The organism is Streptomyces sp. NPDC107559, assembly GCF_055657365.1.
This window is the reverse complement of sequence record NZ_JBVKBD010000022.1, coordinates 1-55,264: the sequence shown is the minus strand read 5'-3', so window position 1 is coordinate 55,264 and position 55,264 is coordinate 1. Positions and strand designations below refer to the sequence as shown.

Sequence of the window (55,264 nt, the reverse complement as noted above, 5' to 3'; positions counted from 1 at the left end):
TCCTGGGCGGCCCTGCGCCAGTCGCCGGGGAAGGACGGGTCCAGTCCGTCGTGCGAGTCGGTGCCGTTCACCGCGCGCAGCGCCGGCAGGTACCGGGCGAGGACGTTGCCGGGCTTGCGGTCGGTGTAGAGCTGGACGAGGTCGAGCATGTCGCCGGTGCCGGAGCAGAACCCGATGATGCCCGCGGTGTAGCCACGGCCGTCGCCGATGTCCTCGATGTACTTGTACTGCGCCTTCCAGTCGAGCGAGGAGTTCTCCGCGCTCGACACCAATCGCATGGCGATCTCCTTCTTCGCCGGGTCGTCGAGGCCTGGGGCGGCGGTGGTCACGGGGCTCGCGGCGGCCCGGGGCAGACCGAGCAGCGGGGCCGCCGCCAGGGCGCCGACCAGAGCGAGGGCCGTACGGCGGGAAGCGACGGTGAGACCCGTCGTCCCGGAGGTTATGTGCTTCACGGGGACTCCGATTGAAGGTGGGGGGTGTGGAGTTGGTCCGTACCTGATTGCACTGACAGGAAGGTTTACTATCAGATGCGACGCGAAGCGGTAACCCGGCCGGGGGCAGGTTCGTAGATTCGAACAAGTGTGGAACTCGCGTACAGCGCACGGGAGTTGGCCGAACTCGGCGTGTCCGGCCGGGCGGTGCCGCGGCCGCCCGGCCCCCGCACGGAGCCGGGCCCGAAGCCGTCGCGCGCGGGCGCACGCCTGGCACGCGGAAGAGCAGCTGCGCTACGGCCGCCGCACTACCGGCTTGCGCAGGCACCGCGCCGACGTCGGCCCGTCCGGGCAAGGCCCTGCGGGACGCGCCCGACGCTGCGCGGGCGCCCGACGCCGCGCGGGCGTCTGCCGTCTACGCGGCACTGCCCCGTCCGCGGGTGGCGCACACCGTACGCCCGACCCGCGCGACGGTCATGACGGGCCGCGCCGTCCGCCGCCGTCGCCCTCCTCCTGCCGCCCTTCCTGTTCCCCCTCCGACTGCCCTTCCTGCTCCCCCTCCTCGCGCAGCCGCTCACGGCGGGACTCGCCCGCCGTGAGGTGTTCGAGGACCTCGGCCAGTTCCCGGCAGGCCTGCTCCACGGAGCGTCTGGTGTTGAGCTGCTCGGTGATCACCGTGGAGAGGAGCAGCGCGGTCAGGGCCATGCCACCGTTGAAGGCCTGGAGCTTGAACATCAGCTCCGTCGAGGACAGTCCGGCGAAGGGACCGACCTGGTCCGTCGCCGCGACGGTGGCCAGGACGGAGGCGAACAGCGCGCACAGCATGCTGCCCACGAGCTGGAACCGCAGCGCCGCCCAGATCAGCAGCGGGTAGACGAGAAACAGCATGCTGAGGGGGCTGTGGGTGGCCAGCGGAACGAGGAAGCAGGCGACGAGGACCGTCCCCAGCGCCTCCTTCCAGCGCGACACGCGCGGGGGCCAGCGCGCCGCGTGCAGCGCGAGCAGCAGCGGGGTGACGATCAGGACGCCCATCGCGTCACCCACCCACCAGGCCGGCCAGGCGGACCAGAAGTCCTCCGCCGGGAGCCCTCCCCTGAAGACGATGACCCCGACGCCGACGGTCGCGCTGATCAGGGTGCTGGCGAGGGCGCCCAGGAACACCAGGGCGGCGCCGTCCCGCAGTCGGCTGAGATCGTTGCGGAATCCCACCTGGCGCAGCAGGAGATACGAGCAGACGGGGGCGGCGGTGTTGCCGACCACACTGCCGACGACCGTGGGCCGCAGCGGGGCGACGGACAGCACGGCCAGGAACGCTCCGAGGGCGATTCCCGGCCAGCAGCGCAGGCCGAGGATCAGCAGGGCGGCGACGGCGATCCCGGTGGGTGGCCAGATGGGGGTGAAGACCGCTCCGTCGACGACGTACTGCCGCAGGAGTCCCAACCGTGCTCCCGCGAAGTAGCAGGCGGCGACAGCCAGCACCTGCACGCCGGCGACGAGAGGGCCGCTCAGCTCCCGGATACGCACCACAGCAGCCATCAGACACCGGCTCCGCCGCTTCGGCGAGGCGAGAGGCCCCGGAGCGGTCCCGATCCGTCCTACACCCGGACGCCGGGTCCGTCGTGGCACAGAACCAGCACCGCGGCGTCGTCGTCGTGCCCCACGAGATCCGAGAACCTGATCAGGCCCGCGGCGAGCGACTCCGCCTCCACACCGGCGACGGCGGCGGCGCCGGCCAGTCGTACGACGAGTTCGAGCCCTTCGTCGACGGTCAGCGAGGGACCCTCCACCACTCCGTCCGTGAGCAGGACGAACACTCCGCCCGTGGTGAAGCGGGTCCGGGTGGTCGGGTACACCGCTCCCTCCTGGACGCCCAGCGGCGGCCCGCCTTCGTCCCTGGCGATGCCGGACTGCCCGTCGGCCGTGGCCCAGACGCAGGGCACGTGCCCCGCCCGTGCGCTCTCCAGCACCCCGGTGGCCGGGTCGAGCCGTATGAACGTACAGGTGACGAAGAGCTCGGTGCTGAGCGACATGAGCAGGTCGTTCGTCCGGGCCAGCAGTTCGCCCGGTTCGCTCGTCACCGAGGCCAGGGCCCGCAGGGCGACCCTGACCTGACCCATGAAGGCGGCGGCTTCGATGTTGTGCCCCTGCACATCTCCGATGGACAGCCCGATGGCCCCGTCGGGCAGCGGGAACGCGTCGTACCAGTCGCCGCCCACATTGAGGCCGTAACAGGCGGGCACATAGCGGGCGGCCACGCGCACGCCCGGGGCGGTCGGCAGTTCCCCGGGCAGCATGCCCCGTTGCAGGGCGATCGCCAGCTCGACCTGGGAGCGCTGAAGCTCGGCGCGCTCGCGGGCCTGGGCGGTCAGTGACCCAAGTCTGGCCAGCAACGCTTCGGCGTCACCCGTAGGTCCCTTGTGAGGCATTGATCACTCCGGTCACATATTAGCCCTTTCATAGTGAAAGCCGCAGACCGAAAGATCACCGGCCGGCACAGGCATCCGACGGAACGTCCGGCACGGTTCACGGCGACTCGAAGCGGCGCGGCGGGGCGCAGTCGTTCATGGTTCGGAAATTCTTCGAAACATTCGAGAAATTGCCCAACTGGACGATCTTGGAATTTCACACGCCACCAATCACACACATTGAGCACGGCCGCACAGCAGTCACACATGCCTGCTGAACAGGTGAAACGCCGCCACCATCTCCTCTCCCCCATTTCGAATGTTTCGAACTCACACCCGAAAGTATTGACAGTTGACGGGGCCAGATCAAAACTGTGCCGCCAGACGCCCACCGGCCTCACGAGGACGAGGAGGAAACACACACATGATCGACGCACCCGCACACCCGTCGGTCCGCGGCGGCGACCGCTCCGGGGCACCGAGTCGGTTCAGGCTGTTCGTCAGCGGTGTCTGCACCATGCTGCTGGTCGCCCTGGCCGCCCTGACGCTGCCCGGCACCGCCCAGGCCGACACGGTCATCACCTCGAACCAGACCGGCACCAACAACGGCTACTACTACTCGCACTGGAGCGACGGCGGCGGCTCGGTGTCCATGACCCTGGGCTCCGGGGGCAACTACGCCTACCAGTGGAGCGACGTCGGAAACTTCGTCGGCGGCAAGGGCTGGAGCACCGGCGGACGCAAGTCCGTCAACTACTCGGGCAGCTTCAATCCGTCCGGCAACGCCTACCTGGCCCTCTACGGCTGGACGCAGAACCCGCTCGTCGAGTACTACGTCGTCGACAACTGGGGCACCTACCGGCCCACCGGCACGTACAAGGGCACCGTCACCACCGACGGCGGCACCTACGACATCTACGAGACCACGCGCGTCAACCAGCCCTCCATCGAGGGCACCAGGACGTTCGAGCAGTACTGGAGCGTCCGCCAGTCGAAGCGGACCGGGGGCACCATCACCACCGGCAACCACTTCGACGCATGGGCCGCCAAAGGCATGCCCATGGGCAGCTTCAACTACATGATCATGGCGACCGAGGGCTACCAGAGCAGCGGCAACTCCAACATCACCGTGAGCGAGGGCGGTTCGGGCGGCGGTGGTTCAGGCGGCGGTGGCGGTGGCGGCAGCGGCTGCACCGCGACCCTCTCCGCGGGACAGCAATGGAGCGACCGCTACAACCTCGACGTCGCGGTCACCGGCGCCACCAACTGGACCGTCACCATGAACGTCCCCACCCCAGCGAAGATCCTCTCCACCTGGAACATCACCGCCGCCTACCCCAGCGCCCAGGTACTCACCGCCAAACCCAACGGCAACGGCAACAACTTCGGCGTCACCATCCAGACCAACGGCAACTGGACCTGGCCCACCGTCTCCTGCACCACAGGCTGACCCCGAGACCACCGAGACTGGAGGACCACGCCATATGTCCAACGGACCACTTTCCGCTTTACGTTCCCTGACGGCCGCGCTGGCCGTCGTCACCACGGTCGCCGCGGGCACCCTCGCCCTGTCGGCCGGCCCGTCCCGGGCGGCCACCTGCAACGGCTATGTCGGACTCACCTTCGACGACGGCCCGTCCGGCAGTACGACGAGCCTGCTGAACGCGCTCCGGCAGAACGGGCTGCGGGCCACCATGTTCAACGAGGGCCAGTACGCCGCGGCCAACCCCGCCCAGGTGCGGGCCCAGGTCGACGCCGGCATGTGGGTGGGCAACCACAGCTACACCCATCCGCATCTGACCCAGCAGAGCCAGGCGCAGATGGACTCCGAGATCTCCCGGACCCAGCAGGCCGTCTCCGCCGCCGGCGGCGGCACGCCCCGGCTGTTCCGGCCGCCCTACGGAGAGACCAACGCGACGTTGAAGTCGGTCGAGGCCAAGTACGGACTCACCGAAATCATCTGGGACGTCGACTCGCAGGACTGGAACGGCGCGAGCACCGACGCGATCGTGCAGGCCGCCGGACGGCTCACCAACGGCCAGATCATCCTCATGCACGACTGGCCGGCCAACACGATCGCGGCGATCCCGCGGATCGCACAGGGGCTGGCCGCCCGCGGCCTGTGCGCCGGCATGATCTCACCGCAGACGGGTCGCGCCGTGGCCCCGGACGGCGGTGGTTCAGGCGGCGGTGGCGGTGGCGGCAGCGGCTGCACCGCGACCCTCTCCGCGGGACAGCAATGGAGCGACCGCTACAACCTCGACGTCGCGGTCACCGGCGCCACCAACTGGACCGTCACCATGAACGTCCCCACCCCAGCGAAGATCCTCTCCACCTGGAACATCACCGCCGCCTACCCCAGCGCCCAGGTACTCACCGCCAAACCCAACGGCAACGGCAACAACTTCGGCGTCACCATCCAGACCAACGGCAACTGGACCTGGCCCACCGTCTCCTGCACCACAGGCTGACCCCGAGACCACCCGGAAGGAGCAGCGTCCCGGTGGCGCGGCGGTTCCAGACCGCCGCGCCACCCCGAATACCAGAATTCGTCACATCGAGCTATAAAACCGCGGCAATCGCGCCCGAGTGGTGCAACATCTGAGACAGTCGTAGCGTCGATACAGATGCCGACGGAGCGTCGATTCGGACCTCGTCGGGACACGGCAAGCAACAGGCGGCGGGGAGCTCGACATGCGCGGACACACATGGAGGACTGCGGTCACACTCTGGGCGGCCGCAACGCTCGTCACGGCCCTGGGCACGACCTCCGCAGCCCCCGCCGCGGCGACCTCCGACAGTCACCCGGCGAGCCAGGCGGCGAACTCGCCCGTCCCCCCCGTTCTGCTCGGCTGCCTCTCCGACCCGGAGGTGCGCCCCAGCGAGTTCATCCTCGCCTGCGGTGACGGCAACAGTCGCCTGGCCGCCCTGCACTGGACGCACTGGGACGCCGACGACGCGGTGGCCACGGGATACAACGCGGTCAACGACTGCAAGCCGTTCTGCGCGGCCGGCAGGTTCCACTCGTATCCCGTCATCGTGGTGCTGGAGCATCCGCACACATGGAAGCAGAATCCCCGCGTCGTCCAGTACACCCAGATGAGCCTCGTCTTCACCGGCAGCAGGCCGGACGGCTACGACCGGGTGGTCAGCATCCCGCTGTGGAAGTAGGGCCCGTCCGACAACTGCCGCCCGGCGCTCAGCGTCGGGCGGTACCGGCCTGGGTCCTGCGCGCGTTGTTGTAGATGCGCAGGAGGTGCTTGGACACGGGGCACGGCGTGGTGTCGACGTAGCACTGCCGGCAGGTCCCGGTGTGCTGCTCGTAGTTGGCGCGCGCCTGGTCCACGACGTCACTCTGCGTAGTCATGCGATTTCTCCGAATGGGGGTGATGCCCCTTTAAGGGCGCCGGTTGGCCGGGCGGCACATCCGAGCGACAAGATCATCATGTTACTGGGAGTAGCGGAAAGTCGGATTCGGGCCACACCGGCCGCCCCCTGCCGGGACCCCCGCGCACGGCTCGCGGAACGGGTCGGGAGACGGTGCTGCCGGACGGGCGAAAACTCGTGACAATCCCCCACATTCCACATCGGGACAAGAGGTGCACGCGTGCGGGCGCGCGAGCACGCGGGCCGCGCTGGAGAGGCAGGTCACATCGTGGCAGAGGGCAAGGTCACAGCCGTGCCCACTGCTGCTCGCCTGTTGATCTGGCCTAGCATCCGACCATGACGGTCCTGCCTGACGACGGGCTCCCACTGGCCGCCGAGTTCCCTGACGCGACGCATGAGCAGTGGCAACGCCTGGTGGCGGGTGTCCTGCGAAAGTCGGGCAAGGAGGTCTCGGGCGACGAAGCCGAGGACGCCCTGTCCACCGCCCTCGAGGACGGGTTGCTCACCCGGCCCCTCTACACCGCGCGCGACACCGCGCCGGATCCCGGTTTCCCGGGGTTCGCGCCGTTCGTGCGCGGAGCCCGAGCCGAAGGGAACACCGACGGCGGCTGGGACGTACGCCAGCGGCACACGGCCGCGGACAACGCCGCCGTCCTCACCGACCTGGAGAACGGCGTCACCTCGCTGTGGCTCGTCGTCGGCGACGGCGGTATCCCCGTGGAGTCCCTCGAGTCCGCCCTCGAAGGGGTCCTTCTCGACCTGGCGCCGGTCGCCCTCGACGCGGGAAGCTCGGTCGAGCCCGCCGCCCGCGAGCTGCTGCGTCTGTACGACGAACGCGGCGTCGCCAAGGAGGCGGCGCGCGGCACCCTGGGCGCCGACCCGCTCGGGCACGAGGCCCGTACCGGCGAGGAGCTCGCGCTGCCCGGCGTGGCCGCACTCGCCCGGCTGTGCGCCGAGGAGTACCCGGGGCTGCGGGCGCTGACCGTGGACGCGCTGCCGTACCACGAGGCCGGCGGCTCGGCCGCGCAGGAGCTCGGCTGCTCGCTGGCCACCGGTGTCGCCTATCTGCGCGCGCTGACCGAGGCCGGGCTGAGCGTCGAGCAGGCCTGCGCACAGCTGGAGTTCCGCTACGCGGCCACCGCCGACCAGTTCCTGACCATCGCCAAGCTGCGGGCCGCGCGCCGGCTGTGGGCGCGGGTCGCCGAGGTGTGCGGCGCGCCGGGCGCGGGTGCCCAGGTGCAGCACGCCGTGTCGTCGCCGGTGATGATGTCGCGCCGCGACCCGTGGGTGAACATGCTGCGCACCACGGTCGCCACGCTCGCCGCGGGCGTCGGCGGCGCCGACTCCGTGACCGTGCTGCCCTTCGACGACTCGCTCGGGCTGCCGGACGCGTTCGCCCGGCGCATCGCCCGCAACACGTCCACCATCCTGGTCGAGGAATCGCACCTGGCCCGGGTCATCGACCCGGCGGGCGGCTCCTGGTACGTGGAGCGGCTGACGGACGAACTCGCCCACGCGGGCTGGGAGTTCTTCCAGTGGATCGAGGGCCTGGGCGGCCAGGCGGCCGCCCTGCGCTCCGGGCGGCTGCCCGAGGAGCTCGCCGCCACCTGGGCGGACCGCAGCGCCCGGCTCGCCAAGCGCCGTGAACCGATCACCGGTGTCAGCGAGTTCCCGTATCTCGCCGAGCGCCCGGTGGAGCGTGCGCCGGCGCCCGAGCGGCCGTCCGGCGGCCTGCCGCGGGTGCGGCGCGACGAGGCGTACGAGGAACTGCGCGCCCGCTCCGACGCCCATCTCGCCGCCACCGGCTCCCGCCCGCGGGTCTTCCTCGCCGCGATCGGGCCCGCCGCGGCCCACACCGCGCGCACGACGTTCGCCGCCAACCTCTTCCAGGCGGGCGGCATCGAGCCCGTCACCGAGGGGACCTTCGCGGACAGCGGCGCCACCGAGGTCTGCCTCTGCTCCAGCGACGCGCTGTACCAGGAGCAGGCGACGACCGTGGCCGGGGAACTCAGGTCCGCGGGTGCCTCGCAGGTGTTCCTCGCCGGCCGTCCCGGGCAGTACCCGGGTGTCGACTCGTACGTCTTCGCGGGCTGCGACGCCGTGGCCGTGCTGTCCGCGACCCTCGACCGCATGGGAGTGTCCTGATGGGAATCCCCGACTTCTCCGGGATCGAACTGGGCAGCCCGGCCGTCGACGGCGGCGCCGAGGCCTGGCACGAAGCCCTCAAGACCGCCGCCGGCGGGGACGACCTGCTGTGGGAGACCCCGGAGGGCATCGGCGTCAAGCCGCTGTACACCGGGCGTGACCTGGAGGGCCTGGACTTCCTGGGGACGTACCCGGGCATGGCGCCGTATCTGCGCGGGCCGTACCCGACGATGTACGTCAACCAGCCCTGGACCATCCGCCAGTACGCGGGCTTCTCCACCGCGGAGGAGTCCAACGCCTTCTACCGGCGCAACCTGGCGGCCGGTCAGAAGGGCCTGTCGGTCGCCTTCGACCTGCCCACCCACCGCGGTTACGACAGCGACCACCCGCGGGTGACCGGTGACGTCGGCATGGCGGGCGTGGCCATCGACTCGATCTACGACATGCGCCAGCTGTTCGACGGCATCCCGCTGGACCGGATGTCGGTGTCGATGACGATGAACGGCGCAGTGCTGCCGATCCTCGCGCTGTACATCGTGGCGGCCGAGGAGCAGGGGGTGCCGGCGGAGAAGCTGGCGGGGACCATCCAGAACGACATCCTCAAGGAGTTCATGGTCCGCAACACCTACATCTATCCGCCGAAGCCGTCGATGCGGATCATCTCCGACATCTTCGCCTTCACCTCGCAGCGGATGCCGCGCTACAACTCCATCTCCATCTCCGGGTATCACATCCAGGAGGCGGGCGCGACGGCCGACCTGGAGCTGGCGTACACCCTCGCGGACGGTGTGGAGTACATCCGGGCCGGGCGCGAGGCCGGACTGGACGTGGACGCGTTCGCGCCGCGGCTGTCCTTCTTCTGGGCGATCGGCATGAACTTCTTCATGGAGATCGCCAAGTTGCGCGCGGCCCGGCTGCTGTGGGCCAAGCTGGTGCGGCAGTTCGACCCGCAGAACGCCAAGTCACTCTCCCTGCGCACCCATTCGCAGACCTCCGGCTGGTCGCTGACCGCGCAGGACGTGTTCAACAACGTCACGCGCACCTGTGTCGAGGCGATGGCGGCGACCCAGGGGCACACCCAGTCGCTGCACACCAACGCCCTCGACGAGGCGCTGGCGCTGCCCACCGACTTCTCGGCGCGCATCGCCCGCAACACCCAGCTGCTGATCCAGCAGGAGTCCGGCACGACCCGGGCGATCGACCCGTGGGGCGGCAGCGCGTACGTCGAGAAGCTGACGTACGACCTCGCCCGCCGGGCCTGGCAGCACATCCAGGAGGTCGAGCAGGCGGGCGGCATGGCGCAGGCCATCGACGCGGGCATCCCGAAGCTGCGCGTGGAGGAGGCCGCGGCCCGCACCCAGGCCCGTATCGACTCCGGCCGGCAGCCGGTGATCGGCGTCAACAAGTACCGCGTGGACAGCGACGAGCAGATCGAGGTCCTCAAGGTCGACAACTCCTCGGTGCGCGCGCAGCAGATCGAGAAGCTGCGGCGGCTGCGCGCGGAGCGGGACGAGACGGCGTGCCGGGACGCGCTGGACGCGCTGACCCGGGCCGCCGACGGTGACGGCAACCTGCTGGAGCTGGCGGTGCGCGCGGCGCGCGCCAAGGCCACCGTGGGCGAGATCTCGGACGCCCTGGAGAAGGTGTACGGGCGGCACTCGAGCCAGATCCGTACGATCTCCGGCGTGTACCGCAACGAAGCAGGCGAGTCCCCGTCCGTCGACCGCACCCGTGAGCTGGTGGACACCTTCGAGGAGTCCGAGGGCCGCCGTCCGCGCATCCTGGTGGCCAAGATGGGCCAGGACGGGCACGACCGCGGCCAGAAGGTGATCGCCACCGCGTTCGCCGACCTCGGCTTCGACGTGGACGTCGGCCCGCTGTTCCAGACCCCGGCCGAGGTGGCCCGCCAGGCGGTCGAGGCGGACGTGCACATCGTCGGGGTTTCCTCGCTGGCCGCCGGTCACCTCACCCTCGTACCGGCGCTCAAGGAGCAGCTGGCGGAGGAGGGGCGCGAGGACATCATGATCGTGGTGGGCGGGGTGATCCCGCCGCAGGACGTGCCGACGCTGCTGGAGATGGGGGCCGCGGCGGTGTTCCCGCCCGGCACGGTCATCCCGGACGCGGCGTACGACCTGGTGCAGCGGCTGGCCGCCGACCTCGGGCACGGCCGCTGAACCCATGGCGATCGACCTCGACACCTATGTGAAGGGTGTGCTCGACGGGAAGCGTGCGATCGTCGCGCGCGCCATCACGCTCGTCGAGTCCACCCGGCCGCAGCACCGGTCGCTGGCGCAGGAGTTGCTGACCGCGCTGCTGCCGCACAGCGGCCGGGCGCGGCGGATCGGTGTCAGCGGTGTGCCGGGCGTGGGCAAGTCCACGTTCATCGACGCGTTCGGCACCTTGCTGACCTCGCTCGGGCACCGGGTCGCGGTGCTCGCGGTCGATCCGTCCTCCACCCGGACGGGCGGTTCGATCCTGGGCGACAAGACCCGGATGGAGCGGCTGGCCGTGGACCCGGCGGCGTTCGTCCGCCCCTCCCCCACGGCCGGCACCCTCGGCGGGGTCGCCAAGGCCACGCGCGAGTCGATCGTGGTGATGGAGGCCGCGGGTTACGACGTCGTGCTGGTGGAGACGGTCGGCGTCGGCCAGTCCGAGACGGCCGTCGCCAACATGGTCGACTCCTTCCTGCTGCTCACCCTCGCCCGTACCGGCGACCAGCTCCAGGGCATCAAGAAGGGCGTGCTGGAGCTGGCCGACGTGATCGCCGTGAACAAGGCGGACGGCCCGCACCAGCGCGACGCCCAGGCGGCCGCGCGGGAACTGGCGGGCGCCCTGCGGCTGATGCACGGCAGGGACGCGGTCTGGGCGCCGCCGGTGCTCAGTTGCAGCGCGCGGGAGTCGACCGGTCTGGAGACCGTCTGGGAGCGGCTGGAACAACACCGCACGCTGCTCGACTCGACCGGGCGGCTGGCCGCGAAGCGCCGGGACCAGCAGGTCGACTGGACCTGGTCGATGGTCCGTGACGAACTGCTGGGCCGGCTGCACGCCGACCCGGCCGTGCGCGAACTGGCGCCTGCGCTGGAACAACAGGTCAGGGACGGGGAGTTGACGGCCACGCTGGCCGCCGAACACCTGCTCAAGGCGTTCGGCGGCCAGTCGTAGGGCCGTGCCGCGAGGGCCCGTGTCGCACGAGCCCCGGCGGCCGGCTGCGGGCGGGACGGCTCAGGTCGCGGTGGCTGCCGCCGCCGCGCGTCCCGCCTGCCGGCCGGAGAACAGACAGCCGCCCAGGAAGGTGCCCTCCAGGGAGCGGTAGCCGTGCACTCCGCCGCCGCCGAAGCCGGCGACCTCTCCGGCCGCGTACAGACCGAGGACGGGGGACCCGGTCTGATCGAGGACGCGGCCGGAGAGGTCGGTCTGGAGACCGCCGAGGGTCTTGCGGGTGAGGATGTTGAGGCGCACGGCGATCAGCGGGCCTGCGCTGCTGTCCAGGATCCTGTGGATCGAGGCGGTACGGCTCAGTGAGTCGCCGGGGTAGCTGAGCGCGTTGCGGATGCCCATCACCTGGACGTCCTTGGTGTAGGGATTGTCGATCTCCCGGTCCCGGGCCTCGATCTGCCGTTTGAGGTCGGCCAGGTCGATGAGCCCGTCCCCGGTCAGCTTGTTCATCCCGGCGACGAGTTCGGGCAGCGTGGAGGCGACCACGAAGTCGACCCCGTTGTTCTTGAACTTCTCGATCGGTTCCGGGGTCTGCCAGATGCGGGACAGCAGTTGCAGGATGTTCTTGTTGGTGAGGTCCGGGTTCTGCTCGGAGCCGGAGAGCGCGAACTCCTTGGCGATGATCTTCTGGGTGGTGACGAACCAGGAGTAGTCGTGGCCCGAGCCGGTGATCGACTTCAGGGTGTGCAGGGTGTCGTACCCGGGGATGTCGGGGGCGTTGAAGCGCTTGCCGGTGGCGTCGAACCACATCGAGGACGGGCCGGGCAGGATGCGGATGCCGTGGTCCGGCCAGATCGGGGCGTAGTTCCTGAGCCCCTCGGTGTAGTGCCACATCCGGTCGGGGTTGACGATCCTTCCGCCCGCCGCCTGGGTGATCGCGAGCATCCGGCCGTCGACGTGTGCGGGCACGCCCGTGATCATGGTCTTCGGCGGGGTGCCCAGGCGGGCCGGCCAGTTCTGCCGGACCAGGTCGTGGTTGGCGCCGATGCCGCCGGAGGTCACGACCACCACCGGGGCGTGCAGTTCGAAGTCGCCGACGACCGTGCGGGAGCTGGGCTTGCCCCGGGCCGCGCTGCTCGGCTCCAGGATCGCCCCGCGTACGCCGGTGACCGCGCCGCCCGTGGTGACGATGCCGTCGACCCGGTGCCGGAACCGGAAGGCGACCTTGCCCGCGGCCACCGCGGCCCGCACCTTCTTCTCGAACGGCTCGACCACCGCGGGCCCGGTGCCCCAGGTGACGTGGAAGCGCGGCACCGAGTTGCCGTGGCCGTCCGCGAGGCCGCCGCCCCGCTCCGCCCAGCCGACGATCGGGAACCACTGCACACCGAGCCCGGACAGCCAGGACCGCTTCTCGCCGGACGCGAAGTCCACGTACGCCTGGGCCCACTTGTAGGCCCAGTGGTCCTGACCCACGGGGTCGTCGACGCCCCGGTCGAAGCCGGCCGCGCCGAGCCAGTCCTGCCAGGCGAGATCGCGCGAGTCCTTGATCCCCATGAGCCGCTGCTCGTCGGAGTCGACGAAGAACAGGCCGCCGAACGACCAGAACGCCTGCCCGCCGAGCGAGGCTTCCGGTTCCTGGTCGAGGAGCAGCACCCGGCGCCCCGCGGCGGCCAGTTCGGCGGTGGCGACGAGTCCGGCGAGGCCGTGGCCGACGACGATCGCGTCCGCGTCCTGGGCCGCCGCGGCGGCGGGGAAGGCGGCGACCGTCTGGGCGAGGGCCGCCGTGGCGAGCACCCCGCCGGTCACGGTCAGGGCGCGGCGGCGGGTGATCCCGGTGGGGGCTGCGGGGTTCTCCATGGACTGCCTTCCGAGGAGGGACGGACGGGCGGCACGAGGGGGACGGCGGGGTACGGGAACGCGGAGTGGGTACGGCGAGGCGCGGAGTGGGTACGAGGGGACACGACGGGACGGCAGGCGATCCGGCCGACCGCACAACTGAGGCCTGGGGAGCGGGAGTTCGCGAGGGTTTCGTGGGGTTCACAGGTTGTTCCGGCGAGAAACACGCTGTTACCGTCGGTAGCCCACAGGAAACCAGCTCGTCACGGCACCGTGGTAGTGGCCGGACGTCAACGTGACCACCGCTTCGTTGTGGCCCGGCGACAGCGGCCGGACGGGAGGGGGCCCATGACCGTCGTCCACGGACCTGAGCCGGTCGCCGCGATCCTGCGGGCCATGGCGGCCGACACGGATGTGTGCGGCGAGCTGGTCCGCGCGGCCCGCACCCGCTCGCCCGCGCTGGCCCGGCTGGCCGAGGCGGAGACCCGCTCGCACGTCACCGCGATGGTCCGTGCGGCCGGCGCCTGGTTCACCGCGCTGGACCGCGCCGAGGCGGCGCAGGCGCTCGGCGCGGCCGGGGCGCCCGGCTCGCGCACCGCGATCGAGGCGGTCGAGGACGTCGGGTCGGTCGAGGCGCAGGACTTCAGCGCGGCCCTGCTGCTGGGCGCGGACCGGGCCGGTCAGGGAGTGCCGGTGACCGCCGTGCTGCGGGGCGTGCAGGCCGCGCTGACCCGGGCGGTGGAGATCACCGTGGACCGCTGCCGTTCGGCGGGCGTCTCCGACGGCACACTTCTCGCGGTGGTGCTGCGGCTGAAGGAGTACGGGGACGCGCTGGAACGGCACGTCGTGCACGGCTACCGGGCCGCGGAGGGCGCGGCACCCGACGGGGCCGACGCCTCCCGGGCCAGACTGCTGCGGCAGCTGCTGGTCGGCGGTGTCGTCCCGGACCCGCAGGACCTGGCGCGGGCCGGGGCACGGCCGAACGCCGAGGGCCTGCTGCACTGCTTCGCCGCCACCCCGGCCCACCCGCACACGCTCCGGTTCCCGCACGCGGTCACGGCGCGGCTGGACGGGCATCTGGCGGGCCTGGGCTCCCGTCCGCCGACGGCGCAGGAATGCGCTCCGGGCGGCCTCGTCGTGGTCGCGCCGGCCGCTCCCCCGGCCGGACTGAGCGCCCTGTACCGGCTGTGCGTACGCGCCGTGGACATCGCGGGCCGACGGGGACGGCACGGGCTGTACGAGCTCACGGACTTCGCCGCCGAGATCGCGCTGGCCGACCAGCCGGTCCTGGGCGCCCAGTTGAGCCGCCGGCTGCTCGGCGCGCTCGACCCCGAGGACGGCTTCCACCGCCAACTGGCCCGCACCGCACTCACGTTCCTCGACTGCGGCCGTCGGCTGGACCAGACCGCGGCGGCCCTGTTCACCCATCCGAACACCGTGCGCTACCGGCTCGGCCGGCTCCAGCAGATCACCGGCGGATCGCTCGCCGACCTGCCGCCCGCCGGGGGCTCCGGGCCGGTGCACGCCTTGCACTGGTGGTGGGCGCTCACGACCTGGCTGGGGGCGGACGGGACGCCGCCCGAGCGGCCCTGAACAGGCGCCGCCCGCCTCACCCGGGCGCCGTCGCCCGCGCCCGCCCCGCCCATGCTCGGCTAGGCTGTCCCGCCGGGATCGAGGGGAGACACGTACATGCAGGTCGGGGCGGGGATCAGACGGCACGGATGGGCGCAGCTCCTGGTGCTGGCGGCGGCGTTGACGGCGTGCGGCCAGGACGCGGAACCGGAGCCGGACGCCAGGCCGTCGGCGCAGGCCCCGACGCGGAACTCCACGGCCGGGTCCACCGCGACGGCCGTCGCGAGCGGTGTCACCGTCGGCGCCGCGGGATCGGCCTGCGAACTGCCCGTCACCTTCGCCACCGTCCGCGACTGGAAGGCCGAGGCCATCGACAACACCGGAGCGGAGAACGGGGACTTCGGCGATCTGGCACTGCGTCAGGGACCGGTCACGGCCGTGTGCGAGATCGACGCCAAGCCCGCCGGGAACATCGGTTTCCTGCGCGTGTTCACCGCTCCCCCGGGCAACGCCGGCATCCGTTCCGTCCTGGCGGCCTTCGTCGCGGCCGAGGGCAAGGTCAGCGAGGCGAGGTACACCCCGTTCAAGACCGGCGGGCTCGACGGCGTCCAGGTGGACTACCTCTACTCCAGCGAGTTCCTGGACGAGCCGAAGCAGGAGAGCGCCCTCGCCGTCGGCACACCCGAGGGCCCGGTCGTCCTGCACCTGGGCGGGCTGGACACCGAGGAGCACCGGGCGATGCTGCCTGCGCTCGAACTCGCCCGACGCACCCTGCGCGTCGGCTGACAGCGGGTAGTCAGCGGCACCCCGGAGCGTGACGCCGGGGTGTCCGCGTGGTGCGCCGCTCGGGATTTTCCTGTCCAGGGTCTTGCCGCCCCGTTGCGTCATCACTTAAATCAAACCCTGAACTAAGGCGCCCCACAAGTGCGTTCAGTGCGTTCAAGTGCGTTCCCCATTCTCATCGCACCCGCAGAAAGCCAATCCATGAGACTCAGACTCAGATCCCTGGGTGTCGCGCTCGCCGCCACGGCAGCGTTGGTCACCCTCCCCGCCCACACCCCGGCGACCGCGGCGGAGACGCCTCTGTCCCAGGGCAAGGCGGTGACGTCGTCGTCGGACGAGAACGCCGGCACCCCCGCCGCCTACGCCGTGGACGGCAACACCGCGACCCGCTGGTCCTCCGGCGCGAGCGACGACCAGTGGCTCCGGGTCGACCTGGGCGCCACGGCCTCGGTCACCCAGATCGTCCTCAACTGGGAGGCCGCCTACGGCACGGACTACAAGGTCCAGATCTCCGCGGACGGCGGCACCTGGACCGACCTGAAGTCCGTCACCGGCGGCGACGGCGGCACGGACACCCTCGACGTCTCCGGCCAGGGCCGCTACGTCCGGATGCTGGGTGTGCACCGTGCGACCCAATGGGGCTACTCCCTCTGGGAGTTCCAGGTCTTCGGCAGCACCGGCACCAGCCAGCCCGGCACCTGCTCCACGGCGAACGCGGCGCAGGGCAGGCCGTCCTCCGCCTCCTCGACGGAGAACGCGGGCACCCCCGCCTCCGCCGCGTTCGACGGCGACGCCGGCACCCGCTGGTCCAGCCAGGCCGCGGACCCGCAGTGGCTCCAGGTCGACCTCGGCTCGGTCCAGACCCTGTGCAAGGTCGATCTGACCTGGGAGGCCGCCTACGCCAGGGAGTTCCAGCTCCAGGCCTCCACGGACGGCCAGACCTGGACCACCCTCAAGAGCGTGACCGGCGCGACGGGCGGCTCGGCCTCCTACGACGTCAGCGGCTCGGGCCGCTACCTCCGCGTCAACGGGACGGTCCGCGCGACCCCGTACGGCTACTCGCTGTGGGAGGTCGCCGTGCACACCGGCTCCGGCAGCGTCCCGCCCGTCCAGGGCGGCGGCGACCTGGGCCCGAACGTGATCGTCGTGGACCCCTCGACGCCCAACCTCCAGCAGAAGTTCGACCAGGTCTTCGCCCAGCAGGAGTCCAACCAGTTCGGCAGCGGCCGCTACCAGTTCCTGCTCAAGCCGGGGACGTACAACGGCATCAACGCCCAGCTCGGCTTCTACACCTCGATCTCCGGACTCGGCCTCAACCCCGACGACACCCAGATCAACGGCGACATCACCGTCGACGCCGGCTGGTTCAACGGCAACGCCACGCAGAACTTCTGGCGTTCGGCGGAGAACCTCGCGCTCAGGCCCGTCAGCGGCGACGACCGCTGGGCCGTCGCACAGGCCGCGCCGTTCCGCCGCATCCACGTCCAGGGCGGCCTCAACCTCGCCCCGAACGGCTACGGCTGGGCCTCCGGCGGCTACATCGCCGACTCGAAGATCGACGGCACCGTCGGCCCGTACTCGCAGCAGCAGTGGTACACCCGGGACAGCTCGGTCGGCGGCTGGACCAACGGCGTCTGGAACATGACCTTCACCGGTGTCCAGGGCGCCCCGGCCACGAACTTCGACAGCGGCCCGTACACCACGCTGGACAACACCCCGGTCTCGCGGGAGAAGCCGTTCCTGTACCTCGACGGCAGCGACTACAAGGTGTTCGTGCCCGCCAAGCGCACCAACGCACGCGGGGTGTCCTGGCCGGCCAACACGGGCGGCACCTCGCTCCCGCTCAGCCAGTTCTACGTCGTCAAGGCCGGTGCGACCGCCGCCACCATCAACGCGGCGCTCGCCCAGGGCCTCAACCTGCTGTTCACGCCGGGCGTCTACCACCTCGACCGGACGATCGAGGTGACCCGCGCGAACACGGTGGTGCTCGGTCTCGGTCTGGCCACCCTGGTGCCCGACAACGGCGTCGACGCGATGCACGTCGCGGACGTCGACGGCGTCCGGCTGGCCGGGTTCCTGATCGACGCCGGCTCGGTCAACTCGGACACCCTGCTCCAGATCGGCCCGGCCGGATCGAGCGCCGACCACTCCGCCAACCCCACCACGATGCAGGACGTGTTCGTCCGGATCGGCGGGGCGGGTCCCGGGCTGGCCACCAACTCCGTGGTGGTCAACAGCGACGACGCCATCATCGACCACACCTGGCTGTGGCGTGCGGACCACGGGGAGGGCGTCGGCTGGGACACCAACCGGGCCGACTACGGTCTGAAGGTCAACGGCGACGACGTGCTGGCCACCGGCCTGTTCGTCGAGCACTTCAACAAGTACGACGTGCTGTGGAGCGGCGAGCGCGGCCGGACGATCTTCTTCCAGAACGAGAAGGCGTACGACGTGCCGAACGCCGCCGCCGTCACCCACGACGGCATCGTCGGGTACGCGGCCTACAAGGTCGCCGACACGGTGAACGAGCACGAGGCCTGGGGGCTGGGCAGTTACTGCAACTTCACGACCGACTCCACGATCGTGCAGGCCCACGGCTTCCAGGTGCCGGTCAAGAGCGGCATCAAGATGCACGACCTGCTGGTGATCTCGCTGGGCGGCAAGGGCCAGTACGCCCACGTGGTCAACAGCACCGGCGCGCCGACGTCGGGGACGGACACGGTTCCGTCGAAGGTCACCCTGTTCCCGTGACACGGGGCGGGTGACAGGTGAGGGGTACGCCCCGGGACGGACATGGCCGTCCCGGGGCGTACCCCGTGCGGGTCAGCCGGAGGCGAGGGCCTGCACCTTGTCCAGGCCCCCGTTGAACCTGTCGTGGTCGCCGACCGTCGGTCCGGACGACGTGTACTGCCACATCGTGTGGGAGGACCAGCCGGCCGGCAGGGCGCCCACGGTGGAGGCGTACCGGGCGACCCACAGCGGGTTGCTCGCGCCGAAACCGCTGTAGTTGCCGGTGCACTGGGTCCACCAGCTGGTCGCCGTGTAGATCACGGCGTCCCGGCCGGTGCGCTCCTCGTAGGTCTTCAGGAAGTCGCGGATCCAACTGACCATTCCGCTCGTCGACTTGCCGAAGCAGGCGTCGCCGTACGGGTTCCACTCGATGTCCAGCACACCGGGCAGCGTCCTGCCGTCGTCGGACCAGTCGCCGCCGTGGTCGACGAAGTAGTTCGCCTGGCTGACGCCGCTGCTGGTGTCGGGGGTGGCGAAGTGGTACGCGCCGCGGATCATGCCGACGTTGTAGGCGCCGGCGTACTGCTGGGCGAAGTACGGATTCTTGTAGGACGTACCTTCCGTGGCCTTGGTGTACGCCCATCTGACCCCGCTGTTCCACAGGGTCGGCCAGGCGACGTCGCCCTGGTAGCTGGCGACGTCCACCCCCTCGCTCTGCGAGGACTTGGTCTCGAGGGGGATGCCGTCCTGGCCGTCATGGGCCACCACCCCCATGCCCATGAAGGCGCCGCCCCGCTCCAACGAGCCGTCGCCCCGCTGGGCCAGAGCGGGGGGTTGGACGAGTGAGCACGCGCCGACCAGCAGGCCGGTGACCAACAGTCGGGTGCGGCCGATAGCCGCGATCGTGGGTAGTCGCACGGAACCCATCCGAACCGCTGCGGCCCGTGACCGCATCTCAGATGCCGCCTGATGGGGCGACGGCGGCCGCGCCCGGTCCGAATGGCCGCGGCCGGGTCGCGAGGCCGGCGGGGCGTGCCGACGATGGATCCGACCCCCCCTCCGCCAGCACCGCCGAGGACACCTTCCATGACCCGTAACCCCTTCGGAGCCGCCGCCAGGTCACATCGGCCGGCTCCGGCCGTAGCGGCCCTCGCCTGTGCCGTCGTGGTCGGCGCCCTCGCCGGCTGTGGCGGCGGTTCGCAGTCGAACACCCCCGCGGGCGGCACGTCCGCTCCGGTCACCGGCTCGTTCTCCGGTCAGCCGCCGTCCGCCCTGGCGTCCGCGGCGTCGTCCGCGGTCGCCTCCGCCAAGGCCTCCGCGTCCGCGGCCGCCTCCTCCGCCGCCGCCCGCGCCTCGGAGTTCGAGGCCTCGGTGGACGCGGACACCGCCCGGGCGAGCGAGACCGCGAAGAAGGCCCTGGCGAACGTCCAGGGCAGCGGGAACGCCACCTCCGAGGTCGCCATGAGCGGGTTTCCCAAGGCGCAGACCGGAGGCGTGCTGGCGGTTCTGGTCCGCATCACCAACAAGACCCAGGCGAAGGCCTCGTACGCGGTGCAGGTCGATTTCCTGGACAAGGACGGCAAGGTGGTGGAGACCCGGTTCGTCGGAGCGGAGAACCTGGCGCCCGGCGCGAGCAAGGAGCCGATCGCGTTCAGCAGGCAGTCCGTCAGCATGGACGTCACCGCCAAGCTCGCCAAGGCGCAGCGCTACTGACGCCCGCCGAAAAAACCGGATGATCCGCGCGCGGCCGGTTCCCTAGCCTGAGGGCATGGACCCCACTGACGCCGACGGACTGCTGAACGTGATCGATCTGGAGGCGACCTGCTGGGACGGGCAGCCGCCGCCCGGGGCGGTGAGCGAGATCATCGAGATCGGGCTCACCGTGGTCGACCTGCGCGCCCGGGAGCGCACGCAGCGGCACCGGATCGTGGTGCGGCCCGTACGGTCCACGGTCTCGGCGTTCTGCACCGAGCTGACGGGGCTCACCCAGGCCGAGACCGACCGCGGGGTCGGCTTCGCCGAGGCCTGCCGGATGCTGTCCGAGCGGTACGCCGCGGGCGTGCGGCCGTGGGCGAGCTGGGGTGATTACGACCGGCGCCAGTTCACCCGGCAGTGCCGGGCGCAGGGGGTGGCGTATCCGTTCGGTCATCCCGCCGAGCGCACGCACACCAACGCCAAGGCGGTCTTCGCCGATGCCTACGGGCTGCGCGGGCGGCCGGGCATGGCGCAGGCGCTGCGGCTGGCCGGGCTGCCGCTGGAGGGGCGGCACCACCGGGGTGAGGACGATGCCTGGAACATCGGTGCGCTCGTGCTCGACCTGGTGGCCCGGGGTGCCTGGCCGGACCCGGCGCCGGGGTCGGCGCCGGGGTCCGGGTGAGCGGTCAGCGGGTGTCGGTCGTCCTGCCCAGGTAGGTCAGCGGTCCCGGGTCGGGCACCGGGATCTCGTGGAAGCCGAGCCGGTCGTAGAAGGCTCGGGCGTCGGTGTTGGCCGTGACCATGCCGAGATGGACGGCCGGGACGCCCCTGGCGTGCAGGGCGTCGAAGAGGGTGTGCATCAACTGCCTGCCGTACCCGCGCCGCTGGAACTCGGGGAGCAGATCGATGTGCAGGTGGGCCGGGTATTCCTTGAGTTCGGAGAGGACCATGCGCTCGGGCCGGTGCAGCAGGCCGATCATCTCCTCGGTCGGTGTCGTGGCCGGTCCGGCGAGCGGCGGGTACCGGCCGGCCACGCGCGGGATCCAGCGGTCGCGGAAGTCGAGGGCGAACCGCTCGGTGTCGGCGGTGCCGACGACGTAGCCGCCGACGCCGCCGCGGCCGTCGTCGAGGACGAACGCGAGCCCGGGTTCGAGATGGCAGTACGGGGCGGCGAACAGGGTCGCCATCAGCCGCTCGTCGGGATAGATGTGCCGGGAGTCGCCGCCGAGGTCCGCGGTGCGGGCGCACACGTCGGCGACGCCGTCATCGTCGGACGCGCGGTAGGGGCGCAGGTGCGGCCCGCTCATGAGGTCACCCCGAAGCCCTGGGTCGTGTAGGCGCATTCCGTGTAGATGTAGCCGGACTCCAGCTTGGCCGTGTCCGAGCCGGCCGAGGCGGTGCTGTCGTTCTTCGGCCGGTGCACGAAGTACGTCGTACCGACCGGGAGTTGGATGGTGCGCTGCGGATACTTCCGGCCGCTGTCGCCGCACGGTTCGACACCCAGCAGGCTGGTCCCGCCGAACGGGTAGACGGAGCAGCTTCCGCAGCCCTTGAGCGTGAAGCTGCCGGTGACAGGGCCCGTGTACAGGACGGTGATCTCGTCGGGGCTGTCGTTCTTGACGGTGACCGAGATGCTGCCGCCGGAGCGGTTCGTCGGGACGTGCTTCCCGGCGGCGGGCAGCGTCTGGGCGACCTCCGCCGCGATCGCGAACTTCTTGGCCAGCGCGGCCTTCCCGGAACCCCGGTGGCCTGTGGCGTACGTGTTCATCGTGGCCTGCGCGTCCTCGAAGTCGCGGTCCTTGTACTGGTCGACGCCGCAGGTGTAGGTCCCCGCGTCGGCGCTGGCGCGGGCCCGCCGGGCGTCCTTGTCGAGGGCGTCGCCGATGTCGGCCTGCCCCGCGGGGACATCGTCGATCCGGGTGGCCAGGGTCTTCAGCTTCTCGACGGCCGTGCACGGCTCGCTGCCGCGCAGGCCCTTCTCGGCGGCGCCGACGGCGCCGGTGACGGCCGGTGCGACCTTCGCCGCCTGCTCCGAGTCGGGGAAGGTGGTGAGCAGTTCGCCGAACCGGTCCGGCCAGGTGGTCTGACCGGACGCCAGCGCGTCGGCGGCGCACTCGTAGAGCGAGGTGGCCAGGCGGTCGTCGGGCCAGTTCTCCAGGACACCGAGGTCCGTGCCGGGCATCGCCTTCGGGACCGTGCGCAGGTATCTCAACGGTGCCAGCGCATCGCAGTAGTTGCCCGCGTCGTACGGGGCGCCGACCGTCCGGTAGAAGGTGATCAGCCGGTCGGGGACCTCGGCGGCCGCCCGTGAGTCGGGATGGTGGTCCTGCAGGTCCCTGTAGACGGCCAGCGCCTTGCGGTAGTCGGCCTGCGCGCTCTCGAAGTGGGCACCGCGGTTCGAGGTCACCAACCGGTCGGCCTCGCCGAGCCGGTCGAGGAGCATCTGCTCGACCGCCTCGTCGCGGGCGCTGTCGTAGAGCACGACGCCGCCGGCCGGTGCGGCGAGCAGGACGAGGCCCAGCGCGAGCGCCAGGGGTGCGCGGGACGGCCACGCCGGCCGGGTGCGCAGGCCCACGACCGCGCCGTGCGCCGCGACGGCGAGCAGGAACAGGGCGTAGAGGACGAGCACGGCCCCGGGCACGCCGTCCGGGTCGGCCGGCAGCGCCACGAGCAGCAGTACCGCGGTCGCGGCCCAGCAGACCGCCGCCAGGAGCCGTCTTCGGACGAGCAGGTAGCCGAGGCCCAGGCCGCTGAGGTTGAGGACGGCCACCGCGACCGCCCGGACGCCGTCGGCCGGCGCGGGTGGTGGCGCCGGAGGTATCGGAGGCATCGGAGGCACCGCGTAGTCACCCTGGCGCGCGTCGTACCAGTCCCCGGACATGTCGGCTCCCCCTGTCAACTACGCCCGTATGTAAGAGAGTTGTCAGTCTAGGGCGGAAATCGACAGCTCGACAGAGCCGCCGAGGGCCGCATGGCGGCCGATATCGACCGCTCTCGAGCCCGCGGCTGAACTTCAACTCATAGTCAGCACAAGGCAATTCAGACAGTAGGCACAGAACTGAACAGAGGACGGAGGGATTTGGGCCCAACTGATCCTCGACCGTGCGAGAGCGGTCGATGACAGTGTGTACTGTGCTGCGAGCGCGCCTCGACAGCGGGGCTCGGACACCCTGCCCCGACCGACTTTCCCTGGAACCGATTCGATGATCGAATTACCGGACCTCGTGACCGGCGGACTGACCGCAGGCACCCTGTCCGCGCTCGCCCTGGGCGGCCTGTTGCTGCGGTCGCGGCGCCAACAGCACCGACAGCGCCTGGAGATAACCTCCCTGCGCACCCAGCTGGACGGTCGTTCGCGCGCGTTCACCGCCGAGGTCGAGCACCTCGCGACCCGGCGCCTGCCCGCCGCCGCCCGGCAGCCCGCCCACCGGCACATCACGGTCCCGGGCCCGCTTCGGACGCAGACCGCAGGAACCCCGCTGGGCATCGCGCTGGAGGGCGTCCTGGACGGGCTGCGCACCGAACTGGCCGCGCAGCGCACCCGGATCGACGCGGCCGCACAGGCCGGTATGCGCGGTGCCACCCGGGAGATCCAGGCCGCCCTGTACCGGCTCCAGGACGCCTTGCGCGCACTGCAACAGCGTTACGACGACCCCGAGCTGACGCTGACCCTGTTCCAGCTGGACCACGAGAACGAGCAGTCGCTGCGCCGGGCGCAGGTCGCCGCGGTGGTGTGCGGGGCCTGGGTCGGGCTGGCGCGCGAGGAGTCGCACCTGGTCGACGCGGTCACCGGTGGCCAGGCACGGGTGCCCGGCTACCACCGGGTCAAGGTCCACAACCATCTCCGGCCCGGCACCGCGCTGGTCTCGCACGCGGTCGAGCCCGCCGCCATCATCGTGGCCGAACTGCTCGACAACGCGCTGCGGCACTCGGCGCCGGACACCGACGTCGTGGTGAACCTGGAGCACGTCCACCACGGAGTGTGCGTCACGGTCGACGACGCGGGTCTGGGCATGACCGAGGACGAACGCGCCCGTGCCCAGCGGCTGGTGGGCGGCCGCGAGCCGATCCTGCTGACCGACCTCGGCGACCCGCCCCGCATGGGACTGGCCGCGATCGGGCAGCTGACCCGGCAGTTCGACCTGACCGTGGACGTCTCCTCGCCCTCCCCCTACGGCGGCGTGCGCGCGGTGCTGCGGGTCGACAGCCACCTGCTCAGCCGCATCGACCCGGCCGAACGGCCGCCGGCGGCCAGCGCCCCGCGCTCCACACACGTCCCGCAGCGGCCGGACCCGGCTGCCGCCGCACCGGCCACCCCCGCCCCGGCCCACACCTACGGGACCGAACCGGACGACGACGCCCCGACGTCCGGCGCCGGACACCACACCCCGGAGCACGACGAGGCCCCGGACGGCCCCCGGGACACCGGCGGACTGCCGCAACGCCGCCGCCGGCCGCGGGTGAGCGCCGCCGCCGAGGCCACCGCGCCCCGCCCGGCCCGCCGCCCCGAGGAGGCCGCAGCGGCGCTCGGCGCGCTCCAGTCGGCCACCGCCGCGGCACGTTCCGGATCCACTCCGGACCTCGGCCCGGACCCCGGCCCCGCCCCGGACTCCGTACCCGGACCCGTATCCGAACCCGTCGCCGCGCGCCCGTCCGCGCCGGACGCGGCCGACGACACCGAACAGACCGACCACGAAGGAGGAACGGCCCGATGACCAGCCGCGACACGGGTGACATGGCATGGGTCCTGGAGCCGATCCTGCAGGTACCGCACGTGGTGGCCGCCGTGCTGCTGACCAGGGACGGACTCGTCAAGGGATACACCGACGCGCTGTCCCGGCCGTCGGCGGAGCGGGTGGCCGCCATCACCAGCACCGTGCAGGGGGCCTGCCGGACCGCCGCGGCGGCGTTCGCCGACCGGGAGCGGGCCGAGGTGCGCCAGGTCGTCATCGAGTCCGACCACGGCTACGTACTGATCGTGCCCACGGACCACGGCACCTGTGTGGCCGCGTACGGCGACCCGGAGGCCCGGCTCGACCTGCTCGGCCACCGGGTCCACTCCCAGGTGGCCCGGCTGGGCGAGAAGACGATGGCCGCCGCGCCCCGGGGGACCGACGGCGGCGCGCCGACATGACCGGCCGCCCAGGCGGCCGTCCCCTGGTTCCCGCGTACCTCTCGACCGGCGGAGTGGCGCGGCCCAGCCGACCCCATCTGGAGCGGCTGTCGGTGCTCACCGGCAGCGGAGAGCCCGCGCCCGCGGATCTGACGGCAGCTCAACTAGCCCTGCTGGACGTCCTGGAGGACGGATCGCTGACGGTGGTGGAGGCGGCCGCGCTGCTGCGGCTGCCGGTCTCCGCGGTGCGGGTGCTCACAGCCGCACTCCTCGACCGGGGCCTGGTGCTCGCCCGTGCGCCGATCCCGACCGCCGACCGGTTCGAACCCGACCTGCTGAAGAGAGTGGCCGATGGCCTCCGCGCCCTCAAGCACTAGTGGCATCCACCTGCCCGACACGGCCCGCGACCTGGTGAAGATCCTGGTCGCGGGTCCCTTCGGGGTGGGCAAGACGACCCTCATCGACTCGGTGTCGGAGATCCGGCCGCTGCACACCGAGGAGCACCTCACCCAGGCGTCCGAGCAGGTGGACGACCTCGACGGGGTACGGGAGAAGGCGACCACCACCGTCGCCATCGACTTCGGCCGGATCAGCCTGCCGGGCGGGGTCGTGCTGTACCTGTTCGGCACGCCCGGGCAGGAGCGGTTCCGCTCGCTGTGGGACGACATCGCGTACGGGGCGCTGGGCGCCCTGGTGCTGGTCGACAGCCGGCGGATCGACGCGTCGTTCGACGTGCTGGGGCTGGTGGAGGAGACCGGGCTCCCGTACGCGGTCGCCTTCAACGCCTTTCCCGACGCCCCGCGCCACCACACCCCCGAACAGCTGCGCGCCGCCCTGGACCTGGAGCCGGGCACCCCGATGGTGACGTGCGACGCGCGGGACGCGAACTCCTCCCTCGACGCACTGCTCGCCCTGGTCGAGCACCTGATCGACCGCGACCCCCCGGAGAACCGGTGACCACCCCGCCCCCCGCCCAAGAGGCCTTCTCCCGCTCCGCGCCCGTACGGCTGTGGGAGGACGGTTTCGCCCGTGATCCCGACCGCTACTACGCCGCACTGCGCGCCCAGGGACCGGTCGGCTGGGGCGAACTCGCGCCGGGCGTACCGGCGTACATCGTCACCGAGCGGCAGGCCGCGCTGGAGGTGCTGCGCGACACCGCCGCCTTCTCGCACGATCCCCGGCCGTGGGAGAACACGGTCCCGGACGACTCGCCCGTGCTCGGCATGATGCGGTGGCGGCCCAACGCGCTGTTCGCCGACGGCGCCGACCATGTCCGCTACCGCACCACGCTCATCGACGTCTTCGACGACGTCGAACCGCACGACCTGCGCTCCCGGGTGCACCGCGCGGTGCACGTGCTGGTGAGCCGGTTCGGACCGGACGGCCGGGCCGATCTGGTGGCGGACTTCTCGCGGCCGCTGATGGCACTGATCTTCAACAACCTGTTCGGTCTGCCGGACAGCCAGGGCGACCGGCTGAACCGGGGTCTGGGCAAGATGATGGAGGGCGGCGCCCAGGCGGTCGAGGGGGAGGCCGAGTTCGCGCAGTACGTGCTGCAGCTCATCGCGGCCAAGGCCGAGCGGCGCGGCGACGACCTGCCCAGCCGGCTGCTGGACCATCCGGCCGGGCTGACCGCGGAGGAGGTCACCTGGCAGGTGTTCCTCACCCTCGGCGCCGGCTTCGAGCCGACCGCGAACCTGCTGTCCAACGCGCTGTCCAGGATCCTCGGCAACCCCGCCTACTACTCCACCCTCACCAGCGGGGCCCGGCCGGTGACGGACGCGGTCCTCGAGGTGCTCCACCATGAGACGCCCCTGGCCAACTACGGCATCTACTACGCGGTCGAGCCGCTGTCGTTCCACGGGGCGTGGATCCGGTCCGCGGTGCCGGTGGTCGTCTCCTACGGGGCGCTCGGCCGCTTCGCCGAGCGCGAGGTGGCCCCCGGGCGCCGCCCGAACGACGCCTCCCATCTCTCCTGGGGCGCCGGACCGCACACCTGCCCGGTACGGCAGCACACGCTGCTCATCGTGACCGAGGCGATCGAGCGGCTCACCCAGTGGCTGCCCGACGTGGAACCCGTGCTCGCCCGCGAGCGCCTGAGCTGGCGGCCCGGTCCCTTCCACCGCTCACTGACCGCGCTGCCCGTCCGTTTCAGCCCCCGCTCCCCCGACCAGCCAGGAGACCCCTCATGAGCGTCACCGACCGCGTCGCCCTCGACCCGTTCGGCAGCGACATCCCGGCCGAGAGCGCGCGGCTGCGCGCGCTCGGCCCGATCGTGCCGGTGGAGCTGCCCGGTGGCATCCCCGCCTGGGCGCCGACCGGCTACGACACCCTCAAGGAGCTGATCCTCGACCCTCGGGTCAGCAAGGACCCGCGGCTGCACTGGCGGCTGTGGCCCGAGGTCGGCGAGCACCCCGCCTGGGGCTGGATCCTGGGCTGGGTGGGCGTGGTCAACATGCTCTCCACCTACGGCGGCGACCACACCCGGCTGCGCAGGCTGGTGGCGCCGAGCTTCACCCACCGGCGCACCGAGGCGCTGCGTCCCCTGGTCGAGGCGGTCACGGCGGAACTCCTCGACGCGCTGGCCGAGGCCGGCCAGGACGGCGGGCCCGTCGATGTGAAGGAGGGGTTCGCGCACCCGCTGCCGCTGCGCATCATCTGCGAACTGTTCGGTGTTCCCGAGGAGTTGCGGGACGCCACCGCCCGGCTCATCGCGGCCATCATGGACACCTCCGACCCCACTCCGGAGCACGCCGCCTTCGTGCAGGAGCAGATCGGTACGGTCCTGGGCTCGCTCATCGCCCACCGCAGCGAGCACCCCGGCGACGACCTGACGACCGAGCTGATCCGGGTGCGGGACGAGGACGGCGACCGGCTCTCCGGCGAGGAACTGCTCTACACCCTGCTGCTGGTGATCGGGGCGGGCTTCGAGACCACCGTGAACCTCATCGGCAACGCGGTCGTCGCCCTGCTGAAGGACCCCCGGCAGCTCGCGGCGGTGCGGGCGGGCGAGACCGGCTGGGACGCGGTGGTGGACGAGACGCTGCGGGTGCACCCCTCGATCGCCTCGCTGCCGCTGCGGTTCGCCGTCGAGGACCTGAAGGTCGGCGACGTGACGATCCCGGCCGGCGACGCGATCATCACCACGTACGCGGCCGCGGGTCTGGACCCCGCGCACTACGGGCCCGACGCGGACACCTTCGACGCCGCGCGCGGGGCCGACGACCATCTGGCGTTCGGTATCGGCGTGCACCGGTGCATCGGCGCGCCGCTGGCCCGGATGGAGGCTCTGACCGCGCTGCCCGCGCTGTTCGACCGCTTCCCGGACCTCGCGCTCGCCGTCGGCACCGGGGAGCTGCGCCAGGTGCCGTCGTTCATCGCCCTCGGCTGGCAGGAGATCCCGGTCCGGCTGCACGGCCAGGGCCTGTCCGGCGGATCAAGTCGCTGAAAAGCCAGGGCACGGCTCATGCGCCGGGGCCGCGACCGGTCCCCCGTTCCGGTCGTGCCCCGGCGGCTCCCAGAACCTATGTGGATGACGTACCGGTTGTGAATCGCGGACGTGCCCGGTGGGCGGCCCCGGGCACTCACCTGTGCACAAGTGAGTCCGGATGGCCCGTTTCCTCCTGACGAGGCCGCGGGTCGAGGGCGGGCCGGTCGAGTTCCTCGGTGACCAGATGGGCCAGGACGACCTCGTACAGATCGCTGCCCGCGGTCAGCAGTCGGCGTTCGAGTACCGGCTCGGCGCTGCGGACGTGCTCCCGTACGGTCTGGGCGTGGACGCCGATCTGCTGTGCGGCCCGTTCCGCGTTGCCGCCCGCGGCGAGCCAGGCGCGCAGGCTGCCGCGCAGGTCGCGGGCGTCGGTGTCCAGACGGCCCAGCAGGTCCTGGGCCCAGGTGCGCAGCGCGGGCCCGGTGAGCAGGTCGTCCAGGCGGGCGGGGGCCGGCCGCGCGGCGGTCCCGTCCGCCGGGAGGCCGACCTGGGTGTTCAGCGCCAGATGGACGGCGGCCCGGACGGTGAGCGCGGAGAAGTCCGTGGCCAGCAGGGACTCCACGCGCTCCATCCGGGCGCGGACGGTGTTGCGGCTGACGCCGAGGATCTTGGCCGCGTTGACGGCCGTGAACTCCAGCCCCAGCCGGGTGGTGGCGAGCAGTTCGGCGCTGGTGTGGTGCGCGAGCGTGTCCAGCGGACGCAGCAGGGCCGAGGTCCAGGCCCGCAGCGCGGCCGGGTCCATCAGCCGTCCGGGATGGGTGCGCTCGGCGTACACCGCGGTGCGGTCCGTGCGGAAGCGGGCGACGGCTAGCGCGCTGACCGCCTGTCCGTAGGCGGTGGCGGTGCACGCGAGGTTCTGCCGGGTGCTGCCGCCGAGGTAGGTGTCGGCACGGACGGCGATCAGCGCGCGCAGGTCCTCGCCGGTGGCCTCGCGGGGCGTGACGACGATGACGTGGGCGTCCATGGCGGGGCAGCGCACGACCAGGGCCTGTTCGCCGGTCGCCTCCACACACCGTTCGGCGAGTTCGTCGCGCTCCTCGGTGCGACCCTCGAGGACGTAGACGCCGGCCGTGTCGGTGTCGAGCAGGCCGGGCCACAGGCCCGCGGCGACCCGGCGCGCCGAGACGGTGTCCTCCACCATGAGCAGTTGCAGGATGGCCAGCCGCAGATCGGCGGCTGCGCGCTGGAGCCGGCGTACGGTCGTGGTGGTCCGGCGGGCCCGCAGCAGCACTTCGAGCACGGCGGCGGTGTGGGTGACGATCTCGGAGGCGCGCCGGTCGAAGGGGGCGGCGCGGTCCACCGTCAGCAGGGCGGCCGAGGACCTGCGCTGGAGTTCGATCCTGACCAGCCGCAGATGGCGCCCCCGGCCCTGCCAGGCCGCGGAGGCGATACGGCCGGTGACGACGTCGGCGGCCAGGGACTCGTCGGGGAGCGACTCCTCGGAACGGGAACCGTCGGGGAGGGGCCGGTCGGGGAGGGTGGCGGGCCCGGCGAGCAGGGTGCCGGTGTCGTCCCGCAGGGACACGTTCGCGTCCACCGTGGCGGCGAGCCAGTCGACGACCCTGCGGACGTCACGTCCTGCGGGACGCAGCAGCTCGAGAAGCTCCTGCGCCCATGTCGAGGTGTCGCCCTCCGTCATGCCGTCCACCCTCCTCACCGCCGCTGACCTCAGCTTTCCTGGTCGGCGACGTTACCTCACGACCGGGCGGCGCTGACAGGGCCGCGGGCACGGCCCCGTCGTCGCGGCCCGGCCCGGTTCCGCCTGCGCGGCGGCCCGCCCCGCTCGGCATAAGCTCGTGCAATGGCGAAGTACTACGACGTACACCCCGACAACCCGCAGCCGCGCACCGTCTCCCAGGTCGCCGAGAGCATCCGTGCGGGCGCGCTGATCGCATACCCGACCGACTCCTGCTACGCGCTCGGCTGCCGGCTGGGCAGCCGCGACGGCATCGACCGGATCCGGTCCATCCGCGGCCTGGACGACCGGCACCACTTCACCCTCGTCTGCCAGGACTTCGCGCAGCTCGGCCAGTTCGTGCGGGTGGACAACGACGTGTTCCGGGCGATCAAGGCATCGACCCCGGGCAAGTACACGTTCATCCTGCCGGCGACGAAGGAGGTGCCGCGCATGTTGCAGCACCCGAAGAAGAAGACCGTCGGCGTACGCATCCCCGACCATACGGTCACCCACGCCCTGCTCGCCGAGCTCGGCGAGCCGCTGCTGTCCAGCACGCTGCTGCTGCCGGGCGAGGACGAGCCGATGACCCAGGGCTGGGAGATCAAGGACCGGCTGGACCATGTCCTGGACGGCGTGGTGGACTCCGGGGACTGCGGCACCGAGCCGACGACGGTCGTCGACTTCTCCGGCGGCGAGGCGGAGATCGTACGGTACGGGGCCGGTGACGTCACCCGGTTCGAGTGAGCCCGCCCGGCGCGCCCGCGGCTGCGGCCGGTTTCCCAAGTGGGCTGTTTCCATGGTCAGTTCACGGCAGGGCGGACCGTGCGTGAGAGCATGATCACGGCCCGGGGGCACCGGGCCGCCCAGTTGCTCGCCGCCGACCGCGCAGAGAGGCAGACCCATGACCGCCGTACAGGGAACAGCCGTGGACATCCCCACCGAGGACGGCACCGCCGACGCCTACCTGGCCCGTCCGGCGGACGGGCTCCCCCGCCCGGGAGTCCTGCTCTACCAGGACGCCTTCGGGCTGCGCCCGCACCTGCGGTCCATGGCCGACCGGCTGGCCTCGGCCGGTTACACGGTGCTGGTGCCCAACGTGTTCTACCGCAGCGGCCGCACCCCCGTCTTCGACCTGCCCGAGTTCATCGACCCGGAGGCGCGTCCCGAGATCTGGGGCCAGATCGTCCCGGTCATGCAGGCGCTGACGCCGGAGCTCTCCGTGCGCGACGCCGGCGCCTGGCTTCGGTGGCTGGCCGACAGCCCGCTGGTGGCCGACGGACCGGTGGCGATCACCGGATACTGCATGGGCGCCCGGCTGGCGCTGCACACGGCCGGCGCCTACCCGGAGCGGGTCGCGGCCGTGGCCGGCTTCCACGGGGGGCGACTGGCCACGGACGCGCCCGACAGCCCTCACCTGGCCGCCGAACGCATCACCGCCGAGCTGTACTTCGGCCACGCCGACGACGATCCGTCGCTGCCCGAGGAGCAGATCGAGCGGTTCGAGCAGGCTCTGACGGCCGCCGGTGTCCGGCACCGCTGCGAGGTCTACCCCGGCGCCCCGCACGGGTACACGCAGGCCGACACCGCCACGTACCAGAAGGAGGGCGACGAGCGGCACTGGGCGGCGCTGCTGGACCTGCTGGAGCGCACCTTCTGATCCGGCGCCGGCCCCCGGGGGGCCCGCCCGGCGAACAAGGACATCCCGCACGCGGAGGGAGCCCGCGTGCGGGATGTCGTTCGTGCGGTGGAGGGTCAGCTGGTCGTGACGGCGGTGTCGTCGACGACGAAGCTGGTCTGGAGGGAGGAGTCCTCGACACCGCTGAACTTGATGCTCACGGTGGAGCCGGCGAACGAGGACAGGTCGAAGGTCTTCTGGGTGTACCCCGTGGCCTTGTTGAGGTTGGAGTACGTCGCCAGCGTGGTGGATCCGGCGGTGACCGTCAGCTTGTCGTACGCCGTGCTGGTGGTGGTCTCCGCGGTGTCGATGTGCAGCCAGAAGGTGAACGAGGCCTTGCAGCCGCTGGGGACGGTCACCGACTGCGAGAGCGTGTCGGTGTGGGTGGAGCCGTAGCCGTCCAGCCAGGCCTTGTACGAGCCGCCGTGGGCCGCCTCACCGGAGTCGGTGGTGATGACTCCGCTGCTCGCGGTCCAGGTGGTGGCGCCGGACTCGAAGCCCGGGTTGCCGAGCAGCTGCGTCGAGGTGCAGGTGCCGCCACCGCCGGAGCTGACGGTCCAGGTGAAGGACGCGGTGCCGGTCGCTCCGGTGCTGTCCGTGACGGTCACCGTGGTGCTGTACGTCCCGGCCGTGGTCGGGGTACCGGTGATCGCGCCGGTGGAGCTGTTGATCGACAGGCCGGTGGGCAGGCCGCTCGCGGAGTACGTGAGCGAGCCGCTGTTGGTGCTGCTGGCCGAGATCTGCAGGCTCACCGCGGTACCGACGGTGGAGGACTGGCTGCCCGGGTTGGTGACGGTCACACCGCTGGTCGGCGGGGTGACGTGGCTGCCGACGTTGATACCGGCGAACGCGTTGGCCACACCCGCGTACTGGGTGGAGCTCGCGCCGTACAGCGCGGTCGCGGCGTTCAGCGCGGCGGTGCGGGCGGCGGCGTAGTTGGTGCTGGACGTCATGTACGTCGTCAGCGCCTTGTACCAGATCTGCAGGGCGGCGGCGCGGCCGATGCCCGCGACGGCGACACCGTCGGAGGTCGAGCTGTTGTACGTGACACCGTTGATGGTCTTGGTGCCGCTGCCCTCGGAGAGCAGGTAGAACATGTGGTTCGCCGGGCCCGAGGAGTAGTGGACGTCCAGGTTGCCGACGCCGGAGTACCAGGAGTCGGCGGACGACCCGTCCTTGGACGGCTTGTCCATGTAGCGCAGCGGGGTGCCGTCGCCGTTGATGTTGATCTTCTCGCCGATGAGGTAGTCGCCCACGTCGGTCGAGTTGTTGGCGTAGAACTCCACGCCGGTGCCGAAGATGTCGGAGGTGGCCTCGTTCAGGCCGCCGGACTCACCGGTGTAGTTCAGGCCCGCGGTGTTGGAGGTGACGCCGTGGCTCATCTCGTGGCCCGCGACGTCGAGCGAGGTCAGCGCGTGGGTGCTGCTGGTGCCGTCGCCGTAGGTCATGCAGAAGCAGCTGTCGTCCCAGAAGGCGTTGACGTACGCCGTGCTGTAGTGGACGCGCGAGTAGGCGGCGACACCGTTGTTCTTGATGCCGCTGCGCCCGAAGGTGTTCTTGTAGAAGTCCCAGGTCATCTGGGCGCCGTAGGCGGCGTCGGCGCCGGCGGTCTGGGTGTTGGAACCCGAGCCGGTGCCCCACACGTCGTCGGCGTCGGTCATCAGCGTGCCGGTGCCGGACGTGCCGTTGTTCAGCGAGTACGTCTTGTGGCTGCCGCGGGTCGAGTCCGTCAGCTGGTACGTCGATCCCGACAGCGTGGTGTTCAGGGTGACCGTGCCGCTGTACTGGGTGTTGCCGGTACCGGTCTTGATGTCCTGGAAGCTGCCGAGCTCCGCGCCGGTGGTGGCGTCGGTGACGACGTGCAGCCGGCTCGGCGTGCCGTCGTCCTGGAAGCCGGAGACGACCGTCTCCCAGGCGAGCTTCGGGGTGCCGCCGGCGGCCCAGATCACCTTGCGGGCGCTGTCGGCCGCGGGCTGCTGGGCGTCGAGGCTCCGGGCCGCCGTCAGGGCCTTGGTCTCGGCCGCCGCCTTGGTGAGGGCCGGGGTGGTGGAGGACACCTTCACGGCGTTCTTGTTGTTGAAGGTCGTGCTCACCGTGCCGGTGGCCTGCGAGGCGGGCGGGGTGTGCACCACGAGGTCGCCGCCGAGGACCGGCAGGCCGTCGTAGGTGCGCTCGTAACGCGTGTGGACGGTACCGTCGTTGTCCTTGACGACGTCCTTGACGACGAGCTTCTCCTTCGCGCCCAGGCCGAGGCTCTGGGCGGTCTGGGTGGTCTTCGAGGCGGCGCTCTTGATCAGCGCCGTGTGCTGGGCCGGGGTGAGATCGGCCGTGAGGCCCCCGGTGCGCAGGGGGCTGGGGTGGGGGGAAGCGGACTGCGCCGACGCCGGTACGGACTGGATGCCGACGGCGAGGAAGGCGGCGGTGGAGAGCAGGGCTATTCCTACCGCGGTCCGCTTGCGGGGGTTGCGTCTCACTCGTTCTCCTACTGCTGCGGCCGTGGGGTGCGACCGGTGACAGACCGGGCAGACGGGTGTGCTGTCCGGGACGAGCCGAGTTGTGCGGGGCCGTTGCTGCGCAGGGAACTGTGACTGCTCTGTGCAGCGATACCGGCGAGAATGACAGGCTTGACCAAGCCATGTCAGCTACGCAAAGGGCAATCGAGGGTTATCCCTCTGTGCGCGACGCCTGCCCGTACGCACCGGACCAGCCGGCCGATCCGCCCCGATCGCACCGGCTCCGCGCACGAATCCGGCTCCCCCCGCCAGGGCCGCCGGGGATGCGTCCCGGGCGCGTTGCTACGGTGCCCGGATGTCTGACTCCTCACGCGACACGGCCGCAGGCGCGGGCTGGGGCACCGCCGAACTCGGCACGTACGGACGGCTGATGCCGGCCGAGGTCGAGAAGTTGTCGTGGCTGAACCCCAGAACGCTGTGGGCCGCCCGCAACGGCGTGCTGGCCTCCTGGTTCGGCGATCCGACCGGCCGCACCCGCACCCGCTGGGCGGAACAGGCCGCGGCGGCCGGGGCGCCCGCCGACAGGATCGTCCGGCGTGACGACCCGGACCGGTTCTCCTTCATGGTGATCGGCGACCCCGGAGAGGGCGACGAACCCCAGTACGCCGTCGTACCGGGCTTTCTGAAGGTCGCTCAGGACACCCGGTTCGCCGTCGTGGCCAGTGACGTGATCTACCCCGTGGGCAGCGCCGACGACTACGAGGGCAAGTTCTTCCGGCCCTACCGGGACTACCCGGCACCCGTCTACGCGATACCGGGCAACCACGACTGGTACGAGGACCTAGGCGCGTTCATGCGCGTCTTCTGCGGCGACGTACCGCCGTTGCCCGCCGAGCCCGCGCCCCGCCCGCTCACCCGGGCCTGGCTGCGGCATCTGCTGTGGCACCGGTCGCGCCCCGGCGACGGACAACATCTCGACCAGGCACGGAAGTTGCGCTCCTCGGCCGGTCAACAGGCGGTCCAGCCCGGCCCCTACTGGGCGATCGACGCCGGACCCGTCAGGATCGTCGGCATCGACACCGGTCTGCTGGGCACGATCGACGCCGAGCAGGGCGCGTGGCTGCGCGAGGTGTCCCAGGGTCCCCGCCCCAAGATCCTCGTCACCGGATCGCCCCTGTACGTGGACGGAGAGCACCACCCCTGCCCGGTCGAGAGCGGCGGCACGGTCGACGACGTGGTCCGCGACCCCGCCCACCACTACGTGGCCGCGATCGGCGGCGACATCCACAACTACCAGCGCTATCCGGTGGACGTGGACGGCCGGACCGTGCAGTACGTGGTCTCGGGCGGCGGCGGGGCGTTCATGCACGCCACGCACACCATCCCCCGCGTCCGGGTCGCGAACGTCGACGAGCACGACTTCCGCTGCTACCCGCTGCGCGGCGACTCCCTCGCCTTCTACAGCCGCCTGTACGGCCGCCGGCTGCGTCTGCGCCGCTTCTTCACCCTCACCGAGGACGAGGCGACCGCCGTCATGGCCGAGCGCCTGGGCATCACCCCGACCCGTGCCCCGGGGCAGGCCGTCCGGGTCACCCGGCGCGTCCGGCTGGTCGCCCGGCTGCTGGGCGCGGGCGGCCGCCCCGGCCGGAAGCCCCGTTTCCGGCTGCCGGTGCGGAAGATCTACACCCAGCTGTTCTCACCCGGCTCGGCCACGTACAGCCCGCCGTTCTTCAAGAGCTTCCTCCGCGTGGACGTCACCCCGGACACGGTCCGGCTGCGCTGCTTCGCGGCCACCGGCAACCGCGCCCAGGAGCTCGACCCGCCGGTCGAGGACGACGTCGTCATCCCGTTGCGCTGACTCCGGCGGCGCCGCGAGCCGTACGGCGGCTCGCGGGCCGTCGGTTCACCAGCGCCCCGCCTCGGTGCCGACGAGCGGCCGCGACGGTCTGCCGTCGGTGCCGACCGGCACGTCACCGGCGAGCATCACCCGGTGCATGGTGCGGGGGAAGCCGAGGTGGGCGTTGTCGGTGGGCGCCAGGTGGATGGTGGCGCGGTTGTCCCAGAAGGCGACGCTGCCCGGCTCCCAGCGGAAGCGGACGGTGTACTCGGGGCGGACCGCCTGCTCCAGCAGCATGTCCAGCAGCGCCCGGCTCTCCGCGCGGGACACGTCGGTGATCTGGTCCAGGTAGTACCCGTTGACGTACAGCACCCGCTCCCCGGTCTCCGGGTGGACCCGCACCAGCGGGTGCTCGGACGCGACCTGGTGGTCCAGCAGGTGGCGTACGTATGCGTCCTCGCCGGGGCGCGGCCGGTAGCCGACGCCGAGCCGGTGCTCGGCCCGCAGGCCGTCGACGAACGCCCGCACCGGCGCGGACAGTCCGGCGTAGGCGGCCGCCAGGTTGGACCAGGTGGTGTCGCCGCCGTAGGGCGGGACGGTCTCGGCGCGCAGGATCGTCGCGGCCGGCGGGTCGACCCGGGCACCGTGGTCGCAGTGCCAGCCGCGCAGCAGGGTGTGCCGGCGGCGCTCCAGCCACTCCTCGTGCTCCATCCCGAAGCGTCCGCCCAGCTCCAGCCGGTCGGCGGTGGTCTCGATCAGGGGGAAGCCCGCGGGCGAGGCGCCGCCCCGCCGGTTCGGCGCGACCGGCTCGCCGAACCGGCGCGCGAACGCCAGGTGCCCGGCGTGGTCGAGCCGCTGTCCCCGGAAGAACACCACCTTCCAGCGCAGCAGGGCCGCCCGGACCGCGGCCACCTGGGCGTCGTCGAGGCCCTCGGCCAGGTCGACGCCCTCGATCTCGGCCCCGATGTGCCCGGCGACCGGTCTCACCTCCACTCCGGCACCCCGCGTCGGCTCTTCCGTCGTACGGCTGCCCGTCGTCCGGCTGTCCCTCGTCATGCGCACTCCGCTGGTTCGGCGACATCATCCCCGTTGCGTCCATCGGGCTTCTCCCCCGTCTGCCCGGTCGGTCATTCCGTCTCACCCGGCCCGGACGGCAGCTGTCAGGAACCGCCCGCGGCGGCGGCCGGGCGGGCATCGCGAGGTCCACGAGGAGTTCCGACGCCCGCAAGGGCCGCAGACATGCAGATATGCGGAATGCGACCCCGGCCCGGCTTCGGTGCCTCTATGTTCACAGCGGCACCCCGCCGCTCGCCCACGCACACCAGGAGGCCCTCGCCATGCGCACCCTGCTCCGCACCATGGTGACCGGGGCGGTCGCCCTCACGACCGTCCTGGCCTGCGGCACCGCCCGGGCCACCCCGGCCGGTCCCGGCGTCACGGCCCGGCTCCTCGCCGAGAGGACCGTGGGGAACACCGACTACGTGCTGCGGGAGATAACCGTCCCGCCCGGCCAGGCCACCGGCTGGCACTACCACGACGGCCCGCTCTACGGCTTCGTGAAGCAGGGCACGCTCAGCCACTTCGACTCCACCTGCGCCTCCGACGGCATCTACCGCGCGGGCAGCGCCATCCAGGAGCCGGCCGGAGCCGGCAACGTGCACATCGGCCGCAACCTGGGCGACACCCCGCTCGTCCTCGACGTGCTGTACGTGCTCCCGCACGGCGCACCGTTCTCCGAGGACGCGCCCAACCCGGGCTGCCCCTTCCAGTGATCACTGCGGTGGCAGCGGCTGCTCGGCCCAGATGATCTTTCCGCTGCCGGTCTGCCTGCTGCCCCAGCGCTGGGTGAGCTGGGCGACGAGCAGCAGTCCGCGCCCGCCCTCGTCGAAGGCATGGGCGCGGCGCAGATGCGGGGAGGTGGAACTGCCGTCGGAGACCTCGCAGATGAGGGCGCGGTCCCGGATCAGCCGGAGCTGGATGGGCGGATGGCCGTACCGGATGGCGTTGGTGACCAGTTCGCTGGCGACGAGTTCGGTGACGAACGCCGTCTCCTCCAGCCCCCAGGCGCTCAGCTGCTCGGTGACGGCCTGCCGGACGGCGGCCACCTGCTCGGGGTCCGGTGAGACGGCCCAGGTGGCGACCTGGTCCACGCCCAGCGCCCGGGTACGGGCCAGCAGCAGGGCCACGTCGTCGCCGGGCTCCTCGGGCAGCACGGCCTTGAGCACGCTGTCGCAGAGGTCGTCGAGCGTGTCGGTGCGCGCGGTCAGCGCACGGCACAGGTCTGTGGTGACGCTGTCGACGTCCCGGTCGCGGTCCTCGATCAGACCGTCCGTGTACAGGGCGACGATCGCGCCCTCGGGCAGTTGCAGCTCGGTCGCCTCGAACGGCAGCCCGCCGACACCGAGCGGCGGTCCCGGGCTCGTCCCGATGAGCTGTGCGGTGCCGTCGGGCAGCACGACGGCCGGGGCCGGGTGGCCGGCGGAGGCGAAGGCGAGCCGGCGTGTGGCGGGGTCGTACACGGCGTAGAGACAGGTGGCGCCGAGTTCGGCGACCTCGCCGCCGCTCTCGTCCGTCGCGAGATGGGCGACCAGGTCGTCGAGGTGGGTGAGCAGCTCGTCCGGCGGCAGGTCCACGTCGGCGAGGGTGCGCACGGCCATGCACAGCCGGCCCATGGTCGCCGAGGAGGCGATGCCGTGCCCCACGACGTCGCCGACGACCAGCGCGACCCGGCAGCCGGACAGCGGGATCACGTCGAACCAGTCACCACCGATGCCTGCGACCGATCCGCTGGGCAGGTAGCGGTGGGCCACGTCGACCGCCGCCTGTCCGGGCAGTCCGCGCGGCAGCAGGCTGTGCTGGAGGGCGAGTGCCGTCGCGCGCTCACGGGCGAAGCGGCGGGCGTTGTCGATGCACAGGGCCGCCCGGCCGGCCAGTTCCTCGGCGAATACGGCGTCCTCCGCCACGTAGTCGTCCGGATGCGCGATGCGCACGGCCACCGCGACGCCCAGGGTGACCCCACGGGCCCGCAGCGGCACCGCGATCAGCGAGTGGACGCCCTCGCGGAACGCCCGGCCGGCGGGGGCCCGGGCGTCGCGCTCCGCGAACCATCCGCTGAAGTCGGGGTCACCGGCGCAGCTGACGATCGCCCGCCCCTCCCGCAGGGCTCGCACCGGCGGACAGGACGGCGGGTACAGGTCCGCCTCGCCCCGGTGGACAGCCGCCTCCGGGGTGCCCTCGGTGACGGAGCCGTGGGCGACCCGGCGCAGCACGATCTCGTCGTCCGTCACCCGAGGCGGCTCGTCCGCCCACAGGACCCAGTCGAGCAGGTCCACACTGACGAAGTCGGCGTACTCCGGCACCAGGAGTTCCACCATCTCCTCCGCGGTGCGCACCACGTCCAGGGTGGTGCCGATGGCGGCCGACGCCTGGTTCAGCAGACCCAGCCGCCGCTGCGCCCAGTACTGGTCGCTGCTGTCGAGCGCCGCGAGGGCGACCGCGGTCACCTCGCCCCCGGCGTCCCGTACCGGCCACATCTCGACGGTCCAGGCGCGCTCCCCGTCGAGCACGGGCGCGCCCGTGAAGCTCTCGTAGCGCACCGGCCGGCCCGTGTCGGCCACCTGGCGCAGATGCTGCAGGATGCCCTGGCTGCGCTCGGGGTCCGCGACGGTGTCCGGCAGATACCGGCCGTGCAGGTCCTCCTCCGGCACTCCCAGCACCTGACAGGCCACGTCGTTGACGCGCAGGTAACGCTGCCGGACGTCGAAGACCGACATCGACATGGACGCCTGCTGGAAGACCTGCCCGGCGAGCAGGGGCTCCGCTTCCCGGGCCCGCTCGGCGGTCACCACGTAGCCGTCGGGGGCACCCCCGGCGCCCAGTACGGGGCAGGCCGTGAGCCGCAGGGCGACGGTGGAGCCGTCGCGGTGGAGCAGGACGGCGGTGCCGGCGGTGGCGGCGGGCGGGGGCAGCGCACCGGCGCGAAGGTCCTCGGCCAGCAGCTCGCGCGCCGGACGGCCCACGACCTGGTCGGCGCCATATCCCGTCAGCGATCGGGCACCCTCGCTCCATGCGGTCACGAAACCCCGGGCGTCGACAACCGCCACGGCTGCGACATGCTCCATATCACCCAGGATGATCCGATTGTCTCATCGCATCAAGCGCATGGGTCCGCGGCGCGACGGAGCCCCCCGGACGCTCCTGGACGCCTCCGGAACACCCGCCGGACCCGGAGGAACCCGCCCCTCCCGTGGGGCGTCCGTCCGCGGGGCGACCCCGGGGACGGACGCCCCACGACGAGGAGCCGGCGGCTCAGCCCCGGTGGGCGCGCAGTGCGGCGAGGGCCCGGTCGGCGTGGGTGTTCATCCGCAGCTCGCTGCGTACGACCTCCAGCACGGTGCGGTCCTGCGCGATGACGAAGGTGACCCGCTTGGTGGGTGCCAGGGAGAACCCCCGCTTCACGCCGAACAGCTCCCGCACCTTCCCGTCAGGGTCGGAGAGCAGGGGCATGCCGAGCGTGTGCCGGCCGGCGAACTCCTGCTGCCGGTCGACGGAGTCGCCGCTGACGCCGACCGGGCGTCCGCCCGCCTCGGCGAACTCGGCGGCAAGATCGCGGAAGTGGCAGGCCTCCGCGGTGCAGCCGGCGGTCAGGGCGGCGGGATAGAAGAACAGCACGACGGGCCCGTCGGCGAGCAGCTCGACGAGACTGCGCGCGGTGCCCGTCTCATCGAGGAGCGTGAAGTCCTCGACCTTGCTGCCGACCTCGACGGTCGCGCTCATGACCGGCCCTCCGTCCCGCGGGCGACGCTGCGGGCCCACAGCACGAGGGGGATCTGGAGCGGCAGGCGCCCCAGGGCGGCGGCCTTCTGCGGGGTGGGGCGGTTGCGCCAGTCCACGGCCATCTTGACGTTGGCCGGGAACACGCCGACGAAGAACGCGGCGGCGGCCAGCGCGGCGACCCGTCTGGTCCGCGGCACGGCCAGGCCCGCCGCGAGCGCCAGCTCGGCGGCCCCGCTCGCATAGGTCCAGGTCCGGGGCGAGCCGGGCAGCGCCCGGGGCACGGTGGCGTCGAACGGGCGTGGTGCGGCGAAGTGGGCGGTGCCCGCGGTGGCCAGCAGACCGGCGAGCAGCAGGGACGAGCGTTCGGACCGTGACACGGTTCCTCCTCTGACGACCTGCCGCGCGATATTACTGGACGGTAAGACAGGCCGGTCGCTCCGGGTCCTGCGCCACCGGGCGCCTTCGGACACCGTCGAGCGCCGTCCGGTGCCGTCGAACGCCCGCCCAGTGCCGTCAGGTGCCGGAGGCCGGGGCGGAGGCCTGCTGGTCGGCGTCGTCCTCCGCGGCGTACGCGAGGAAGTCGTCGACCATGCGGTGGAACAGCGTGGCGAGCTGGCTCAGTTCCTGCGGGGACCAGTCGGCGAGCGCCAGCTGCATGCCGCGGGTGCCGGCGTCCCGGATCCGGCCGACGGCCCGGCGGCCCGCCACGGTCAGCTGGATGCGCTGGGCCCGGCCGTCGTCGGGGTCGGGCACCCGGGTGACATAGCCGGACTTCTCCAGCTGCTGCACCGTACGGGTGACGTGCGAGGCCTCCACTCCGAGCCGCTGGGCCAGCTCCCCCGGGCGGAGCGCGTCGGAGTCGGCGATCTGCCGCAGCAGCGCCACGGCCGCCCGGTCCAGCGGCACCCCGGCCAGGGCCATGAGCCGGTCGTGCTGCCGGGCGCGGGTGCTCAGATAGGTGATGCGGGAGAGCGCCCGCTCGATCTCGACGACTTCCGGGGAGGCGGCAGGGGCGGCGGGGAGCGGTGACGTGGACATACACACCAGGTTACCATATCGTTGCGTAACTCAAGTAACTAATCCGCGGCCCCGGCCGCCGCACCCCCAGCATCCCGCATCCGGGCCCTGCGGCGTCGCGGGGGACGGCGCCGTTCAGGGGAAACCCGCGGGCCGCACGCGTGACGCGGGCCGGGTCCGTCGACATCTGACCCGTGACCCTGCCGCTGATCGCCCCCATGCTCGCCATGCCCGGCACCCTGCCGCCCCCCGCGCAGGACGCGCACTGGGCGTACGAGACCAAGCAGGACGGCCAGCGGGTCGTGGCCTACCTGGCCGGGGACGGCGGCGTGCTGCTGCGGGCCAGGTCCGGCGAGGACATCACCGCCGCCTACCCCGAACTGCGGACGCTGGGCGACGCGCTGGGCACCACACCTGCCGTACTGGACGGGGAGGTGCTGGCGCTCGACGCGGACGGACGCGCCGACTTCCAGCTCCTGCAGTCCCGGATGGGCCTGGCCCACGCACCGGCGAGAGCGGCCCGCCGTGCCGCCGAAGTCCCCGTCCATCTCGTCCTGTTCGACGTCATGCACCTCGGCACCCGACCCCTGCTGGCCGAGCCCTACCGCCGTCGGCGCTCCCGGCTGGAGGAGCTCGGTCTGCAGGGCCCGTACTGGTCGACACCGGCCGCCCTCGTCGGCCACGGCGAGCAGGCCCTGCGCGCCACCCGCGAGCACGGCCTGGAGGGCCTGGTCTGCAAACAGCTGGACTCGGTCTACGAATCGGGAGTGCGCTCGCGGGCCTGGACCAAGATCCGCAACCTGCGCACCGAGGACGTGATCGTCGGCGGCTGGGTGCCCGGCCGGGGGCGCCTGACCGGCCTGCCCGGCGCCGTCCTGGTGGGGCAGCGCACCGAGGGACGGCTGCGCTATGTCGGCAGCGTGGGCACCGGCTGGAGCGAGGCCGAGCGGGCCGACCTCGCCGCGCTGCTGGAGGCCGCCGCGACGGACCGGTGCCCGTTCGACGCCGCGCCGCCGATCGCGGGCGCGCACTGGGTGCTGCCCCGGCTGGTCGGCGAGGTCCGCTTCAGCACCCGCACCCGGGCCGGGATGCTGCGCCAGCCGTCCTGGCAGCGGCTGCGCCCCGATCTGGCGCCCGAGGAGTCGGCCGCCGTCCTGCCGGACCTGCCGGACGACTCCGCCTGACGATCAATCACCGTCCAGTATTGGGCTGCGCCTCATCGCCTGTACACACGCCGCCCCTTGGCCCGGAGGTCGAAACCCGGGAAGCTGAACTCCCCATTCCCCCACAGCCGTTGGGCTGCGCCCGGACCATGAGGAGGACGCAGTGTCGTCACCGAAGTTCAAGGCACACCGCAGGAGATGGATCACCGGCCTGGCCGGGGCCGCCGCTCTGGTCCTCGCCTTCCCCTCCGCCGCCTTCGCCGCGCCGCCGCAGGCGCTGCCCTCCAACGCCGAGGCCGCGGAACTGACCTACCAGCCCGCGTTCGACTACGACACGGACGGCTGCTACCCCACGCCGGCCATCGGCCCGGACGGGACCGTCAACGGCGGCCTCAACCCGAGCGGCGCCCTCAACGGCCAGTGCCGGGACGCCTCGGACCTGGACAACACCAACAGCTACTCGCGCTACAAGTGCAACAACGGCTGGTGCGCGTACCTGTATGGCCTGTACTTCGAGAAGGACCAGGCGGTGGCCGGCAGCGGTCTCGGCGGCCACCGCAACGACTGGGAACACGTCGTGGTGTGGGTGCAGAACGGCCAGGTGCAGTACGTCTCGACGTCCAACCACGGCTCGTTCACCGTGCACGCGGTCTCCACCGTGCGCTTCGAGGGCACGCACGCCAAGGTCGTCTACCACAAGGACGGCATCAGCACGCACTGCTTCCGGCTGGCCAACACCAACGACGAGCCGCCGGAGAACCACAAGCACACCTGGCAGTACCCGCCGCTGGTCGGCTGGAACGGCTACCCGGCCGGTCTGCGCGACAAGTTGAGCGCCTACAACTTCGGCAGCGCCAACTTCGGCCTGAAGGACAGCAATTTCGCCTCCCACCTCTCCTCGGCGAAGCCGTCCGGCATCACGTTCGACCCCAACGCCTGACCGCGCCACCGCTCGCCGCCCCGCCCGCGCTCCGGGCCCCGGAACCCGCACGGTTCCGGGGCCCGTGGGGGATGATGTGCGGATGGACGATCTTCCCGACGCGGTGCCCGGCGCTCCCCTGGTCCGGCACGCCACCCGCGCCGATCTGCCGCGGGTCGCCGAACTCGCCGCGCAGCACGCGCAGTACGAGCGTGCCGCGCCGCCCGTGGCCGATCTCGCCGATCGCCTGGCCGGTCTCCTCTTCGACGGCCCCGCGCCCCGGCTCGTCTGTCTGCTGGCCGAACTGCCCGGCGGCGAGGTGGCCGGATACGCCACGTGCGCTCCCGTGCTGTCCACCTGGGACGGCCGCGACTACCTCCACATGGACTGTCTGTTCCTGGCCCCGGCCCATCGCGGACTGGGCCTCGGCTCCCTGCTGATGGACGCGGTGGTGGCCGAGGCGGCCGGCCGGGGCATGGCCGAGGTGCAGTGGCAGACGCCCGCGTGGAACGAGGGGGCGATCCGGTTCTACGACCGTCTCGGGGGGCGCGCGATGGAGAAGGTGCGCTACAGCCTGCCGGTGTCCCGTTGAACGCGGTTTGTGTCTGAGGGGCCCTCAGGAGGGTCTATCGTGTCCGCATGTCCGTTCCCGAATTGATCCGGATCGTCTCCCGCGACTCGCCCATGGCGCTGGCCCAGGTGGAGCGGGTGCGTGCCGAGTTGGCGGTTCTGCACCCCGGTGTCCGTACCGAGGTCGTGCCCGTGAAGACGACCGGCGACAAGTGGATGGGCGACCTGTCCCAGGTCGAGGGCAAGGGCGCGTTCACCAAGGAGGTCGACGCGGCGCTGCTGGCCGGCGAGGCCGATCTCGCGGTGCACTGCGTCAAGGACGTACCGGCGGACCGGCCGCTCCCGGCGGGCACGGTGTTCGCCGCGTTCCTGAAGCGGGACGACATCCGCGACGCCCTCGTCCACCCCGGCGGACTGACCCTCGACGAACTGCCCGCGGGGACCCGGATCGGCACCTCCTCGGTGCGCCGGATCGCCCAGCTGGCGGCCACGCACCCGCAGCTGGAGTGCGTGCCGTTCCGCGGCAACGCCAACCGGCGGCTGGAGAAGCTGGCGGCCGGCGAGGCCGACGCGCTGCTGCTTGCGGTGTCCGGGCTGGAGCGGATCGGCCGGAGCGACGTGATCAGCGAGGTGCTGTCGCCGGAGACGATGATGCCGCCGATCGGCGCGGGTGTCCTCGCCCTTCAGTGCCGGGAGGGCGACAGCGAGCTCATCGACGCCGTCAGCGGGCTCGGCGACCCGGCCACCCATCGGGAGGCCACCGCGGAGCGCATGTTCCTGCATGTGCTCCAGGGCCACTGCAACAGCCCGATCGCCGGGTTCGCGCGGGTCGACCGCAGTGGTGAGCTCTCGCTGCGTGCTTGTGTGTTCACCCCTGACGGCAAGACTCGGCTGAACGCCCACGAATGGGCGGGGCGGCTCGATCCGGCCACTCTGGGCACCTCGGTCGCCGTGGCCCTGCTGCGGCAGGGCGCCCGCGAGATCATCGACGGCATCCCGCACTGAGGCGGCTCCCCGCCCGGAGCGCGGCCCTGCCGGGCGGCCCCGTCGGGCGGCCCCGTCGGCGCGGCCGGGTCAGGCGGTGCCCTCTTCGGCCTGGTCCCGCAGGAAGTTGCTCACCTGGCCGGCCAGGCCCTCCCGCCCCGCGGCGCCCGTGGCGGGGGCGACGGACCCCTCGCGCAGCCCCAGGCCGCCGGTCCACAGCCGCCGGTCGGTCCACTCCTCGTCGACCCGGAGCTGGATCTGCACGTCGATCAGGCCGAGGGCGGCCTCGGGGCCCGCGGCGAACAGCACGGCGGTGGCCCGGCGCAGCGGGTAGACGTCGAAGCCCTCGATGAACTGGGTGTTGCGCCAGTCGATGAACGCACTCTCGCCCTCGGGACCGATGCGTACGTCGATCTGGCCGTCCTCCAGGTGGATGCCGAGGTGCCGCTCGCCCCGGTTCTCGACCGTGACGCGCAGGCGGAAGTACGTCATCCCCTCGGCGGCGTCGTCACGGCCGCGCGGCGGCTCGGCCGCCTCCAGCCCATGGACGCGGACACGCAGACCGGCGTGCTCGTCGTACTCCCGCCAGTCATCGACCACGTTCGGCTCGTACACAGTCCTACCTCTCGACTTCTGAGGCTGCTTCCTATCCGTGCGCTCAGTGCACTGTCAAATATGCGTAATGCGCCGTGGCCAGCGAATTCGACCTATTTGATCGTTGATCAAGCTGTGCGCAGGAGGAATCCGGATCCGGGCGGCGCGAGGCTCTGTGCGGGGCGTGCCGCACATCACTTCTCCGGGTGAGTTCAGCGGGCCAGTCGGCCCAGCAGCGAGGAGGCGGCGGCGATGCCCGCCGCGGCGGCCACGAAAAGCACCCCGAAGTCGGCCGCGAGGTGCGCGTGCGTGCCCAGCAGAAGCCCGCGCAGCGCGTCGACCTGATAGCTCAGCGGGTTGGCCAGGCTGACGGCCTGGAGCCAGCCGGGCATGACGGAGACCGGGTAGAGGGCGTTGGATCCGAAGAACAGCGGCATCGTGATCGCCTGGCCGAAGCCCATGAGACGGTCACGGCTGAGCACGATGCCCGCGATGGTCATCGACAGACAGGAGAAGAAGGCCGAGCCCAGGACCACGGCCGCGGCCACGCCCAGCAGTTTCAGCGGGTTCCAGGTCAGGGCCACGCCGAGGACCGCGGCGATGACGACGACCACGACCGCCTGGATCAGTGACTTCACCCCGGCCGCGAACGCCTTGCCGGTGATCAGTGCCGCCCGTGGCGTGGGTGTGACCAGCAGTTTGTTGAGGATGCCGGCGTCCCGCTCCCAGATGATCTGGATGCCGTAGAAGATCGCGATGAACATCGCGGACTGGGCGATGATGCCGGGGGCGAGGTAGTCGATGTAGGGGATGCCGTCGGTGGGGATCGCCTTGATCCGGGTGAAGGTCTGGCCGAAGATCAGCAGCCACAGGGCGGGCTGGACGGCGCGGGTGTACAGCTCCGTACGGTCGTGGCGCAGTTTCTGGAGTTCGACGGCGCACATCGCGCCGACCCGGGCGGGCAGCAGCCTCCAGCCCGCCCGGGGCCGGGGCGGCCGCAGCAGCAGGCCGATGTCCTTGCCGGGGAGGTGGTCAGCCGACACGGTGTGCGGTGCGGCGGGTGCTTCGGACATCGCGGAAGTCTCCTGACTTGTCGTCGAGGCCGCTGCCGGCGACGTCGCGGAAGACGTCCTCCAGCGTCGGCAGCGCGGCGGAGGCCGCCGTGCCCTCGGCGCGCCGGCGTTCGCCGAGTCCGCGCCTGAGTTCGGCCGGGGTGCCGAGGGCGCGGATACGGCCGCGGTGCATCAGGCCGACCCGGTCGCAGTACTGGTCGGCCTCGTCCATGTAGTGCGTGGTCACCAGGACGGTCATGCCGGTGGCGGCGCGTACGGCGTTGATGTGGTCCCAGACCCCGGTTCGGGCGATGGGGTCGAGGCCGATCGTCGGCTCGTCCAGGATCAGCAGGCGGGGGGCGCTGACCAGCGCCTGGGCGAGTTCGAGGCGGCGGACCATGCCGCCGGAGTAGGTGCTCGCCAGGCGGTCCGCGGCCTCCTCCAGGTCCACCGCGGCCAGGGCCTGGCCGACCCGTTCGGCGCGCTCACGGCGCGGCACGTCGAACACCCGGGCGAACAGGGCGACGTTCTCGCGTCCGGTGAGGCCCGCGTCGGCGGACAGCTGCTGCGGTACGTAGCCGAGCATGCGGCGTACGGCCATCTGCTCCCCGGCCGCGTCGTGGCCGAAGACGCGGACCGTGCCGGCCGGGACCGGCAGCAGGGTGGTGATGCAGCGGATCGCGGTGGTCTTGCCGGCGCCGTTCGGGCCGAGCAGTCCGAAGGTCTCGCCCTCGGCCACCGACAGGTCCAGCCCGTCGACGGCGGTCGTGGCGCCGAAGGAGTAGGTGAGCTGTGCGCAGCGGACGGCCTCGGCCGGTCCTTCGACGTTCGGGGTCATGACTCCTCGGCTTCCTCGCGCAGGGTGGCGGCCAGCCGGCGCAGGGCCGGGACGGCCGCGCCGAGTGCTTCCCGGTCCGCCTCGTCGAGCCGGGCCACATGGCGGCGCAGCAGGTCGGCGCGGCGTTCCTGCCAGGCGCGCAGCCGGGCCTCGGCGGCCCCGGTCAGCAGCAGCCGGGCGGCCCGCCGGTCGGCGGGGTCGGTCTCACGGATCAGAAAGCCGTCCCGGACGAGCTTGTTGACCAGGGTCGAGACCGAATTGCCCGCCAGGCAGAGCTCCTTGGCCGCATCGCCGACGCCGATCCCGGGCCGCGCCTCGACCAGGCGCAGCAGCTCCACCTCGGCACCGCGCAGCCGCGGCGCGCCCAGCCCGGCCCGCAGCCGGCGTCTGATCAGCCGGTGCACCCCGACCAGCGCCTGGGCCAGCTCCTCGGGGAAGGTCTCCCGCTGCTCCATGCCTCCGAGATTAGCTCTGCATCAGAGGTATCGGCACCAAGGAAGGGTCAAGAGCGGCGGCCGCCGGACGCCCGGCCGCGCCCCGGCACGACGCCCGCGCCGGGCCGCCCACGCCGGGGAATTTCACTCCCCGAATTCCTTCGAATTCATAAGGTGGCTTTTCCGCAGGTATTCACATAATTGTTTCGGAAGTGTCCGGGCGGGGAATTCGAATTCCAGTGCTTCGGACAGGAGGCACGCCCGCGGGGTTCCGCCCGCAGGCTCCGGCCTCCGTCCAACGGCCCGAGCGTGCGTCTCCCGCGGGGTCCGTCCATCCGGCACCCCACTGAGGGAGGCGCGCAGATGCGTACCGCCATCAGGACGAAACAACATCCGCACGACGACGCCCCTGACACCACCGAGTCCTTCGCACGATTCGCGCGGCTGCCCGCGGGCCCCGAGCGCACGGAGCTGCGCGACGAACTCGTCCGGCTCTGGCTGCCGATGGCCGAGCGGATCGCCGTCCGCTTCCGCGGTCGCGGCGAGACCCTGGAGGACCTGTACCAGGTGGCCGCCCTGGGGCTCGTCAAAGCGGTCGACCACTACGACCCGGCGCGCGGCCGGGTCTTCGAGGCGTACGCGGTACCGACCATCACCGGTGAGATCAAGCGCCACTTCCGCGACCACATGTGGACGCTGCACGTCCCGCGCCGCGTCCAGGACCTGCGCAACCAGGTGCGGAAAGCCACCAAGGAGCTGGCGCCCTCGCTGTCCGGGCGCCATGCCACCGTGGCCGAGCTCGCCGAGCACACCGGGCTCGACGAGGACGAGGTGCGCGCCGGGCTGGAGGCGCTGGACTGCTTCACGGCGCTGTCGCTGGAGGCCGAGATGCCCGGCACCGAGGGGTACGCCCTGGCCGACGCGCTCGGCGGTCCGGATCCGGCCTACGACACCGTCGTCGACCGGGTGTCCGTGACGCCCTGCCTCCAGGCACTGCCTGAGCGCGAACGCACCATCCTGTATCTGCGCTTCTTCGGCGGCATGACCCAGAACACCATCGCGGAGCAGCTGGGCATCTCGCAGATGCACGTCTCGCGGCTGCTCAGCGGCTGCTTCGCCCGGCTGCGCGCGGAGATCGAGGAGGGCAAGGAGGGCGACTGAGCCGTGCTCGCCCGGCCGCCGCCCTGCCACCGCCCTGCCACCGTCCGGCCGCCGCGGCCGGCCGCGGTCCGGCCCGTCACCCGGCCGGGGGTGCGCCCGGGATCTGTGCGGGGCCATACCGGTCCAGCGCGTCGTCCAGCTCCGCGCGGATCTCCGCGGGCATCTCGCCGCTGCGTCCCCAGAGCACGATCGTCTCCGCGACATAGCGCAGCTTGACGTTCGTGTGCTGGGAGACGTCCTTGAGCACCAGCCATCCCTGGTCCGGTGTCACCCGCCCCAGCGCCACGACCATGCCGATCGCCTGGTCCACCACGGCGTGGGAGACCACCGCCTCCTTGAGCTGGTCGATCTCCTCCTGGAGCCGGAAGACGCGGTCCGTCTCGTCCCCAGGCACGTCCGGTACGCCTGCCACGCTTCCATCGTGGCACGCGTGCGACCCCTCGCCACCGGGGGTACTCGGCAGGCGCAGGGAGCGGTTCCCACCGGACACTGGAAGGGGACCGGTGCCCCTCCGGGAGGGAGGGAGCCGGTGGCCCCCCTCCCGGGCGACGAGATCGGAACGCGAGCACCATGAACCACGACACGAGCCCCTCCACCTCGACCTCCACCCAGAAGCCCCTGTCGACCCACTCCGTGTTCGGCGCGCCCTGCTGGGTGAGCCTGACCAGCCGCGACCTGAAGGCGGCGGAGGAGTTCTACAGCGCCGTACTGGGCTGGCAGTGGCGCACGGCGAAACTCGGCGACCAGTTCCGCATCGCGATGGTGGGTGAGGCTCCGGTCGCCGGGATCGCCGCGGTCGCCGGCATGTGGCAGATGGCGGTGGCCTGGACGCCGTACTTCGCCGTGCGCAGCGCGGACGAGGCGGTGTCACGGGTCCGCGAGCGCGGCGGCACCGCCGCGGTGGGACCGATCTCCCTCAAGCCGGGCCGGGCGGCCCTGCTGGCCGACCGGGACGGCGCCACCTTCGGGATCTGGGAGGGGTCACTCTTCTCCGACTGGGAGACGTGGCGGGAGGTGTCCCCCGCCTTCATCCGGCTGCACACCCGTGACGCGTTCGACGCCGCCATCTTCTACGGCGAGGTACTCGAATGGGCGTCCGACTGCCCCGGTTGCTGCGAGGTGCACTACGAGGGCGGCGAGGTCGTGCTGCGCAGCCGGGGCGACGTCGTGGCCCGGATCGTCTCCGGGGCGCTGGAGGCGGCCCCCGACCCCACCATCCGGCCGCACTGGCAGGTGCACTTCGCGGTCGACGACCCGACGGCCTGCGCGCGGGACGCGGAGCGGCACGGCGGCACCATCCTGCACCGGAGCCCCGACATGGTGGTGCTGCGCGACCCCGACGGCGCCCAGTTCACGGTGACCTCGCACCACGCGCGCTGAGAGCGAAGTTCTGAGAACCCGCCTCACCTGCTGCGGCGGGCGGGGCGGGTGAGCAGCACCAGGCTGCGTGGTCCGACGGTCAGGACGGTGTCCGCCTTGTGTTCCGTCTCGTCCGGGGCACCGTCCTGCTCCATGGTGTCGATCAGGGTCGTCCAGCGTTCGCCGTAGGCGGTGCCCGGCAGCCGGAAGTCGACCGGCTCCCAGTAGCTGTTGAGCAGCAGCAGGAACGAGTCGTCGACGACGGGCCGGCCCTGCGGGTCGGGCTCGGCGATGGCGTCACCGTTGAGGAAGACCCCGACCGAGTGCGCGTCGGCGCGCCGCCAGTCCCGGTCGGTCATCTCGCGCGCGTCGGGCAGCAGCCACACGAGGTCGGGCAGGGGCCGGTCGGCGTGGGTGGGCGTCTCGCCGTGGAAGAAGCGACGGCGGCGCAGGACGGGGTGGGCGGAGCGCAGCGCGATCGCGTACCGGGTGAACTCCAGCAGCCGACGCTGCTCCTCGCCCGGCCGCCAGTCGACCCAGGAGACCTCGTTGTCCTGGCAGTAGGCGTTGTTGTTGCCGCGCTGGGTGCGCCCGAGCTCGTCGCCGTGGCAGAGCATCGGGATGCCCTGCGACAGCAGCAGGGTGGCCAGGAAGTTGCGCTGCTGACGGGCCCTCAGCCGCAGCACGCCCGGGTCGCGGGTCGGGCCCTCGGCGCCGCAGTTCCAGGAGCGGTTGTCGCTCGCGCCGTCCCGGTTGCCCTCGCCGTTGGCCTCGTTGTGCTTGTCGTTGTACGAGACGAGGTCACGCAGGGTGAACCCGTCGTGCGCGGTCACGAAGTTGACGCTGGCGCGGGGCCGGCGCCGGCTGTGCGCGTAGATGTCCGCGGAACCGGTCAGACGGGAGGCGAACTCGCCGAGCGTGTGCTCCTCCGCGCGCCAGAAGTCCCGTACGGCGTCCCGGTACTTGCCGTTCCACTCCGACCACAGCTGGGGGAAGTTGCCCACCTGGTAGCCGCCCTCGCCGAGGTCCCACGGCTCGGCGATGAGCTTGACCCTGCTGATCACCGGGTCCTGCTGGATGAGGTCGAAGAACGCCGACAGCCGGTCCACCTCGTGGAACTGCCGTGCCAGCGTCGCCGCCAGATCGAAGCGGAACCCGTCGACGTGCATCTCGGTCACCCAGTACCGCAGCGAGTCCATGATCAGCTGTAGGACGTAGGGGTGCCGCATGAGCAGGCTGTTGCCGGTGCCGGTGGTGTCGTAGTAGTGCGACCAGTCGCCGTCGACCAGCCGGTAGTACGAGGCGTTGTCTATGCCGCGGAAGGAGAGGGTGGGTCCCTTCTCGTTGCCCTCGGCGGTGTGGTTGTAGACCACGTCGAGGATCACTTCGAGCCCGGCCGCGTGCAGCGCCTTCACCATCGCCTTGAACTCGGCGACCTGTTGGCCCCGGGTGCCGTGGGCGGCGTAGGCGTTGTGCGGGGCGAAGAAGCCGATCGTGTTGTAGCCCCAGTAGTTGGACAGCCCGCGGCCCTGGAGCACGCCGTCCTGCACGAACTGGTGGACGGGCATCAGTTCGACCGCGGTGACGCCCAGCGAGGTGAGGTGTTCCAGGACCGCGGGGTGGGCGAGTCCCGCGTAGGTGCCGCGCAGTTCGGACGGCACGTCGGGGTGGGTGCGGGTCAGCCCCCGGACGTGGGCCTCGTAGATCACGGTGTCGGCGTACGACCGGAGGGGCGGGCGGTCGTCGCCCCAGTCGAAGCCGGAGTCGATCACCACGCCGAGCATGGTGTGCCCGGCGCTGTCGGCCGGGTCGGGTCCGTCGGGCGCGCGCTCGTACAGCGAGGCGTGGCCGTCGATCTGACCGTCCACGGCCCTGGCGTACGGATCGAGCAGCAGCTTCGCGGGATTGCAGCGGTGCCCGGAGCCGGGGTGCCACGGCCCGTGCACCCGGTAGCCGTAGCGCTGCCCCGGGCCGACACCGGCGAGATAGCCGTGCCAGACGAAGCCGTCGACCTCGGTCAGCGGGATCTGCCGGTGCGTGCCGTCGTCGTCCACGAGGACCAGGTCCACGCGCTCGGCGACCTCGCTGAAGAGTGCGAAGTTGGTGCCCCTCCCGTCGAATTCGGCACCCAACGGGTAGGGGTGCCCGCTCCTGGCGGACACCCCTGCCGTGGACTTCCGGGGTGACTTCCGCGGTGACTTCCGGCGTGACTTCGCGGTCACCGGGCGACCGCCAGGACGCCGTCCGTGGGGTCGGCCAGCGCCGCGACCCGCAGCGCCCGGGGCACCTGAAGCACCTCCCGCAGGCTCGGCTCGGGCACGGTGGGCACCAGCGGGACGCGTTCGCCGGCCCGGGCGCGCTGCGAGAACCAGATGACCTTGGAGCCGGTGCCGGTGGCGCAGCAGCCCCAGCCGTCACTCATCGCGGCGATGCGCCCCAGGCAGTCGCGCAGGTCCGGGTCCGGGCGCAGATCGCAGTCGTTCTCGCCGATGGCGGTGATCAGGTGCTGGCGGTTCCACCACATCTCGACCGTCGCGCTCTTGTCCGTGGCGTGTTCGTCGATGGCCTTCAGCAGGAGCTCGGTGCCATGGCAGACCGGCTCGACCAGCGTCTCGAGGTCCCAGAGCCGGAGATGGGCGGCCAGGATGCGCCTGACCTGGTCCACGCGTTCCGGATCGACTTCCACGTCGAGGTGGTAGTAACAGGGCACTGCGCTCTTCATCGTCGTTGGCTCCTCACCGGCAAGGTTCTCGGTGGACCTCGACCCCGTAGGCCGAGGTCCACGAACACGAAGCGTGAACGGTAGTCGCTCCTGAGTCACATCCACAGTGCGGCTGCTACGCCATTCGTGCAACACGAGCGCACCACAACCAAGATCCAACAGGACGCTGGGTCATCGCGCGTGCACCATAAGTGAAAGCCTTGAGAGCCGCGCCCTGTCGGCGCCTCTGCGTGCCCGATCTCCCGGGCGACGCACCTCTCGAAATCCCGGAAGGTGAACAGCGCCATGCTGCTACCCGCGAAAGCCGAAGTCGCCCGTCACCTGAGGCGTTACCGGTCATGGGAGCGCGCGATGCTCGCCGCACCGGGTGACCGCTCGGTTCGGGCCACCTTCGAGGATTCCGGATACACCCTGTGCGTGCTGATGGGCAAGCGCTGCGCCCGCGAGGCGGCCGAGGCCGCCGAACGCTATCTGGGCAGCGCCGCCGGACCGTATCTGAGGGAGCGGAGCGGGCGTGGCCGGCCGAAGACCCCCGCGCACAGCGGAGCCCTCGCGCTCCGGCATTCCCCGGCGGAGCACTAGCCCTCCCCGGTGCAGCTTGGACAGTCCGAACAGCCGGGCCGCGGACGGCCCGTCGACCAGCACGGCGGAGGTCAACACATGAAGTCCACCAGGGCCATCGGCAGGATCCCGGTACGGGGGGTCCGCCCTCGGGTGGAGTGCGGCAGACGCCCGGCCAAGGCGGTCGTGGGAGAGGCGATCCAGGTCACCGCCACCGTCTTCCGCGAGGGCCACGAAGCCGTTGCCGCCAACGTCGTCCTGCGGGACCCCGAAGGACGCCGCGGCCCCTGGACGCCGATGCGTGAACTCGCCCCGGGCACCGACCTGTGGGGCGCCGACGTGCGCCCGGACGCGACAGGGCGCTGGACGTACACGGTCGAGGCGTGGTCCGACCCCGTGACCACCTGGCGCCGGCACGCCGAGATCAAGATCCCGGCCGGCCTCGACACGGGCCTGGTCCTGGAGGAGGGCGGAAAGCTCTACGAGCGGGCGGCGGCCCGGGTGCCGAAGGGGCCCGGCCGCACCCTGGTCCGGGAGGCGTCGCGGCGACTGCTCGACGACTCGCTGCCGGTGGCGGCGCGGCTGGCGGCGGCGCTGACGCCGGAGGTGGACGAGGTCCTTGCCCGCCATCCACTGCGTGAACTGCTCACCGCCTCGGCGCCGTTGCCGCTGCTGGTGGAACGCGAACGGGCCCTGTACGGCGCCTGGTACGAGTTCTTCCCCCGCTC

Annotated in this window: 51 protein-coding genes (1 of these 51 cut by a window edge); 29 read left to right on the top strand and 22 right to left on the bottom strand. The window is 71.8% G+C overall.

What is annotated here, in order from left to right; all coding sequences use genetic code 11:
• The 3 genes from ACZ7OY_RS38655 to ACZ7OY_RS38645 form a co-directional block, all read right to left on the bottom strand.
• Positions 1-452, bottom strand: partial view of a chitosanase gene (locus ACZ7OY_RS38655; RefSeq protein WP_472250254.1) — the 5' portion only. The gene continues 394 nt to the left of window position 1, outside the view; 452 of the gene's 846 nt are visible here — the first part of the coding sequence; the start codon lies at positions 450-452; the stop codon falls past the left edge of the window.
• Positions 453-905: 453 nt separating this feature from the next.
• Positions 906-1,967, bottom strand: a complete 1,062-nt coding sequence (locus ACZ7OY_RS38650) for an MASE1 domain-containing protein (RefSeq protein ID WP_472250253.1) — start codon at positions 1,965-1,967, stop codon at positions 906-908.
• A 59-nt stretch (positions 1,968-2,026) separates the two neighbouring features.
• Positions 2,027-2,857 carry a PP2C family protein-serine/threonine phosphatase gene (locus tag ACZ7OY_RS38645; RefSeq protein WP_472250252.1) on the bottom strand — a complete coding sequence of 277 codons (831 nt, stop codon included), beginning with the start codon at positions 2,855-2,857 and terminating at the stop codon, positions 2,027-2,029.
• 496 nt (positions 2,858-3,353) lie between these two features.
• On the opposite strand from ACZ7OY_RS38645, the gene ACZ7OY_RS38640 reads away from it, so the two are divergent.
• The 3 genes from ACZ7OY_RS38640 to ACZ7OY_RS38630 all read left to right on the top strand — a co-directional run bounded on the left by ACZ7OY_RS38640 (position 3,354) and on the right by ACZ7OY_RS38630 (position 6,007).
• On the top strand, positions 3,354-4,286 hold the full coding sequence (locus ACZ7OY_RS38640; RefSeq protein WP_472250310.1) for a glycoside hydrolase family 11 protein: 933 nt from the start codon (positions 3,354-3,356) through the stop codon (positions 4,284-4,286).
• A gap of 34 nt (positions 4,287-4,320) precedes the next feature.
• Positions 4,321-5,307, top strand: a complete 987-nt coding sequence (locus tag ACZ7OY_RS38635; RefSeq protein ID WP_472250251.1) for a polysaccharide deacetylase family protein — start codon at positions 4,321-4,323, stop codon at positions 5,305-5,307.
• A 223-nt stretch (positions 5,308-5,530) separates the two neighbouring features.
• On the top strand, positions 5,531-6,007 hold the full coding sequence (locus ACZ7OY_RS38630) for a hypothetical protein (RefSeq protein WP_472250250.1): 477 nt from the start codon (positions 5,531-5,533) through the stop codon (positions 6,005-6,007).
• Positions 6,008-6,035: 28 nt separating this feature from the next.
• Here the strand turns inward: ACZ7OY_RS38630 and ACZ7OY_RS38625 are convergent, their stop codons facing one another.
• Positions 6,036-6,203, bottom strand: a complete 168-nt coding sequence (locus tag ACZ7OY_RS38625; RefSeq protein ID WP_472250249.1) for a hypothetical protein — start codon at positions 6,201-6,203, stop codon at positions 6,036-6,038.
• Positions 6,204-6,559: 356 nt separating this feature from the next.
• On the opposite strand from ACZ7OY_RS38625, the gene ACZ7OY_RS38620 reads away from it, so the two are divergent.
• From ACZ7OY_RS38620 to meaB, 3 genes are read left to right on the top strand one after another with little or no spacing between them, the layout of a single operon-like run.
• Complete coding sequence (locus ACZ7OY_RS38620; RefSeq protein ID WP_472250248.1) at positions 6,560-8,368, top strand: methylmalonyl-CoA mutase family protein; 1,809 nt, start codon at positions 6,560-6,562, stop codon at positions 8,366-8,368.
• Entirely contained in the window at positions 8,368-10,542 is a 2,175-nt protein-coding gene (gene scpA / locus ACZ7OY_RS38615) for a methylmalonyl-CoA mutase (protein WP_472250247.1), read from the top strand. The genes ACZ7OY_RS38620 and scpA overlap by 1 nt, the downstream gene beginning before the upstream one ends.
• Positions 10,543-10,546: 4 nt before the next feature.
• Positions 10,547-11,530 carry a methylmalonyl Co-A mutase-associated GTPase MeaB gene (meaB, locus tag ACZ7OY_RS38610; protein ID WP_152893122.1) on the top strand — a complete coding sequence of 328 codons (984 nt, stop codon included), beginning with the start codon at positions 10,547-10,549 and terminating at the stop codon, positions 11,528-11,530.
• A gap of 60 nt (positions 11,531-11,590) precedes the next feature.
• Here the strand turns inward: meaB and ACZ7OY_RS38605 are convergent, their stop codons facing one another.
• On the bottom strand, positions 11,591-13,381 hold the full coding sequence (locus ACZ7OY_RS38605) for an FAD-binding dehydrogenase (protein ID WP_472250246.1): 1,791 nt from the start codon (positions 13,379-13,381) through the stop codon (positions 11,591-11,593).
• Positions 13,382-13,708: 327 nt separating this feature from the next.
• Between ACZ7OY_RS38605 and ACZ7OY_RS38600 the strand changes: the two genes are divergently transcribed.
• The 3 genes from ACZ7OY_RS38600 (at position 13,709) to ACZ7OY_RS38590 (ending at position 18,466) form a co-directional block, all read left to right on the top strand.
• Complete coding sequence (locus ACZ7OY_RS38600) at positions 13,709-14,953, top strand: helix-turn-helix domain-containing protein (protein WP_472250245.1); 1,245 nt, start codon at positions 13,709-13,711, stop codon at positions 14,951-14,953.
• A 96-nt stretch (positions 14,954-15,049) separates the two neighbouring features.
• Positions 15,050-15,718: a lipoprotein gene (locus ACZ7OY_RS38595; protein ID WP_472250244.1), complete on the top strand. Its 669-nt coding sequence runs from the start codon at positions 15,050-15,052 to the stop codon at positions 15,716-15,718.
• 198 nt (positions 15,719-15,916) lie between these two features.
• Positions 15,917-18,466, top strand: a complete 2,550-nt coding sequence (locus ACZ7OY_RS38590) for a discoidin domain-containing protein (RefSeq protein WP_472250243.1) — start codon at positions 15,917-15,919, stop codon at positions 18,464-18,466.
• 72 nt (positions 18,467-18,538) lie between these two features.
• On the opposite strand, the gene ACZ7OY_RS38585 is transcribed toward ACZ7OY_RS38590, so the two are convergent.
• Complete coding sequence (locus tag ACZ7OY_RS38585; protein WP_472250242.1) at positions 18,539-19,372, bottom strand: lysozyme; 834 nt, start codon at positions 19,370-19,372, stop codon at positions 18,539-18,541.
• A 159-nt stretch (positions 19,373-19,531) separates the two neighbouring features.
• Here ACZ7OY_RS38585 and ACZ7OY_RS38580 point away from each other — a divergent pair, with 159 nt between their 5' ends.
• Complete coding sequence (locus tag ACZ7OY_RS38580) at positions 19,532-20,158, top strand: hypothetical protein (protein WP_472250241.1); 627 nt, start codon at positions 19,532-19,534, stop codon at positions 20,156-20,158.
• Between the two features lie 55 nt (positions 20,159-20,213).
• Entirely contained in the window at positions 20,214-20,822 is a 609-nt protein-coding gene (locus ACZ7OY_RS38575) for a 3'-5' exonuclease (protein ID WP_472250240.1), read from the top strand.
• A gap of 4 nt (positions 20,823-20,826) precedes the next feature.
• Here ACZ7OY_RS38575 and ACZ7OY_RS38570 read toward each other — a convergent pair whose 3' ends face one another.
• Both ACZ7OY_RS38570 and ACZ7OY_RS38565 read right to left on the bottom strand, forming a co-directional pair.
• Positions 20,827-21,447, bottom strand: a complete 621-nt coding sequence (locus ACZ7OY_RS38570; protein WP_472250239.1) for a GNAT family N-acetyltransferase — start codon at positions 21,445-21,447, stop codon at positions 20,827-20,829.
• Positions 21,444-23,021 carry a hypothetical protein gene (locus tag ACZ7OY_RS38565; protein ID WP_472250238.1) on the bottom strand — a complete coding sequence of 526 codons (1,578 nt, stop codon included), beginning with the start codon at positions 23,019-23,021 and terminating at the stop codon, positions 21,444-21,446. Before ACZ7OY_RS38565 ends, ACZ7OY_RS38570 begins: the two co-directional genes overlap by 4 nt.
• A gap of 322 nt (positions 23,022-23,343) precedes the next feature.
• On the opposite strand from ACZ7OY_RS38565, the gene ACZ7OY_RS38560 reads away from it, so the two are divergent.
• The 6 genes from ACZ7OY_RS38560 to ACZ7OY_RS38535 are packed head-to-tail and all read left to right on the top strand — an operon-like array spanning position 23,344 to position 28,701.
• A complete protein-coding gene (locus ACZ7OY_RS38560) occupies positions 23,344-24,855 on the top strand; it encodes an ATP-binding protein (protein WP_472250237.1) in 1,512 nt (503 codons plus the stop codon).
• Entirely contained in the window at positions 24,852-25,274 is a 423-nt protein-coding gene (locus ACZ7OY_RS38555; RefSeq protein ID WP_472250236.1) for a roadblock/LC7 domain-containing protein, read from the top strand. The genes ACZ7OY_RS38560 and ACZ7OY_RS38555 overlap by 4 nt, the downstream gene beginning before the upstream one ends.
• On the top strand, positions 25,271-25,630 hold the full coding sequence (locus ACZ7OY_RS38550) for a DUF742 domain-containing protein (protein ID WP_472250235.1): 360 nt from the start codon (positions 25,271-25,273) through the stop codon (positions 25,628-25,630). The genes ACZ7OY_RS38555 and ACZ7OY_RS38550 overlap by 4 nt, the downstream gene beginning before the upstream one ends.
• Positions 25,605-26,210, top strand: coding sequence for a GTP-binding protein (locus ACZ7OY_RS38545; RefSeq protein ID WP_152893752.1), 606 nt, complete (start codon positions 25,605-25,607; stop codon positions 26,208-26,210). The genes ACZ7OY_RS38550 and ACZ7OY_RS38545 overlap by 26 nt, the downstream gene beginning before the upstream one ends.
• Positions 26,207-27,445 (top strand): cytochrome P450 family protein, encoded by a 1,239-nt coding sequence (locus tag ACZ7OY_RS38540; protein ID WP_472250234.1) that lies wholly within the window; start codon positions 26,207-26,209, stop codon positions 27,443-27,445. Before ACZ7OY_RS38545 ends, ACZ7OY_RS38540 begins: the two co-directional genes overlap by 4 nt.
• Positions 27,442-28,701 carry a cytochrome P450 family protein gene (locus ACZ7OY_RS38535; protein WP_472250233.1) on the top strand — a complete coding sequence of 420 codons (1,260 nt, stop codon included), beginning with the start codon at positions 27,442-27,444 and terminating at the stop codon, positions 28,699-28,701. Before ACZ7OY_RS38540 ends, ACZ7OY_RS38535 begins: the two co-directional genes overlap by 4 nt.
• A gap of 136 nt (positions 28,702-28,837) precedes the next feature.
• On the opposite strand, the gene ACZ7OY_RS38530 is transcribed toward ACZ7OY_RS38535, so the two are convergent.
• Positions 28,838-30,382 (bottom strand): helix-turn-helix domain-containing protein, encoded by a 1,545-nt coding sequence (locus ACZ7OY_RS38530; protein ID WP_472250232.1) that lies wholly within the window; start codon positions 30,380-30,382, stop codon positions 28,838-28,840.
• A gap of 162 nt (positions 30,383-30,544) precedes the next feature.
• Between ACZ7OY_RS38530 and ACZ7OY_RS38525 the strand changes: the two genes are divergently transcribed.
• Entirely contained in the window at positions 30,545-31,165 is a 621-nt protein-coding gene (locus tag ACZ7OY_RS38525; RefSeq protein WP_472250231.1) for an L-threonylcarbamoyladenylate synthase, read from the top strand.
• A gap of 157 nt (positions 31,166-31,322) precedes the next feature.
• On the top strand, positions 31,323-32,078 hold the full coding sequence (locus tag ACZ7OY_RS38520; protein WP_472250230.1) for a dienelactone hydrolase family protein: 756 nt from the start codon (positions 31,323-31,325) through the stop codon (positions 32,076-32,078).
• A 95-nt stretch (positions 32,079-32,173) separates the two neighbouring features.
• Here the strand turns inward: ACZ7OY_RS38520 and ACZ7OY_RS38515 are convergent, their stop codons facing one another.
• Positions 32,174-34,570 carry a M4 family metallopeptidase gene (locus tag ACZ7OY_RS38515; RefSeq protein WP_472250229.1) on the bottom strand — a complete coding sequence of 799 codons (2,397 nt, stop codon included), beginning with the start codon at positions 34,568-34,570 and terminating at the stop codon, positions 32,174-32,176.
• Between the two features lie 334 nt (positions 34,571-34,904).
• On the opposite strand from ACZ7OY_RS38515, the gene ACZ7OY_RS38510 reads away from it, so the two are divergent.
• Entirely contained in the window at positions 34,905-36,407 is a 1,503-nt protein-coding gene (locus tag ACZ7OY_RS38510) for a metallophosphoesterase family protein (protein ID WP_472250228.1), read from the top strand.
• 45 nt (positions 36,408-36,452) lie between these two features.
• Here ACZ7OY_RS38510 and ACZ7OY_RS38505 read toward each other — a convergent pair whose 3' ends face one another.
• Entirely contained in the window at positions 36,453-37,442 is a 990-nt protein-coding gene (locus ACZ7OY_RS38505; protein ID WP_472250227.1) for a TauD/TfdA dioxygenase family protein, read from the bottom strand.
• Between the two features lie 281 nt (positions 37,443-37,723).
• Between ACZ7OY_RS38505 and ACZ7OY_RS38500 the strand changes: the two genes are divergently transcribed.
• Complete coding sequence (locus ACZ7OY_RS38500) at positions 37,724-38,158, top strand: cupin domain-containing protein (RefSeq protein WP_472250226.1); 435 nt, start codon at positions 37,724-37,726, stop codon at positions 38,156-38,158.
• Here the strand turns inward: ACZ7OY_RS38500 and ACZ7OY_RS38495 are convergent, their stop codons facing one another.
• From ACZ7OY_RS38495 to ACZ7OY_RS38480, 4 genes are all read right to left on the bottom strand, one after another.
• Entirely contained in the window at positions 38,159-40,507 is a 2,349-nt protein-coding gene (locus tag ACZ7OY_RS38495; RefSeq protein ID WP_472250225.1) for a SpoIIE family protein phosphatase, read from the bottom strand.
• Positions 40,508-40,694: 187 nt separating this feature from the next.
• On the bottom strand, positions 40,695-41,162 hold the full coding sequence (locus ACZ7OY_RS38490) for a peroxiredoxin (protein WP_384724735.1): 468 nt from the start codon (positions 41,160-41,162) through the stop codon (positions 40,695-40,697).
• Entirely contained in the window at positions 41,159-41,539 is a 381-nt protein-coding gene (locus ACZ7OY_RS38485; RefSeq protein WP_351616448.1) for a DoxX family protein, read from the bottom strand. Before ACZ7OY_RS38485 ends, ACZ7OY_RS38490 begins: the two co-directional genes overlap by 4 nt.
• A 136-nt stretch (positions 41,540-41,675) precedes the next feature.
• Positions 41,676-42,200: a MarR family winged helix-turn-helix transcriptional regulator gene (locus ACZ7OY_RS38480; RefSeq protein WP_472250224.1), complete on the bottom strand. Its 525-nt coding sequence runs from the start codon at positions 42,198-42,200 to the stop codon at positions 41,676-41,678.
• Between the two features lie 173 nt (positions 42,201-42,373).
• On the opposite strand from ACZ7OY_RS38480, the gene ligD reads away from it, so the two are divergent.
• From ligD to hemC, 4 genes are all read left to right on the top strand, one after another.
• Positions 42,374-43,363 carry a non-homologous end-joining DNA ligase gene (ligD, locus tag ACZ7OY_RS38475; RefSeq protein WP_472250223.1) on the top strand — a complete coding sequence of 330 codons (990 nt, stop codon included), beginning with the start codon at positions 42,374-42,376 and terminating at the stop codon, positions 43,361-43,363.
• 142 nt (positions 43,364-43,505) lie between these two features.
• Entirely contained in the window at positions 43,506-44,282 is a 777-nt protein-coding gene (locus tag ACZ7OY_RS38470) for an NPP1 family protein (protein WP_384724738.1), read from the top strand.
• An 82-nt stretch (positions 44,283-44,364) separates the two neighbouring features.
• On the top strand, positions 44,365-44,853 hold the full coding sequence (locus tag ACZ7OY_RS38465; RefSeq protein WP_472250222.1) for a GNAT family N-acetyltransferase: 489 nt from the start codon (positions 44,365-44,367) through the stop codon (positions 44,851-44,853).
• Between the two features lie 47 nt (positions 44,854-44,900).
• Entirely contained in the window at positions 44,901-45,836 is a 936-nt protein-coding gene (gene hemC / locus ACZ7OY_RS38460) for a hydroxymethylbilane synthase (protein ID WP_472250221.1), read from the top strand.
• Between the two features lie 69 nt (positions 45,837-45,905).
• Here the strand turns inward: hemC and ACZ7OY_RS38455 are convergent, their stop codons facing one another.
• The 4 genes from ACZ7OY_RS38455 to ACZ7OY_RS38440 all read right to left on the bottom strand — a co-directional run bounded on the left by ACZ7OY_RS38455 (position 45,906) and on the right by ACZ7OY_RS38440 (position 48,754).
• Entirely contained in the window at positions 45,906-46,430 is a 525-nt protein-coding gene (locus ACZ7OY_RS38455) for a hypothetical protein (RefSeq protein WP_472250220.1), read from the bottom strand.
• A gap of 191 nt (positions 46,431-46,621) precedes the next feature.
• Entirely contained in the window at positions 46,622-47,482 is an 861-nt protein-coding gene (locus ACZ7OY_RS38450) for an ABC transporter permease (RefSeq protein ID WP_472250219.1), read from the bottom strand.
• Positions 47,442-48,299, bottom strand: coding sequence for an ABC transporter ATP-binding protein (locus ACZ7OY_RS38445; protein WP_351616426.1), 858 nt, complete (start codon positions 48,297-48,299; stop codon positions 47,442-47,444). The genes ACZ7OY_RS38450 and ACZ7OY_RS38445 overlap by 41 nt, the downstream gene beginning before the upstream one ends.
• Complete coding sequence (locus tag ACZ7OY_RS38440) at positions 48,296-48,754, bottom strand: MarR family winged helix-turn-helix transcriptional regulator (RefSeq protein ID WP_384724743.1); 459 nt, start codon at positions 48,752-48,754, stop codon at positions 48,296-48,298. The genes ACZ7OY_RS38445 and ACZ7OY_RS38440 overlap by 4 nt, the downstream gene beginning before the upstream one ends.
• A 342-nt stretch (positions 48,755-49,096) precedes the next feature.
• Here ACZ7OY_RS38440 and ACZ7OY_RS38435 point away from each other — a divergent pair, with 342 nt between their 5' ends.
• Positions 49,097-49,894 carry a SigB/SigF/SigG family RNA polymerase sigma factor gene (locus tag ACZ7OY_RS38435; RefSeq protein ID WP_472250218.1) on the top strand — a complete coding sequence of 266 codons (798 nt, stop codon included), beginning with the start codon at positions 49,097-49,099 and terminating at the stop codon, positions 49,892-49,894.
• 76 nt (positions 49,895-49,970) lie between these two features.
• Here the strand turns inward: ACZ7OY_RS38435 and ACZ7OY_RS38430 are convergent, their stop codons facing one another.
• Positions 49,971-50,306: an ANTAR domain-containing protein gene (locus ACZ7OY_RS38430; RefSeq protein ID WP_472250217.1), complete on the bottom strand. Its 336-nt coding sequence runs from the start codon at positions 50,304-50,306 to the stop codon at positions 49,971-49,973.
• 158 nt (positions 50,307-50,464) lie between these two features.
• Here ACZ7OY_RS38430 and ACZ7OY_RS38425 point away from each other — a divergent pair, with 158 nt between their 5' ends.
• Positions 50,465-51,274, top strand: a complete 810-nt coding sequence (locus tag ACZ7OY_RS38425; protein WP_351616416.1) for a VOC family protein — start codon at positions 50,465-50,467, stop codon at positions 51,272-51,274.
• 23 nt (positions 51,275-51,297) lie between these two features.
• On the opposite strand, the gene glgX is transcribed toward ACZ7OY_RS38425, so the two are convergent.
• Together glgX and ACZ7OY_RS38415 are read right to left on the bottom strand one after the other, a co-directional pair.
• Positions 51,298-53,415 (bottom strand): glycogen debranching protein GlgX, encoded by a 2,118-nt coding sequence (gene glgX, locus ACZ7OY_RS38420; RefSeq protein ID WP_472250216.1) that lies wholly within the window; start codon positions 53,413-53,415, stop codon positions 51,298-51,300.
• A 56-nt stretch (positions 53,416-53,471) separates the two neighbouring features.
• Positions 53,472-53,975: a pep a2 gene (locus ACZ7OY_RS38415; RefSeq protein ID WP_384724747.1), complete on the bottom strand. Its 504-nt coding sequence runs from the start codon at positions 53,973-53,975 to the stop codon at positions 53,472-53,474.
• A 285-nt stretch (positions 53,976-54,260) separates the two neighbouring features.
• Between ACZ7OY_RS38415 and ACZ7OY_RS38410 the strand changes: the two genes are divergently transcribed.
• Together ACZ7OY_RS38410 and ACZ7OY_RS38405 are read left to right on the top strand one after the other, a co-directional pair.
• Positions 54,261-54,557 carry a DUF5133 domain-containing protein gene (locus ACZ7OY_RS38410; RefSeq protein WP_384724748.1) on the top strand — a complete coding sequence of 99 codons (297 nt, stop codon included), beginning with the start codon at positions 54,261-54,263 and terminating at the stop codon, positions 54,555-54,557.
• Between the two features lie 78 nt (positions 54,558-54,635).
• Positions 54,636-55,264, top strand: a 629-nt coding sequence (locus ACZ7OY_RS38405; RefSeq protein ID WP_472250215.1) for a maltotransferase domain-containing protein, incomplete at its 3' end; no start/stop codon positions are given.

What these genes read in the sequence shown, in the direction of transcription:
- ACZ7OY_RS38650 (WP_472250253.1), bottom strand. Translation starts at nt 1,967, where the DNA reads ATGGCTGCTGTGGTGCGTATCCGGGAGCTGAGCGGCCCTCTCGTCGCC.
- ACZ7OY_RS38645 (WP_472250252.1), bottom strand. Translation starts at nt 2,857, where the DNA reads ATGCCTCACAAGGGACCTACGGGTGACGCCGAAGCGTTGCTGGCCAGA.
- ACZ7OY_RS38640 (WP_472250310.1), top strand. Translation starts at nt 3,354, where the DNA reads ATGCTGCTGGTCGCCCTGGCCGCCCTGACGCTGCCCGGCACCGCCCAG.
- ACZ7OY_RS38635 (WP_472250251.1), top strand. Translation starts at nt 4,321, where the DNA reads ATGTCCAACGGACCACTTTCCGCTTTACGTTCCCTGACGGCCGCGCTG.
- ACZ7OY_RS38630 (WP_472250250.1), top strand. Translation starts at nt 5,531, where the DNA reads ATGCGCGGACACACATGGAGGACTGCGGTCACACTCTGGGCGGCCGCA.
- ACZ7OY_RS38625 (WP_472250249.1), bottom strand. Translation starts at nt 6,203, where the DNA reads ATGACTACGCAGAGTGACGTCGTGGACCAGGCGCGCGCCAACTACGAG.
- ACZ7OY_RS38620 (WP_472250248.1), top strand. Translation starts at nt 6,560, where the DNA reads ATGACGGTCCTGCCTGACGACGGGCTCCCACTGGCCGCCGAGTTCCCT.
- scpA (WP_472250247.1), top strand. Translation starts at nt 8,368, where the DNA reads ATGGGAATCCCCGACTTCTCCGGGATCGAACTGGGCAGCCCGGCCGTC.
- meaB (WP_152893122.1), top strand. Translation starts at nt 10,547, where the DNA reads ATGGCGATCGACCTCGACACCTATGTGAAGGGTGTGCTCGACGGGAAG.
- ACZ7OY_RS38605 (WP_472250246.1), bottom strand. Translation starts at nt 13,381, where the DNA reads ATGGAGAACCCCGCAGCCCCCACCGGGATCACCCGCCGCCGCGCCCTG.
- ACZ7OY_RS38600 (WP_472250245.1), top strand. Translation starts at nt 13,709, where the DNA reads ATGACCGTCGTCCACGGACCTGAGCCGGTCGCCGCGATCCTGCGGGCC.
- ACZ7OY_RS38595 (WP_472250244.1), top strand. Translation starts at nt 15,050, where the DNA reads ATGCAGGTCGGGGCGGGGATCAGACGGCACGGATGGGCGCAGCTCCTG.
- ACZ7OY_RS38590 (WP_472250243.1), top strand. Translation starts at nt 15,917, where the DNA reads ATGAGACTCAGACTCAGATCCCTGGGTGTCGCGCTCGCCGCCACGGCA.
- ACZ7OY_RS38585 (WP_472250242.1), bottom strand. Translation starts at nt 19,372, where the DNA reads ATGGGTTCCGTGCGACTACCCACGATCGCGGCTATCGGCCGCACCCGA.
- ACZ7OY_RS38580 (WP_472250241.1), top strand. Translation starts at nt 19,532, where the DNA reads ATGACCCGTAACCCCTTCGGAGCCGCCGCCAGGTCACATCGGCCGGCT.
- ACZ7OY_RS38575 (WP_472250240.1), top strand. Translation starts at nt 20,214, where the DNA reads ATGGACCCCACTGACGCCGACGGACTGCTGAACGTGATCGATCTGGAG.
- ACZ7OY_RS38570 (WP_472250239.1), bottom strand. Translation starts at nt 21,447, where the DNA reads ATGAGCGGGCCGCACCTGCGCCCCTACCGCGCGTCCGACGATGACGGC.
- ACZ7OY_RS38565 (WP_472250238.1), bottom strand. Translation starts at nt 23,021, where the DNA reads ATGTCCGGGGACTGGTACGACGCGCGCCAGGGTGACTACGCGGTGCCT.
- ACZ7OY_RS38560 (WP_472250237.1), top strand. Translation starts at nt 23,344, where the DNA reads ATGATCGAATTACCGGACCTCGTGACCGGCGGACTGACCGCAGGCACC.
- ACZ7OY_RS38555 (WP_472250236.1), top strand. Translation starts at nt 24,852, where the DNA reads ATGACCAGCCGCGACACGGGTGACATGGCATGGGTCCTGGAGCCGATC.
- ACZ7OY_RS38550 (WP_472250235.1), top strand. Translation starts at nt 25,271, where the DNA reads ATGACCGGCCGCCCAGGCGGCCGTCCCCTGGTTCCCGCGTACCTCTCG.
- ACZ7OY_RS38545 (WP_152893752.1), top strand. Translation starts at nt 25,605, where the DNA reads ATGGCCTCCGCGCCCTCAAGCACTAGTGGCATCCACCTGCCCGACACG.
- ACZ7OY_RS38535 (WP_472250233.1), top strand. Translation starts at nt 27,442, where the DNA reads ATGAGCGTCACCGACCGCGTCGCCCTCGACCCGTTCGGCAGCGACATC.
- ACZ7OY_RS38530 (WP_472250232.1), bottom strand. Translation starts at nt 30,382, where the DNA reads ATGACGGAGGGCGACACCTCGACATGGGCGCAGGAGCTTCTCGAGCTG.
- ACZ7OY_RS38525 (WP_472250231.1), top strand. Translation starts at nt 30,545, where the DNA reads ATGGCGAAGTACTACGACGTACACCCCGACAACCCGCAGCCGCGCACC.
- ACZ7OY_RS38520 (WP_472250230.1), top strand. Translation starts at nt 31,323, where the DNA reads ATGACCGCCGTACAGGGAACAGCCGTGGACATCCCCACCGAGGACGGC.
- ACZ7OY_RS38510 (WP_472250228.1), top strand. Translation starts at nt 34,905, where the DNA reads ATGTCTGACTCCTCACGCGACACGGCCGCAGGCGCGGGCTGGGGCACC.
- ACZ7OY_RS38505 (WP_472250227.1), bottom strand. Translation starts at nt 37,442, where the DNA reads ATGACGAGGGACAGCCGGACGACGGGCAGCCGTACGACGGAAGAGCCG.
- ACZ7OY_RS38500 (WP_472250226.1), top strand. Translation starts at nt 37,724, where the DNA reads ATGCGCACCCTGCTCCGCACCATGGTGACCGGGGCGGTCGCCCTCACG.
- ACZ7OY_RS38495 (WP_472250225.1), bottom strand. Translation starts at nt 40,507, where the DNA reads ATGGAGCATGTCGCAGCCGTGGCGGTTGTCGACGCCCGGGGTTTCGTG.
- ACZ7OY_RS38490 (WP_384724735.1), bottom strand. Translation starts at nt 41,162, where the DNA reads ATGAGCGCGACCGTCGAGGTCGGCAGCAAGGTCGAGGACTTCACGCTC.
- ACZ7OY_RS38480 (WP_472250224.1), bottom strand. Translation starts at nt 42,200, where the DNA reads ATGTCCACGTCACCGCTCCCCGCCGCCCCTGCCGCCTCCCCGGAAGTC.
- ACZ7OY_RS38465 (WP_472250222.1), top strand. Translation starts at nt 44,365, where the DNA reads ATGGACGATCTTCCCGACGCGGTGCCCGGCGCTCCCCTGGTCCGGCAC.
- hemC (WP_472250221.1), top strand. Translation starts at nt 44,901, where the DNA reads ATGTCCGTTCCCGAATTGATCCGGATCGTCTCCCGCGACTCGCCCATG.
- ACZ7OY_RS38450 (WP_472250219.1), bottom strand. Translation starts at nt 47,482, where the DNA reads ATGTCCGAAGCACCCGCCGCACCGCACACCGTGTCGGCTGACCACCTC.
- ACZ7OY_RS38445 (WP_351616426.1), bottom strand. Translation starts at nt 48,299, where the DNA reads ATGACCCCGAACGTCGAAGGACCGGCCGAGGCCGTCCGCTGCGCACAG.
- ACZ7OY_RS38440 (WP_384724743.1), bottom strand. Translation starts at nt 48,754, where the DNA reads ATGGAGCAGCGGGAGACCTTCCCCGAGGAGCTGGCCCAGGCGCTGGTC.
- ACZ7OY_RS38435 (WP_472250218.1), top strand. Translation starts at nt 49,097, where the DNA reads ATGCGTACCGCCATCAGGACGAAACAACATCCGCACGACGACGCCCCT.
- ACZ7OY_RS38425 (WP_351616416.1), top strand. Translation starts at nt 50,465, where the DNA reads ATGAACCACGACACGAGCCCCTCCACCTCGACCTCCACCCAGAAGCCC.
- ACZ7OY_RS38415 (WP_384724747.1), bottom strand. Translation starts at nt 53,975, where the DNA reads ATGAAGAGCGCAGTGCCCTGTTACTACCACCTCGACGTGGAAGTCGAT.
- ACZ7OY_RS38410 (WP_384724748.1), top strand. Translation starts at nt 54,261, where the DNA reads ATGCTGCTACCCGCGAAAGCCGAAGTCGCCCGTCACCTGAGGCGTTAC.